This is a genomic window from Streptomyces sp. NPDC059851 (assembly GCF_042732005.1).
Classification (GTDB): domain Bacteria; phylum Actinomycetota; class Actinomycetes; order Streptomycetales; family Streptomycetaceae; genus Streptomyces.
On sequence record NZ_JBHWJJ010000063.1, the window covers coordinates 1 to 41,880 of the forward strand.

Annotated in this window: 34 protein-coding genes and 2 tRNA genes; 23 read left to right on the plus strand and 13 right to left on the minus strand. The window is 69.9% G+C overall.

The genetic code is table 11. From position 1 onward, the window contains the following. Positions 1 to 148 precede the first annotated feature (148 nt). Complete coding sequence (locus ACFV7Q_RS21525; RefSeq protein WP_385430611.1) at positions 149 to 2,686, minus strand: transglycosylase domain-containing protein; 2,538 nt, start codon at positions 2,684 to 2,686, stop codon at positions 149 to 151. Between the two features lie 272 nt (positions 2,687 to 2,958). Between ACFV7Q_RS21525 and ACFV7Q_RS21530 the strand changes: the two genes are divergently transcribed. The 3 genes from ACFV7Q_RS21530 to ACFV7Q_RS21540 all read left to right on the plus strand — a co-directional run bounded on the left by ACFV7Q_RS21530 (position 2,959) and on the right by ACFV7Q_RS21540 (position 6,091). After that, positions 2,959 to 3,561, plus strand: coding sequence for a helix-turn-helix transcriptional regulator (locus ACFV7Q_RS21530; RefSeq protein ID WP_385430613.1), 603 nt, complete (start codon positions 2,959 to 2,961; stop codon positions 3,559 to 3,561). Between the two features lie 49 nt (positions 3,562 to 3,610). Further along, the gene (locus ACFV7Q_RS21535; RefSeq protein ID WP_385430615.1) at positions 3,611 to 4,693 is read left to right on the plus strand and encodes an inositol-3-phosphate synthase; all 1,083 of its coding nucleotides are present in this window, start codon (positions 3,611 to 3,613) and stop codon (positions 4,691 to 4,693) included. Positions 4,694 to 4,810: 117 nt separating this feature from the next. Next, positions 4,811 to 6,091, plus strand: coding sequence for an MFS transporter (locus tag ACFV7Q_RS21540; RefSeq protein ID WP_385430617.1), 1,281 nt, complete (start codon positions 4,811 to 4,813; stop codon positions 6,089 to 6,091). 63 nt (positions 6,092 to 6,154) lie between these two features. Here the strand turns inward: ACFV7Q_RS21540 and ACFV7Q_RS21545 are convergent, their stop codons facing one another. After that, entirely contained in the window at positions 6,155 to 7,597 is a 1,443-nt protein-coding gene (locus ACFV7Q_RS21545; protein ID WP_385430618.1) for a CCA tRNA nucleotidyltransferase, read from the minus strand. Positions 7,598 to 7,782: 185 nt separating this feature from the next. On the opposite strand from ACFV7Q_RS21545, the gene ACFV7Q_RS21550 reads away from it, so the two are divergent. The 7 genes from ACFV7Q_RS21550 (at position 7,783) to trxA (ending at position 17,340) form a co-directional block, all read left to right on the plus strand. Continuing rightward, entirely contained in the window at positions 7,783 to 10,050 is a 2,268-nt protein-coding gene (locus ACFV7Q_RS21550) for a DUF6049 family protein (protein WP_385430620.1), read from the plus strand. 46 nt (positions 10,051 to 10,096) lie between these two features. Further along, the gene (gene murJ, locus ACFV7Q_RS21555) at positions 10,097 to 12,271 is read left to right on the plus strand and encodes a murein biosynthesis integral membrane protein MurJ (protein ID WP_385430622.1); all 2,175 of its coding nucleotides are present in this window, start codon (positions 10,097 to 10,099) and stop codon (positions 12,269 to 12,271) included. Positions 12,272 to 12,389: 118 nt separating this feature from the next. Then, the gene (locus ACFV7Q_RS21560) at positions 12,390 to 14,120 is read left to right on the plus strand and encodes a protein kinase family protein (RefSeq protein WP_385430624.1); all 1,731 of its coding nucleotides are present in this window, start codon (positions 12,390 to 12,392) and stop codon (positions 14,118 to 14,120) included. A 103-nt stretch (positions 14,121 to 14,223) separates the two neighbouring features. Further along, the gene (sigM, locus tag ACFV7Q_RS21565; protein WP_385430626.1) at positions 14,224 to 14,925 is read left to right on the plus strand and encodes an RNA polymerase sigma factor SigM; all 702 of its coding nucleotides are present in this window, start codon (positions 14,224 to 14,226) and stop codon (positions 14,923 to 14,925) included. Further along, positions 14,922 to 15,860 (plus strand): anti-sigma factor family protein, encoded by a 939-nt coding sequence (locus ACFV7Q_RS21570; protein ID WP_385430627.1) that lies wholly within the window; start codon positions 14,922 to 14,924, stop codon positions 15,858 to 15,860. Before sigM ends, ACFV7Q_RS21570 begins: the two co-directional genes overlap by 4 nt. A gap of 126 nt (positions 15,861 to 15,986) precedes the next feature. After that, on the plus strand, positions 15,987 to 16,946 hold the full coding sequence (gene trxB / locus ACFV7Q_RS21575) for a thioredoxin-disulfide reductase (protein ID WP_385430629.1): 960 nt from the start codon (positions 15,987 to 15,989) through the stop codon (positions 16,944 to 16,946). Positions 16,947 to 16,998: 52 nt separating this feature from the next. Beyond that, the gene (gene trxA, locus ACFV7Q_RS21580) at positions 16,999 to 17,340 is read left to right on the plus strand and encodes a thioredoxin (RefSeq protein ID WP_385430630.1); all 342 of its coding nucleotides are present in this window, start codon (positions 16,999 to 17,001) and stop codon (positions 17,338 to 17,340) included. Between the two features lie 126 nt (positions 17,341 to 17,466). On the opposite strand, the gene ACFV7Q_RS21585 is transcribed toward trxA, so the two are convergent. The 9 genes from ACFV7Q_RS21585 to rpmH form a co-directional block, all read right to left on the minus strand. Continuing rightward, the gene (locus tag ACFV7Q_RS21585; RefSeq protein WP_385430631.1) at positions 17,467 to 18,084 is read right to left on the minus strand and encodes a GNAT family N-acetyltransferase; all 618 of its coding nucleotides are present in this window, start codon (positions 18,082 to 18,084) and stop codon (positions 17,467 to 17,469) included. Between the two features lie 104 nt (positions 18,085 to 18,188). Further along, positions 18,189 to 19,280: a ParB/RepB/Spo0J family partition protein gene (locus tag ACFV7Q_RS21590; protein ID WP_385430633.1), complete on the minus strand. Its 1,092-nt coding sequence runs from the start codon at positions 19,278 to 19,280 to the stop codon at positions 18,189 to 18,191. Beyond that, on the minus strand, positions 19,277 to 20,365 hold the full coding sequence (locus ACFV7Q_RS21595; protein WP_385430635.1) for a ParA family protein: 1,089 nt from the start codon (positions 20,363 to 20,365) through the stop codon (positions 19,277 to 19,279). Before ACFV7Q_RS21595 ends, ACFV7Q_RS21590 begins: the two co-directional genes overlap by 4 nt. Before the next feature lie 265 nt (positions 20,366 to 20,630). Then, positions 20,631 to 21,347, minus strand: a complete 717-nt coding sequence (rsmG, locus tag ACFV7Q_RS21600; RefSeq protein ID WP_385430637.1) for a 16S rRNA (guanine(527)-N(7))-methyltransferase RsmG — start codon at positions 21,345 to 21,347, stop codon at positions 20,631 to 20,633. Between the two features lie 117 nt (positions 21,348 to 21,464). Then, positions 21,465 to 21,977 carry a protein jag gene (locus tag ACFV7Q_RS21605; protein WP_385430639.1) on the minus strand — a complete coding sequence of 171 codons (513 nt, stop codon included), beginning with the start codon at positions 21,975 to 21,977 and terminating at the stop codon, positions 21,465 to 21,467. Between the two features lie 15 nt (positions 21,978 to 21,992). Further along, on the minus strand, positions 21,993 to 23,096 hold the full coding sequence (gene yidC, locus ACFV7Q_RS21610; protein WP_385430641.1) for a membrane protein insertase YidC: 1,104 nt from the start codon (positions 23,094 to 23,096) through the stop codon (positions 21,993 to 21,995). 3 nt (positions 23,097 to 23,099) lie between these two features. Then, positions 23,100 to 23,381 carry a membrane protein insertion efficiency factor YidD gene (gene yidD, locus ACFV7Q_RS21615; protein WP_385430643.1) on the minus strand — a complete coding sequence of 94 codons (282 nt, stop codon included), beginning with the start codon at positions 23,379 to 23,381 and terminating at the stop codon, positions 23,100 to 23,102. After that, positions 23,378 to 23,752: a ribonuclease P protein component gene (gene rnpA / locus ACFV7Q_RS21620; protein ID WP_385430645.1), complete on the minus strand. Its 375-nt coding sequence runs from the start codon at positions 23,750 to 23,752 to the stop codon at positions 23,378 to 23,380. Before rnpA ends, yidD begins: the two co-directional genes overlap by 4 nt. A gap of 20 nt (positions 23,753 to 23,772) precedes the next feature. Beyond that, positions 23,773 to 23,910 carry a 50S ribosomal protein L34 gene (gene rpmH, locus ACFV7Q_RS21625; RefSeq protein WP_018547628.1) on the minus strand — a complete coding sequence of 46 codons (138 nt, stop codon included), beginning with the start codon at positions 23,908 to 23,910 and terminating at the stop codon, positions 23,773 to 23,775. A 398-nt stretch (positions 23,911 to 24,308) separates the two neighbouring features. Between rpmH and dnaA the strand changes: the two genes are divergently transcribed. From dnaA to ACFV7Q_RS21680, 11 genes are all read left to right on the plus strand, one after another. Then, positions 24,309 to 26,033, plus strand: a complete 1,725-nt coding sequence (gene dnaA, locus ACFV7Q_RS21630; RefSeq protein WP_385430648.1) for a chromosomal replication initiator protein DnaA — start codon at positions 24,309 to 24,311, stop codon at positions 26,031 to 26,033. Positions 26,034 to 27,128: 1,095 nt separating this feature from the next. Further along, entirely contained in the window at positions 27,129 to 28,259 is a 1,131-nt protein-coding gene (gene dnaN / locus ACFV7Q_RS21635) for a DNA polymerase III subunit beta (RefSeq protein WP_385430650.1), read from the plus strand. A gap of 203 nt (positions 28,260 to 28,462) precedes the next feature. Then, positions 28,463 to 29,338: a phosphogluconate dehydrogenase (NAD(+)-dependent, decarboxylating) gene (gnd, locus tag ACFV7Q_RS21640; protein ID WP_385430652.1), complete on the plus strand. Its 876-nt coding sequence runs from the start codon at positions 28,463 to 28,465 to the stop codon at positions 29,336 to 29,338. Between the two features lie 102 nt (positions 29,339 to 29,440). Further along, entirely contained in the window at positions 29,441 to 30,577 is a 1,137-nt protein-coding gene (gene recF / locus ACFV7Q_RS21645; RefSeq protein WP_385430654.1) for a DNA replication/repair protein RecF, read from the plus strand. Continuing rightward, positions 30,574 to 31,128, plus strand: a complete 555-nt coding sequence (locus tag ACFV7Q_RS21650) for a DUF721 domain-containing protein (RefSeq protein WP_385430655.1) — start codon at positions 30,574 to 30,576, stop codon at positions 31,126 to 31,128. The genes recF and ACFV7Q_RS21650 overlap by 4 nt, the downstream gene beginning before the upstream one ends. Before the next feature lie 510 nt (positions 31,129 to 31,638). Continuing rightward, the gene (gyrB, locus tag ACFV7Q_RS21655; RefSeq protein WP_385430657.1) at positions 31,639 to 33,666 is read left to right on the plus strand and encodes a DNA topoisomerase (ATP-hydrolyzing) subunit B; all 2,028 of its coding nucleotides are present in this window, start codon (positions 31,639 to 31,641) and stop codon (positions 33,664 to 33,666) included. A 43-nt stretch (positions 33,667 to 33,709) separates the two neighbouring features. Further along, complete coding sequence (gene gyrA, locus ACFV7Q_RS21660; protein WP_385430659.1) at positions 33,710 to 36,304, plus strand: DNA gyrase subunit A; 2,595 nt, start codon at positions 33,710 to 33,712, stop codon at positions 36,302 to 36,304. A gap of 3 nt (positions 36,305 to 36,307) precedes the next feature. Continuing rightward, positions 36,308 to 37,000, plus strand: coding sequence for a DUF3566 domain-containing protein (locus ACFV7Q_RS21665; RefSeq protein ID WP_385430661.1), 693 nt, complete (start codon positions 36,308 to 36,310; stop codon positions 36,998 to 37,000). A 93-nt stretch (positions 37,001 to 37,093) separates the two neighbouring features. Continuing rightward, positions 37,094 to 37,167: transfer RNA gene (locus tag ACFV7Q_RS21670), tRNA-Ile, on the plus strand. A 144-nt stretch (positions 37,168 to 37,311) separates the two neighbouring features. Continuing rightward, positions 37,312 to 37,446, plus strand: a complete 135-nt coding sequence (locus tag ACFV7Q_RS21675) for a DLW-39 family protein (protein ID WP_208809277.1) — start codon at positions 37,312 to 37,314, stop codon at positions 37,444 to 37,446. Positions 37,447 to 37,555: 109 nt separating this feature from the next. Beyond that, a complete protein-coding gene (locus ACFV7Q_RS21680; protein ID WP_385430662.1) occupies positions 37,556 to 38,869 on the plus strand; it encodes a hypothetical protein in 1,314 nt (437 codons plus the stop codon). 52 nt (positions 38,870 to 38,921) lie between these two features. Here ACFV7Q_RS21680 and ACFV7Q_RS21685 read toward each other — a convergent pair whose 3' ends face one another. Both ACFV7Q_RS21685 and ACFV7Q_RS21690 read right to left on the minus strand, forming a co-directional pair. Continuing rightward, positions 38,922 to 40,265, minus strand: a complete 1,344-nt coding sequence (locus tag ACFV7Q_RS21685) for a serine/threonine-protein kinase (RefSeq protein ID WP_385430664.1) — start codon at positions 40,263 to 40,265, stop codon at positions 38,922 to 38,924. A gap of 83 nt (positions 40,266 to 40,348) precedes the next feature. After that, positions 40,349 to 40,897: a helix-turn-helix domain-containing protein gene (locus ACFV7Q_RS21690; RefSeq protein ID WP_385430666.1), complete on the minus strand. Its 549-nt coding sequence runs from the start codon at positions 40,895 to 40,897 to the stop codon at positions 40,349 to 40,351. A 162-nt stretch (positions 40,898 to 41,059) separates the two neighbouring features. Here ACFV7Q_RS21690 and ACFV7Q_RS21695 point away from each other — a divergent pair. Both ACFV7Q_RS21695 and ACFV7Q_RS21700 read left to right on the plus strand, forming a co-directional pair. Further along, a tRNA-Ala gene (locus ACFV7Q_RS21695) sits at positions 41,060 to 41,132 on the plus strand. A 208-nt stretch (positions 41,133 to 41,340) separates the two neighbouring features. Then, a complete protein-coding gene (locus tag ACFV7Q_RS21700; RefSeq protein WP_385430668.1) occupies positions 41,341 to 41,826 on the plus strand; it encodes a LysM peptidoglycan-binding domain-containing protein in 486 nt (161 codons plus the stop codon). Positions 41,827 to 41,880 lie beyond the last annotated feature (54 nt).

Sequence of the window (41,880 nt, forward strand, 5' to 3'; positions counted from 1 at the left end):
TTTTTTTTTTTTTTTTCTCCCGTGGCCTGTGGGGGCGGGACCCCCGCACCATGGGTCCGGCGCCCCCCGGCCCCCCCCCCCCCCCCGCGGGGGGGGGCCCCCCGCGCGGCCGGCGCGCCCCCTCCTCCGGTCAGGGGACGGGGCGGGGTCAGCCCCCGTCCGTGAGGGGAGCCCAGTTGGTGCCGTTGGGGCGGCCCGGCTTGACCGACGGTGTCGGGGACGGCGATCCGGTCGAGCCGCCGTCGATGCCACCGGTGCTGGTGCCGCCGCTGTCGGGAACGCAGTACAGCTGCCACGGCCTGCAGGACGGCTTGCCGCCCCTGGAAGGCGTCGGGGACGGGGACAGGGACGTCGACGGGGAGGGGGAGACCGACATGGAGGGCGAGGACGAGACGGAGGGGCCCGGCGAGGGGGCGCCGGCCGAGTCAGCGATCACACCGATCTTGTCGGGCTCCGGGAAGTCCTTGACCGGGGTGTCCTTGAGCGCTTCCTTCATGTAAGCGGTCCAGATCACGGCCGGGATGTCACCACCGTGGATGGAGTCGGTGCCGCCGACGCCCTTCATGGAGATCAGCTTCTTGTCCGGCGAGTTCGGATCGGTACGGAAGAGCGTGACCGAGGTGGACAGCTCCGGGGTGTAGCCGACGAACCAGGCCGACTTGTTGAAGTCGGTGGTACCGGTCTTGCCGGCCGCCGGGCGGCCGAGCTTCCTGGCCTTGGTGCCGGTGCCGTTCTGCACGACGTTCTCGAGCACCTTGGTGACGTTGTCGGCGATGCTGTCGTCCATCGCCCGCTGCTCCTTGGGCGGCTCGAACCCGGGCAGGTCCTTGCCGTTCTTCTGCACGCTGCGCACGGAGAAGGGCTCGCGGTGGATGCCGGACGCCGCGAAGGTGGCGTACGAGTCGGCCATGCGGATGGCGCTCGGGGTCGAGGTGCCCAGCGCGAACGAGGCGTCGTTGTTCGGGTTCATCGAGTCCTCGAGGATGCCCGTGGCCTTGGCCACCTCGCGGACCTTGCTGTGGCCGACGTCGAAGACGAGCTGCGCGAACGGCACGTTGATGGACTTCTCCATCGCCTCGTTGAGGGTCACGTAGCCGTAGGGGTACTCGCTCTCGTTCTTCTGCTTGAACGGCTTGCCCGAGGAGTCGCGCAACGGCTTGCCCTCACGGTTGTTGATCACCGTGAGGTCGTTGGCCATGTACTTGCTGTCGGGCGAGAGGCCCTGGCCCTTGGAGTTCTGGGTGCCGTACTCCATCGCCGCCGCCAGTACGTAGGGCTTCCAGGTCGAGCCGACCGGGACACCGATGGTGTTGGCGTTGTTGCTGAAGTACTTCTTGTCCATGCCCGGGCCGCCGTACAGGGCCACGATCGCGCCCGTCTTGACGTCAACCGAGGCTGCGCCGAACTGGACGAAGGTGTCGTACTCGGGCCGGGCCTTCTCGTCGAGGAAGTCGTTGCGGGTCTCGTCGACCGCCTTGACCAGGGCGTCCACCTTCGGCTTCTGGAAGGTGGTCTTGATCTGGTAGCCGCCGCGGGCCATCTGCTCCGGGGTGATCTTCGCGACCTTCATGACGTACTGCTTGGCCGTCTCGACCAGGTAGCCGGTCTGGCCGGAGAGGCTGCGGGCCTGCTCGGAGTCGACGAGCGCGGGGAAGTCCTTGTACGTGTCCCGCTCCGCCTTGTCCATGCGGCCGACGGCGACCTCGCGGTCCAGTACCCAGGCCCAGCGGGCGCGGGCCCGCTTGCCGTTCTCTTCCGGGGTGGCCGTGGGCCCGATGCCGCCGTCCGGGTTGTAGAGGTTGGGGCCCTTGAGCACGGCGGCCAGGAAGGCGCTCTCGGAGGGCGTGAGGTTCCAGCAGTCCTTGCCGAAGTAGGCACGCGCCGCTGCCTGGATGCCGTAGGCGTCCCGCCCGTAGTAGGCGGTGTTGAGGTAGCCGGCGAGGATCGTGTCCTTCTCCTCGGACACGCCGAGCCTTATCGAGATGAAGAGCTCGGTGACCTTGCGCTTCAGGGTCTGGTCGGAGTCCAGGTAGGTGTTCTTCACGTACTGCTGGGTGATGGTCGAGCCGCCCTGGGTGGAGCCACCCTTGGCCATGTTCCACACGGCGCGGGCGATACCCATCGGGTCGACGCCCTTGTCCGTCTCGAAGGACTCGTTCTCCGCGGCGATCACGGCGTTCTGCATCGACCTGGGGATCTTGTCGATGGGCACGATCTGCCGGTTCATGGTGCCGCCGGTCGCGACCATCTGGGTGTCGTCGGCCCAGAAGAACACGTTGTTCTGGGCCTGGGCGGCGAGGTTCGGATTGGGCGTGCTCACCGCCGCGATGCCGATGCCGGCCCCTGCGATGATCACGGCGAAGAAGCCCAGAGCCGTACCGCTCACCAGCTTCCACGACGGCACGAAGCGCTGCCAGCCCTCCTTGTCGGAGCGCGGGTAGTTGATGAACCGCTTGTCGGGACGTCCGGCAACCCGCCCCCGGGTTCCGGATCCGCGCTGGGCTGCCCGGCGCGCCCCTGCGCGGCTGCCATGTCCGCGTGGGTCTGCGTACGGTCCGCTGTACGACGCCGTGGGGACGTCTCGTGCGGGCCCGGCGCCCCGTCCGGGGCGCTGCTGGGCGGCCCGGCGGGCAGCGGCACGTCCGCTGCCCTCGGGCTGCGGCGGTTTGCGGCGGTGCTCGCTCATCGAACGACTACTCCTCGGGCAGGCGAGTGGCCTGGAAGCGGCTGCTGAATTCCGGTTCCCCCAATGTCCTGCCGCAAAGACTACGCACGCTCAAAACCCGAACAGTGCCGAAGTTCACCCCAAATCGGGCAACTCGCATCCCGCGAATCGGTGATGTGACGCCGGTCACGAGATCGCTACTTGTCGACGAAGACGGCCCGTTCTATCGTCTGGATGTATCGAGCCGATACATCAGCTCGGTATAAAAACTCAGAGGCGAAGGAGGCAGGCGGATGAGCAGGCGCTCAGGCATCCTCGAGTTCGCCGTACTCGGCCTGCTTCGCGAGTCCCCCATGCACGGCTACGAGCTGCGCAAGCGGCTCAACACCTCGCTGGGGGTATTCCGGGCGTTCAGCTACGGGACGCTCTACCCCTGCCTCAAGACGTTGGTCGCCAACGGCTGGCTGGCCGAGGAGCCGGGCAGTGCCCCGGAGGACGCCCTCGCCGCTTCACTCGCAGGGCGCCGAGCCAAGATCGTCTACCGGTTGACGGCGGCCGGCAAGGAGCACTTCGAGGAGCTCCTGTCCCACACGGGCCCCGACACCTGGGAGGACGAGACCTTCGCCGCCCGGTTCGCCTTCTTCGGCCAGACCGAGCGGGACGTGCGCATGCGGGTCCTCGAAGGCCGCCGCAGCCGGCTCGAGGAGCGCCTGGAGAAGATGCGCGCCTCTCTCGCCCGCACCCGGGAGCGCCTCGACGACTACACGCTTGAGCTGCAGCGGCACGGGCTGGAGTCCGTGGAGCGCGAAGTGCGCTGGCTGAACGAGCTCATCGAGAGTGAGCGGGCGGGACGGGATCTGAGACGACCCGGTCCGCCCGACGAAACCGCAAAGTGAGACCTGCACCTCGCAGGCTTCATCCGAGAACAAACAGGGAGCAACCGGAATGGGTTCGGTTCGCGTAGCCATCGTCGGCGTGGGCAACTGCGCCGCCTCGCTGGTGCAGGGCGTCGAGTACTACAAGGACGCCGACCCGGCGTCCAAGGTCCCCGGGCTGATGCACGTCCAGTTCGGCGAGTACCACGTCGGCGACGTCGAGTTCGTCGCCGCGTTCGACGTCGACGCGAAGAAGGTCGGCCTCGACCTCTCGGACGCCATCGGCGCCAGCGAGAACAACACCATCAAGATCTGCGACGTCCCGCCGTCCGGCGTGACCGTCCAGCGCGGCCACACCCTCGACGGCCTGGGCAAGTACTACCGCGCGACGATCGAGGAGTCCTCCGAGGCCCCGGTCGACGTGGTCCAGGTCCTCAAGGACCGCGAGGTCGACGTTCTGGTCTGCTACCTGCCCGTGGGCTCCGAGGACGCGGCGAAGTTCTACGCCCAGTGCGCCATCGACGCCAAGGTCGCGTTCGTCAACGCGCTCCCGGTCTTCATCGCCGGCACCAAGGAGTGGGCCGACAAGTTCACCGAGGCCGGTGTCCCGATCGTCGGCGACGACATCAAGTCGCAGGTCGGCGCCACCATCACGCACCGTGTGATGGCGAAGCTGTTCGAGGACCGCGGTGTCCGTCTCGAGCGCACCATGCAGCTCAACGTGGGCGGCAACATGGACTTCAAGAACATGCTGGAGCGCGACCGCCTGGAGTCCAAGAAGATCTCCAAGACGCAGGCCGTCACCTCGCAGATCCCCGACCGCGACCTCGGCGAGAAGAACGTCCACATCGGCCCGTCCGACTACGTCGCGTGGCTCGACGACCGCAAGTGGGCCTACGTCCGCCTCGAGGGCCGTGCCTTCGGCGACGTCCCGCTGAACCTCGAGTACAAGCTTGAGGTGTGGGACTCCCCGAACTCCGCCGGTGTCATCATCGACGCCCTGCGCGCCGCGAAGATCGCCAAGGACCGCGGTATCGGCGGCCCGATCCTGTCGGCCTCCAGCTACTTCATGAAGTCCCCGCCGGTCCAGTACTTCGACGACGAGGCCCTGGAGAACGTCGAGAAGTTCATCAAGGGCGAGGTCGAGCGCTAAGCAGCCCGCAGCACAGGACGCCGGGGGTCCCCGGCCACCTGGTCTTCGACTGTTCTTCCGCGGAGGGTCCCCGGGCAATGTGCCCGGGGACCCTCCGCGTGTGTGACCCTTGCCCTCATGCCTGTCGTACGTGATCTGCGCGTACTCCTGCGCCTGAGGGACTTCCGCAACCTGCTCGCCGTACGGCTGTTCTCCCAGGCCGCCGACGGCGTCTACCAAGTGGCACTCGCCACCTACGTGGTCTTCTCGCCGGAAAAGCAGACGTCGCCCGCCGCGATCGCCTCGGCCATGGCGGTCCTGCTGCTCCCGTACTCCGTGATCGGCCCCTTCGCCGGGGTGCTTCTCGACCGCTGGCGCCGGCGCCAGGTCTTCCTCTACGGCAACCTGCTGCGCGCCTTCCTCGCCTGCATCACCGGCGTGCTGATCGTCGCGCACGTCCCCGACTGGCTCTTCTACGCCTCGGCCCTGTCCGTGACCGCGGTCAACCGGTTCGTCCTGTCCGGGCTCGCCGCCTCCCTGCCCCGCGTGGTCGCGCCCGACCAGCTGGTCACCGCCAACGCACTCTCTCCCACCGCCGGGACCCTGGCCGCGACCGCCGGCGGCGGGCTGGCCTTCCTCCTGCGGCTCCTTGCCGCCGACTCCGACGCCGTCGTCGTCCTGCTCGGCGCCGGCCTCTACCTCTGCGCGGCACTGGTCTCGCTGCGCCTGGCGGCCGACCTACTGGGTCCCGACCACCGCCCCGATGTGGTCCACCCGACGGTCGCCGAAGGGGTCGCCCTGACCGTGCGGGGGATGGTCGAGGGGCTTCGGCACCTGGCCCGGCGGCGCGAGGCCGCCCGGGCGCTCACCGCGATGACACTGATGCGGTTCTGCTACGGGGCCCTCACCGTCACCCTGCTGATGCTGTGCCGCTATTCCTGGTCGGACAACGAGTCCGACGGGCTGGCAGTGCTGGGCGTCGCGGTCGGCGTCTCCGGAGCCGGGTTCTTCGCCGCGGCCGTGGTCACGCCCTGGATGGTGGGCCGCCTGGGCACCCTCGGCTGGATCACCGCCTGCTCGGCCGCGGCCGCCGTGCTGGTTCCCGCGCTCGGCCTGTTCTTCCTACCCGGTCCGATGCTCGTCGCGGCGTTCGTCTTGGGTCTGGCCACCCAGGGCGCCAAAATCGCCACCGACACCGTGGTGCAGTCCCGGGTGGACGACGAGTTCCGCGGCCGGGTCTTCTCGGTCTACGACGTTCTGTTCAACGTCGCCTTCGTCCTCGCGGCCGCCGTGTCCTCGCTGGTGCTCCCCACCGACGGGCGGTCCGTGGTGCTCGTCGTGAGCGTCGCCGTGTTCTATGCGCTGACCGCCGTCTACCTAGGCCGCCACGGCGGTGTTTCACGTGAAACACCGCCCTGAAGCCGCTGCGGAGCACGCTCGGGGCGGTGTTTCACGTGAAACACCGCCCCGAGCGCCCTTGCATCAGGGCTGCGCGGCCCACCATTCCTTGAGTGCGGCCACCGCGGCTTCGCGCTCCATGGGGCCGTTCTCCAGCCGCAGGTCCAACAGGAACGCGTAGGCCTTGCCGATCACCGGACCAGGGCCCACCCCGAGCTCCTGCATGATCTCGTTGCCGTTGAGGTCCGGACGGATCGCGTCCAGCTCCTCCTGCTGCTGGAGCTGCGCGATGCGCTCCTCCAAGCCGTCGTACGTGCGCGAGAGGGCATTGGCCTTGCGCTTGTTGCGGGTGGTGCAGTCGGACCGGGTCAGCTTGTGCAGGCGGTCGAGCAGCGGGCCGGCGTCCCGGACGTAGCGCCGCACCGCCGAGTCGGTCCATTCGCCGTCCCCGTAGCCGTGGAACCGCAGGTGCAGCTCCACCAGCCGGGAGACGTCCTTGATCATGTCGTTGGAGTACTTCAGCGCGGTCATGCGCTTCTTGGCCATCTTGGCCCCCACCACCTCGTGGTGGTGGAAGGAGACCCGGCCGTCGGTCTCGAACCGGCGGGTGCGGGGCTTGCCGATGTCGTGGAGCAGGGCCGCGAGCCGCAGGACCAGGTCCGGGCCGCCGTCCTCCAGGGCCATCGCCTGCTCCAGCACGATCAGCGAGTGGTCGTAGACGTCCTTGTGCCGGTGGTGCTCGTCACGCTCCAGCCGCAGCGCGGGCAGCTCGGGCAGCACGTGGTCGGCCAGCCCGGTGTCCACGAGCAGGCCCAGGCCCTTGCGGGGGTACGCCGACAGCACCAGCTTGTTCAGCTCGCCCTGCACCCGCTCCGCCGAGACGATCTCGATCCGTCCGGACATCTCCGTCATCGCCGTGACGACCTCGGGGGCGACCTCGAAGTCGAGCTGAGCGGCGAAGCGCGCCGCCCGCAGCATCCGCAGCGGGTCGTCGGAGAACGACTCCTCCGGCGTGCCCGGAGTGCGCAGCACGCGCGCCTGGAGGTCATCCAGGCCGCCGTGCGGGTCCACGAACACCTTCTCCGGCAGCGCGACCGCCATCGCGTTCACGGTGAAGTCGCGGCGGACGAGGTCTTCCTCGATCGAGTCGCCGTAGGAGACCTCGGGCTTGCGGGAGGTCCGGTCGTACGACTCCGAACGGTACGTGGTCACCTCGATCTGGAAGCCCGCCTTCTGCGCTCCGACGGTGCCGAAGGCGATGCCGACGTCCCAGACCGAGTCGGCCCACGGGCGGACGATCTTCAGAACGTCCTCGGGGTGTGCGTCGGTGGTGAAGTCGAGATCGTTGCCGAGACGCCCGAGCAGCGCATCGCGTACGGACCCGCCGACGAGGGCGAGGCTGAAGCCCGCCTCCTGGAAGCGGAGGCCGAGCTCGTCGGCGACAGGGGCGACCCGCAGCAGTTCGCTGACCGCGCGGTGCTGCACCTGACTCAGGGCACTGGGGTTGTCTTCGTTGGCGTTCGGCACAACAGAAAAGGGTACGTGCCCGGCCCGGCGAGGGCTCCCCCGTTTGCTGCGACCCCGCCCTGCGGCGCCCGCGGGCCGAAGCCGATCATGTGGAGCAAGGCGCGGCACTCGCACGCAGCGGCTCTCGTTACCATTCCTGGACGCACAGACGACGACCACTGACACTTCGAGGGACGGGCTAGCGCGTGGCCGAAGCGGCAGACATCCAGGGGGCGTCCCCCGCTCCTGCCCGGCGCCGCTGGCTGCGGCGCGCCGCCGTCCTGCTGGCAGGGACGCCCGTCCTCGCCGCCCTCGTCTCCGCACCCGCGCCCCCGGCGCAGGCCGCCGACGCGGCCACCGTCGAAGTCCAGCTGGGCACCGTGTCCCCGGCCGCCCCGGTCAAGGGCGACACGCTCACGATCTCCGGCACCGTGGTCAACACCGGTCGCGAGACGATCACGGGCGCGCACGTCGGCCTGCGGGTCGGGCCCTCACTCGGGGACCGGGCCTCAATCGACGAGGCGGCGGAGCGCGCCGGCTTCCGGGCCGGCACGGACCCGGGCGAGGTCGACCAGGCCCATTCCGCGAAGATCCCGCCGCTGGCCTCCAAGGCCAGTCAGACGTTCACCCTCTCGATCCCGGTGAACAAGCTGGAGCTGGACAAGGAGGGCGTGTACCAGCTGGGCGTCTCGCTCTCCGGGGAAACGGAGAGCCGGCCCTACGCGCAGGTGCTGGGCATCAAGCGGACCTTCCTGCCCTGGCAGCCGGAGCCCGCCGCCAAGCGCTCCCAGCTCACCTACCTGTGGCCGCTGGTCTCCACCACGCGGCTGACCGCGGAAACCGGCTCGGACGAGGTGCAGACGCCCGTCTTCCTCGACGACTCCCTCGCCGAGGAGCTCAAGACCGGGGGCCGCCTGGAGCGGATGGTCTCGCTGGGCAAGGAGCTGCCGATCACCTGGGTCATCGATCCCGACCTGCTGTACACGGTCGACGCGATGACCAAGGGCTACCGGTACCGCACCCCGGACGGAAAGATCGTCCAGGGCAAGAACAAGGCCGTCGCCGAGCAGTGGCTGAACTCCCTCGAAGCGGCCGTCCAGGGCAAGAAGGTCGTTGCGCTGCCGTTCGCCGACCCCGACATCGCCTCCCTCGCCCACCAGGGCAAAGACGTCTCTGGCACCCTCGGTCAGCTGCGACCCGCCACCGACAAGGCGAAGCAGGCGGTGGAGACCGTCCTGCACGTCACCCCGTCCACCGACTTCTCCTGGCCGGTGGACGGCGCCATCGACCCGTCGATCGTCAACGTCGCCACCTCGGCGGGTGCCCACCACGTGCTCGCCCGCAGCGACAGCCTCCAGGAGACCGGCGCCCTCGGCTACACCCCGTCGGCAGCACGCCCCATCGGCGCGGGCACCACCGCAGTCGTCGCCGACGCCGACCTGTCGACCGCCTTCGAGGGCGACATGTTGAACGCCGGGAACTCCACGCTGGCCGTCCAGCGGTTCCTCGCCCACAGCCTGGCCCTCAACCTGCAGAAGACCGACAACCAGCGCAGCTTCGTCGTCACCCCGCAGCGGATGCCCACCGCCAGCCAGGCGCAGTCGATGGCCGAGGCGCTGCGGGCCCTTCAGGCGGGCCGCTGGACTCAGCCCGCGGACCTCGACACCGCCGCCGCGGCCAAGCCCGATGCCGGCGTCAACACCCAGGTCCCGGGCGCCGGCCAGTACCGCGAGGAGCTGCGCAAGACCGAGCTGCCGGTCGCCGCGTTCGAGAAGATCCGCACCACCCAGAACACCCTCGACCACTTCAAGGTCATCCTGACCTCGCCCGACCGCGTCGAGATCCCGTTCGGCAACACCACCAACCGCGAGATGTCCACCTCCTGGCGGGGCCGCCCCCAGGACGCGGGGCACTACCGCAACCAGGTGCAGCAGTACCTGATCGGCCTGACCGAGAAGGTCAAGGTCGTCCCCAAGTCCGACGCCACCCTGTCCGGACACAGCGCGACCATCCCGGTCAGCGTCCAGAACAGCCTCGTCCAGGACGTCCACAACCTCGTCCTGCGGGTGAAGTCCGCCAACCCGACCCGCCTGGTGTTCGGGGACGGCGGCGAGGCCGAACAGGAAGTCACCGTCCAGGGCGGGCACAGCCAGACAGTCAAGTTCACCGCCAACGCCACCGCGAGCGGCCCCGTCGAGGTCACCGCACAGCTCTTCACCACCGATGGTGTGCCCTACGGCAAGGAACGCAGGTTCACCGTCGAGGCCACCGAGATCACGCCGACTGTGATGCTCGTCATCGCCGGCGGGGTGCTGCTCCTCGTCCTGGCAGGCATCAAGATGTACGCCAGCCGCAAGCGCGTCGCGGCCCGGGCGGCTGCCGCCGAAGAGAGCACGCAGCCGAGTGACGGGACCCCGGACACCGGACCGCAAAGCACCAGCCCGTCCGGCGCGGGTGAGACAGTGGACCGTTGAGCGATGCCGTGGCCGGCCGGGCCTGGGACGATGAGGTGGGGTTTCGATGAACGCGCCGTACGACGGTGACCGCGCGCAGGGCACTGGCGCGCCCGCGCCCTCCTCGGGCGCCGATCCGGGGATGAGGCCGCCCGGACAGGTTCCCGTGCCCGGGCCTGCAGCGGACCGCGACCCGTACGTCCAGGACGTCTACGACCGCGACCCGTACCGGTCGCAGGACCTGTCGGCCCAGGACCCGGTCGCCGAGGTCCTCTACGACCGGGCGTCACACCCCCCGCCACCGCCGGGGACCTACCAGGATCCGGGCCCGCTCTACGGGGCGCCGCGGACCGCGCAGCAGGGTCCCGACCCGCGCGTGTGGGCCCAGACCCCGCCGCCCGAGCCTGACGGCCCGTCCCGCCATCTGCCGTACGGCGACCGCCCCGCCACCACGCAGTTCGTGGGCGTGGACTCGCTGGTCACCAGTGCGGCGGAGGAGGAGGCCGAGCCCGACGCCTTCGCTCACCTGTACAAGGACCAGCAGGCGGCGCCCGGTGCGCCTGCCGAGGACGCGCCCGTCGCGGCCCCGGCGCCGAGCAAGCCGGCCGGCCGTGCAGCCGGCCTGCTCAAGTCCAGTGCGCTGATGGCGGCCGGGACGATCGTCTCCCGCATCACCGGCTTCCTGCGGACCCTGGTCGTCGCCGCCGCCATCGGCGTCGGCACCTTCAACGACACGTACCAGATCGCCAACACGCTGCCGACGATGATCTACGTGCTGGTCGGCGGCGGCGCCCTGAACGCCGTCTTCATCCCCCAGCTCGTGCGGGCCATGAAGAACGACGATGACGGGGGCGAGGCGTACGCCAACCGGCTGCTGACCCTGGTCGTCGTCCTGCTGGCCGCCGTCACCACGATCTGTGTGCTGGCCGCGCCGGTGTTCATCACCATGATGTCGCCGAAGATCGCTTCCGATCCGCAGCAGATGGAGGTCGCGGTCGCCTTCGCCCGGTACTGCCTGCCCACCATGTTCTTCATGGGCGTGCACGTGGTACTCGGTCAGATCCTCAATGCGCGCGGCCGATTCGGCGCGATGATGTGGACCCCGGTCCTCAACAACATCGTGGCCATCGCCACCTTCGGCGCGTTCATCTGGGCCTTCGGCGGCTTCACGACCTCCGGCGTCAGCGCGGCCACGGTCACGCCGGAGGGTGTGCGCCTGCTCGGCATCGGCACCCTCCTCGGCCTCACCGTGCAGGCGCTGGCGATGCTGCCGTACCTGCGCGACGCCGGCTTCTCACCGCGCCTGCGCTTCGACTGGAGGGGCCACGGCCTGGGCAAGGCCGCCCGCCTGGCCAAGTGGACGTTCTTCTTCGTCCTCGCCAACCAGGTCGGCCTGGTCGTGGTGACCCAGCTCGCCACCTGGGCCGGTTCGGTCGCCGAGAAGCAGGGCCACCCCGGTACCGGCATCACCGGCTACCAGTACGCGCTGCTGCTGTGGCAGATGCCGCAGGCCATCATCACCGTCTCCGTCATGACCGCCGTCCTGCCCCGCATTTCCCGCTCCGCCCACGACGGGGACGCCGCCGCCGTCCGCGACGACATCTCCTACGGACTGCGCACCTCGGCCGTCGCGATCGTGCCGTGCGCCTTCGCGTTCCTCGCCCTCGGCGTTCCCATGGCCACGCTGCTCTACGCGGGCTCGGGCGCCGGCGCCCAGAACATCGGCTACATCCTGATGGCGTTCGGCCTCGGGCTCATCCCGTACTCGGTCCAGTACGTGGTCCTGCGAGGCTTCTACGCCTACGAGGACACGCGCACGCCGTTCTACAACACGGTGATCGTCGCCGCCGTCAACGCGGCCGTATCCACTGCCGCGTTCTTCGTCCTTCCGGCGCGCTGGGCGGTCGTCGGCATGGCCGCCGCCTACGGCCTCGGCTTCGCCGTGGGCGTAGGCGTCGCCTGGAAGCGCCTGCGCAAGCGGCTCGGTGGGGACTTGGACGGCGCCCACGTGCGCCGCACCTACACGCGCCTCATCGGCGCCTGCATCCCGGCGGCCGCCGTGGCCGGAGGTGCCGCGTACGCCATCACGCAGTGGCTGGGCAGCGGAGTCCTCGGTTCCCTCACAGCGGTGGTCGTCGGCTCCATCGCCCTGGGCGGTGTCTTCCTGCTGGCGGCCAAGCGGATGCGGATCGAAGAGCTCAACGCCATGGTCGGAATGGTCCGCGGGCGCATGGGGCGCTAGATGCGCACAACCGTCGTACCCCTTCGCGTGTCGTGCATAGCGCCGGACTGTGGGCACAATTGGCATGGCTTCGCAGACTGGCCGACAGCGCGTAACGGATGGGGAGGCAGGAACGACGGTGGCGGAACGTAGCACGGCTGCCGTCGACGTGGCCGACAACAGCGGCGAGCAGCCGCTGGTCGCAGATGCGGCCAAGGCCACGGCCGACGGGGTGGACACCCAGAACGGACGAGCCGCGGACGGACCCATGCCAGACAAGGACGGCGAACGCAGGACAGCGGCTTCTGCCGCCGTCCCCGAACTCCACAGCGGCCACAAGCTCGCACGGCGCTACCGCCTGGAAGAGTGCGTCACCCGTCTGGACGGATTCAGCAGCTGGCGCGCGGTGGACGAGAAGCTCCGCCGGGCCGTCGGCGTCCACGTGCTGCCCGCCGACCACCCGCGCGCCCGCGCGGTCCTGGCCGCGGCCCGCTCCTCCGCCCTGCTGGGCGACCCCCGGTTCGTCCAGGTCCTCGACGCCGTGGAGGACAACGACCTCGTCTACGTCGTCCACGAGTGGCTGCCCGACGCCACGGAGCTGACCGCGCTCCTCGCCTCCGGTCCCCTGGAGCCCCACGACGCCTACCAGCTCGTCAGCCAGGTCTCCCAGGCCATGGCCGCGGCCCACCGCGAAGGCCTGTCGCACCTGCGCCTGACGCCCAGCGCCATACTGCGCACCTCCACCGGCCAGTACCGCATCCGCGGCCTCGCCGTGAACGCCGCCCTGCGGGGCATCACGAGCGACACGCCGCAGCGCGCGGACACCGAAGCCATCGGCGCACTGCTGTACGCCGCCCTGACCCAGCGCTGGCCGTACGAGACCGACGCGTACGGCCTCTCCGGCCTGCCCAAGGGCGTCGGCCTGCTCCCGCCCGACCAGGTCCGCGCGGGTGTCCACCGCGGTCTGGGCGAGCTCGCGATGCGCGCCCTCGCCAACGACGGGGCCACCGCCTCCCGTCAGGAACCCGCCTGCACCACCCCGGAGGAACTGGCCAAGGCGGTTGCCGCGATGCCGCGCATCCGGCCGCCGGAGCCCGCGTTCACCCCGCCGCCCGAGTACCAGCAGACCACCTACCAACAAGGCAGCTACGGCCGTCCGCCGACGCGCCCCGGTGGGCCCGTCACGCACTCCATTCCCATGCCGCCTCCGCCGCCGCTGCAGAGCCGTACGGGCCGTGCCCTGAAGTGGGGCGTGGCCGCCCTGCTGATCGCCGCGCTGGGCCTGGGCAGCTGGCAGCTGGCCGACACGCTGCTGGACCGGGTCAAGGGCAACAGTGGCAGCAACGGCAGCACCACGCAGCCCGCCAAGCCCGACGAGGACCAGAAGCCGCCCAAGGAGAGCAAGCAGCTGCCCATCAGCAGTGCCACGGTCTTCGGCAAGGAGCCGATCAAGGCCGAGGACGGCGCCAAGGCTGCGGACGGCAACCCGAACACGGCTTGGGTCACCAAGATGTTCTTGTTCTCCTCCAACTTCGGCAACCTCGACTCCTACGACGACGGCAGCGGCATCATCGTCGACCTCGGCAGCGTGCGGGAGGTGACGAGCGTCGAAGCGGACATGCACGGTGCGGGCCACAAGGTCGAGGTCCGTGCGGCCGCCCCCGAGGCGACCTCGGCCCGCGGCATTTCCGACTTTCCGCAGGAAGTCTCCAAGCTGCAGGTCGCCGGGAAGAAACTGGAGGCCAAGCCCGGCACTCCGGTGAAGACCCGCTACCTGGTGGTCCACATCACCAACCTGCCCGCCGAGGGCGGCGGGGGCAGCTGGCGAGGCGGCATCAGCGAGATCAAGGTGTTCGGACCGGGCGACTGACCCGAGCTGCTCAAGCCGTCGAGGGTCCGCTGTGCCGACGGCGCAGCGGACCCTCGTATTCGTCCCGCCCGCCCCGTACGCTCCCTCCGGGAGGGGAGGTGTGATGCACGACGCAACGAACGGTGAAGACAGCGACCGGGACCTGCTCGCCCGGCACGTCGCCGGTGACCCCGATGCCTTCGGTGAGATCGTGCGCCGGCACCGCGACCGGCTGTGGGCGGTGGCTCTGCGCACCCTCGGTGACCGGGAGGAGGCCGCCGACGCCGTGCAGGACGCTCTCGTCTCCGCCTACCGGGCCGCACACACCTTCCGGGGCGAGTCCGCCGTCACCACCTGGCTGCACCGCATCACCGTCAACGCCTGCCTCGACCGGGCCCGCAAGGCCGCCTCCCGCAGGACCTCTCCCCTCGACGACACGGACCGCCTGGAGCGGCTCCTGGAGCCCCACGAGTCCGCCGAGGCCCCCGCCGAACGCCAGGACCTCCACCGCCAGCTGCTGGCCGCCCTCGGCGCCCTCCCGCCCGACCAGCGGGCCGCTCTCGTCCTCGTCGACATGCAGGGCTACTCCGTCGCCGAAGCCGCCCGCGTCCTCGACGTCCCCGCCGGCACAGTGAAGAGCCGGTGTGCGCGCGGACGGGCGAAACTCGTCCCGATGCTCACTCATCTGCGCTCGAATGCCGGGGATAACACCGCCGCAGAGCGGGGAAGGAACCGGACGCCGGGGACACCCGTCCCACCAGCGGCAGACCCCAGTCAGCCAGCCCCAGGGGCAGACACGGTGAAGGGCGGAGGTGGACGAACGTGACTCCCGCAGCCGGCACGATCCGGCACCCTGACGTCTCGGAAATCTCCGATCTGACCGAGGGACTCCTCTCCCCGGTCCGGGGCGCCGAGGTGCGTCGGCATCTGGCCGAGTGCCCGCTGTGCGCCGACGTGCACGCGTCCTTGGAGGAGATCCGCGGCCTGCTCGGCACGCTGCCGGGGCCGCCCCGCATGCCCGTAGACATCGCCGGGCGCATCGACGCGGCGCTCGCCGCCGAGGCACTCCTGGACTCCACGACCCCCAGATCGGGCACCGACTCCGCTGCCGGGCCCGACGCCGAGCGTGATGTTTCACGTGAAACATCGACGACCACGCCCTCCGGGCGGCCTCCGCGGCGCCCCGCCGGTCACCCGGTCGGCGCAACCGGTCCCGGACGCCGCCGGGCCCGCCGCCGGTTCGCCGTCATCGCAGGCCTCGCCGGAGCCGCCGCCTGCGCGTTCGGGGTACTCCTCGCCGGCAACCTGCTGGGCGGCTCCCCGGACACGGCTGCACGCAAGTCCACGACCAGCGCCACAGCCCAGGGCCCCGCCGACGGCACGTACACCGCCCAGGCACTCCAGGACAGCGTGCACCGCCTACTCGCCTCGGCAGAGACGGTGAGAAAGGCATCTCCTCAGTCGCAGGAGGACAACAGCACCTACGGCCTGGAGAACACTTCTCCGGCCCAGCAGGGCGACCGGGTGGGGACGGATGCCGCTTCGGTTCCGCCCTGCGTCCGAACCGCCACCGGCCGCAGCGAGACACCGCTCGCCGTGGAACGCGGTAGCTACGAGGGCGGCGAGGTATACCTCTTGGTCCTTCCGCATCCCGGCGATCCCGCCAGGGTGGATGCCTACCTCGTCGGCGCTGCCTGCTCCGTCACCCCCTCGGACGGCCCCGAGCGGCCCCTGCTGACCAGGACCTACCCGCGAAGCTGACAGCTTGCGGCTCGTGGGTGAGCAGGCCGGGAATGCTCGCGCCGTAGGATCCGTTGGGTGGGGTGAGACTCCACACCAGCCCTCAGGGCCAGCAGCGCGCAGTCCACAGAGACGAGGAAGAGACCCGTGAGCGACGTACGAAACGTGATCATCATCGGTTCCGGGCCCGCCGGTTACACCGCCGCCCTGTACACCGCACGTGCTTCGCTCAAGCCGCTGGTCTTCGAAGGCGCCGTCACCGCCGGCGGTGCACTGATGAACACCACCGAGGTCGAAAACTTCCCCGGCTTCCAGGACGGCATCATGGGGCCGGACCTCATGGACAACATGCGCGGCCAGGCCGAGCGCTTCGGTGCGGAGCTCGTCGCGGACGACATCGTGTCCGTGGACCTCACCGGCGAGGTCAAGACCGTCACCGACTCCACCGGCACCGTGCACCGCGCCAAGGCCGTGATCGTGGCCACCGGCTCCCAGCACCGCAAGCTCGGCCTGCCCAACGAGGACGCCCTGTCCGGCCGCGGCGTGTCCTGGTGCGCCACCTGCGACGGATTCTTCTTCAAGGACCAGGACATCGCCGTCGTCGGCGGCGGCGACACTGCGATCGAGGAGGCCACCTTCCTCTCCCGGTTCGCCAAGTCCGTCACGGTCGTTCACCGCCGCGACGCCCTGCGCGCCTCCAAGGCCATGCAGGACCGGGCCTTCGCCGACCCGAAGATCACATTCGCCTGGGACAGCGAGGTCTCCGAGATCCACGGCGACCAGAAGCTCTCCCACCTCACGCTGCGCAACACCAAGACCGGGGAGACCTCCGAGCTTCCCGTGACCGGCCTGTTCATCGCCGTGGGCCACGACCCCCGCACCGAACTCTTCAAGGACCAGCTGCAGCTCGACGACGAGGGCTACCTCCAGGTCGACGCCCCCTCCACGCGCACCAACGTCCCCGGCGTGTTCGGCGCCGGAGACGTCGTGGACCACACGTACCGTCAGGCCATCACCGCCGCCGGCACGGGCTGTGCCGCCGCCCTCGACGCCGAGCGCTTCCTCGCCGCCCTCTCGGACGCCGAGAAGGCCCCCGCACTGGTCTGACCCCCAGACACCCCCCATCTCAACACCCCGCAGGAAGAATTAGGAGGCCGCTGTGGCCGGCACCCTCAAGAACGTGACCGACGCCGACTTCGACACCGAGGTCCTCCAGAGCGCCAAGCCCGTCCTGGTGGACTTCTGGGCCGAGTGGTGCGGTCCGTGCCGCCAGATCGCTCCGTCCCTGGAGGCCATCGCGGCCGAGTACGGCGACCAGATTGAGATCGTCAAGCTCAACATCGACCAGAACCCGAACACGGCAGCGAAGTACGGCGTCATGTCGATCCCGACCCTGAACGTCTACCAGGGCGGCGAGGTCGTGAAGACCATCGTCGGTGCCAAGCCGAAGGCCGCCATCCTGCGCGACCTCGACTCGTTCATCGAGGCCAAGGCTGTCTGACGGCAACGTTTGACCGTCTGACGGCAACGTTTCACGTGAAACGGGGCCGCCCCTGACAAGGGGCGGCCCCGTTCCGCACTCCGAGCTCCGCCCGGGGCCGGCCGGCCAGTTTCGCGAGATCCCTTGTCACAGGGGACGCAGCGCAGGCTCCTTACGGGCCGCGCCCAGCAGCCGGTCCAGAGCCAGTTCCACGTCTTCCTTCCACGACAGCGTCGAGCGCAGCTCCAATCTCAGCCGCGGATGCACCGGATGGGGCCGCACCGTCTTGAAACCCACCGCGAGGAGATGGTCCGCCGGCAGCAGGCACGCAGGACCCTCCCAGTGCGCGTCGCCGAATGCCTCGATCGCGCGGAAGCCCCGCCGCAGTAGGTCCTTGGCCACCGTCTGGACCATCACCCGGCCGAGCCCCTGCCCCTGATACCCCGGCATGATCCATGCGGTGATCAGCTGCACCGCGTCCGGGGACACCGGGCTCGTCGGGAAGGCCGTGGACCTCGGCACGTAGGCGGGCGGCGCGTACAGCACGAACCCGACGGGGACCTCGTCCACATAAACGACGCGGCCGCACGAACCCCACTCCAGCAAGACCGCGGAGATCCACGCCTCCTTCTCCAGCGCCGGAGTCCCCGCCTTGGCGGCGGCCTCGCCGGTGACGGGATCAAGTTCCCAGAACACGCAGGACCGGCAACGCAGAGGCAGGTCCTGGAGGTTGTCCAGTGTGAGTGGTACCAACCGACGCCCCATGAGCGCATCGTATCCACGGTCCGAATCAGGAGAAACCGCGACAAGGCAAAGGGGCGGCCCGCACCAGCACGTACCGGTACGACCCGCCCCTCAGCCGGGGGGACTCACTCCCCGGACGGTCGCTGCTCCAGCACCCGACCCTCGCCCGGCGCCAGAGTCGCCAGAATCCGCTCAAGGTCATCCATCGAGGCAAACTCGACCGTGATCTTGCCCTTCTTCTGGCCCAGGTCCACCTTCACCCGGGTCTCGAAGCGGTCCGACAGCCGCGTCGCGAGCTCATTCAACGCCGGGGAGACCCGGGCTCCGGCCCTCGGCCTCTTCGGCTTCACCGGACTCTCGGGCTCCGACCCCATCAGGAAGACGATCTCCTCGACCGCGCGCACCGACAGGCCTTCTTCGACGATGCGCGCCGCCAGCGCTTCCTGTGCCTCGGGGTCCTCCAGAGGCAGCAGCGCCCGAGCATGGCCTGCCAGGAGCACACCTGCCGCCACACGCAGCTGGACCTTCGGCGCCAGTTTGAGCAGCCGCAGCGTGTTCGTCACCTGAGGACGGGAGCGCCCGATCCGGTCCGCCAGCTCGTCGTGCGTGCAGCTGAAGTCCTTCAGCAGCTGGTCGTACGCGGCGGCCTCCTCCAGCGGGTTCAGCTGAGCCCTGTGGAGGTTCTCCAGCAACGCGTCCAGGAGGAGCCTGTCGTCCTCCGTCTCCCGGATGATCGCCGGGATGTACTCCAGCCCGAGCTCCTTGCACGCGCGCCAGCGGCGCTCGCCCATGATGAGTTCGTAGCCGTCCGGGCCGGACTGGCGCACCACAACCGGCTGGAGCAGACCCACCTCCTGGATGGAGGTCACCAGCTCCGCCAGTGCGTCGCGGTCGAACTCCTTGCGGGGCTGGTGCCGGTTCCGCGTGATGGCGCCGATCGGGATCTCCGCGAACATCGCACCCGCGACGTCGGCGACCGAGGACTCGGGAGCCGTCTCCGGCTCGATCGGCGCCGATGTTTCACGTGAAACATCGGCCTGGGCGAGGGAGGCCAGCTTCGCTGCGACACTCCCGCGTTCCGAGGTGAGTGTCGGCAACGCCGTCGGCGAGCTCGACCCGGTCGACCCCGCGGTGGTCACCGCCGGTGTCTTCTCCTGCGGGGCAGGGGGGATCAGTGCGGCGAGCCCCCGACCCAGACCCCTTCGTCGCTCGCTCACTGGATCCCCTCCGCCACACGTTGCGTGCTGTTCAGGCCCGCGCCCCCATGGGCGTGCCGGGCGTCGTACTGGATTCCGGCCCCGCGCAGCGCGATCTCACGCGCCGCCTCCATGTAGGAGAGGGAACCGCTGGAACTCGGATCGTAGGTGAGTACCGTCTGCCCGTAGCTGGGGGCCTCGGAGATGCGCACCGACCGCGGGATGCTCGTCCGCAGCACCTCGCTACCGAAGTGGGTGCGGACCTCTTCGGCCACCTGCGAGGCCAGCCGGGTCCTGCCGTCGTACATCGTCAGCAGGATGGTGGATACGTGCAGCGCCGGGTTGAGGTGGGACCGCACCAAGTCCACATTGCGCAGGAGCTGGCCCAGCCCCTCCAGCGCGTAGTACTCGCACTGGATCGGGATCAGTACCTCGGCACCCGCGACCATCGCGTTGACCGTGAGCAAGCCCAGCGAGGGCGGGCAGTCGATGAGGATGTAGTCCAGCGGCTGCTCGTACGCCTGGATGGCCCGCTGAAGGCGGCTCTCGCGCGCCACCAGGGAGACCAGCTCGATCTCCGCGCCCGCCAGGTCGATCGTGGCCGGGGCGCAGAAAAGGCCTTCCACGTCCACCACGGGCTGGACCACCTCCAGCAGCGGCCTGCTGTCGACCAGAACGTCGTAGATCGAGGGGACGTCCGCGTGGTGGTCGATGCCGAGCGCCGTGGACGCGTTCCCCTGCGGGTCGAGGTCAATGACCAGGACGCGCGCACCGTGGAGCGCCAGCGAGGCCGCCAGGTTCACGGTCGTCGTGGTTTTGCCGACGCCGCCCTTCTGGTTGGCGACGACGATCACCCTGGTTCGGTCGGGTCGGGGCAGCCCCTCGCCGGCACGCCTCAGCGACTCGACGGCAAACGGGCTGGGCATGCCGCCGGTCGTGTCGTTGTCGACAGGGGGCGGTGGCGATGTTTCACGTGAAACATCGCCACCCGCCGCTTCAGAGCGGGGACCGGGGACCGGGTCGGCCATCGGCCCCGCGAGGTTGGCGTCGGACCGCACGGTCTCACTCTCCTCGGCATCGGGCTCGCGATGAACAGAGCCTGCCATGCCACCGGGGGCGCGAACCAGCGGGGCCCTTACTCCTGTGGATGAATCCACAGCTGTGGACAATTTCATCCCCCCTCCAGCCCGGGAGGGCCGAGGGGGCGCGGCCTCCCGGCCGCGACTGATGATTCCGTGCAGCAGAGAGCGACGTTTCACGTGAAACACGATGCCGGGACCGAGCCGACAGGCCTCTACGACACTCCCAAATCCGCACCTATAGGGCGCAACCCTGCAGGAAGTTCATCAGGGAAACCGTAGGGCCGGGGCCTTACCGGCGCCTGCGCGAACGCCCCACCCGGGCCGCCTTGGCCCGCTTGGCCGCGAACCTCACACCGCCGGGGCTCTCCCCGACCTCGACCCGCACCACCGTCGACATCGGGTCCACCACCCCGGCGCCGACCTGGAGCACCGAGGTCTTCACCACACCCAGCCTCGCCAGCGCGACCTTCGCCGCCTCCAGCTCCTCCTCGGCGGTGTCGCCCTTGAGGGCCAGCATCTCGCCGTACGGGCGCAGCAGCGGCACACCCCAGCCGGCGAGGCGGTCCAGCGGGGCCACCGCCCGAGCCGTCACCACATGCACCGGGTGCACTTTGCCGAGCATCTCCTCGGCCCGGCCGCGCACCACGGTGACGTGGTCCAGCCCCAGCAGCTCCACGGCCTCCTGGAGGAAGGTCGTGCGCCGGAGCAGCGGCTCCAACAACGTGATCTTCAGGTCGCGACGCACCAGGGCCAACGGGATCCCGGGCAGGCCGGCACCGGAGCCCACGTCGCAGACAGTGACGCCCTCGGGCACCACCTCCGAGAGGACCGCACAGTTCAGTAGGTGCCGCTCCCACAGGCGCGGCACTTCACGCGGGCCGATCAGGCCGCGCCGGACCCCTGCGTCCGCGAGCAGCTCCGCATACCGCACGGCTTCCGGGAAAAACTCGCCGAACACCGCGCGCGCCTCTTCCGGCGCCGGGGGAAGCTCCGCTGCCTCCGTCACGGGGACCGTCCTTCCGTATTGCGTACCGAGTGATCGTGGAAACGCACCGGTACTGCCAGGCTGACAAACATCGGCCCCGCCTGCGACACAGACGGGGCCGAACACTCAAGCTTGCGATCAGGCCGGGAGCACGACGACGAAGCGCTGCGGCTCCACGCCTTCCGACTCGCTCCGCAGACCGGCGGCCGCGACGGCGTCGTGGACGACCTTCCGCTCGAACGGCGTCATCGGGGCCAGCTGCAGCGGCTCACCGGACGCCTTCACATCGGCCGCCGCCTTGGCGCCCAGCGCCGCCAGCTCCTCGCGCTTCTTGGCGCGGAAGCCGGCGATGTCCAGCATCAGCCGGCTGCGGTCGCCGGTCTCGCGGTGGACGGCGAGGCGGGTCAGCTCCTGAAGGGCCTCCAGGACCTCGCCCTCGCGGCCCACGAGCTTCTGCAGGTCGCGGCTGCCAGAGTCGCTGACGATCGAGACCGAGGCCCGGTCGGCCTCGACGTCCATGTCGATGTCACCGTCGAGGTCGGCGATGTCGAGCAGACCCTCGAGGTAGTCGGCCGCGATCTCACCCTCCTGCTCGAGGCGGGTCAGGGTGTCGCCACTCTCAGCGGCGGCGGTGGTGGTGCCTTCCGTCACGGGAGGGACTCCTTCTTACTTCTTGGAAGAGGGCTTGGAGGGCGTCTGACGCTGTGCCTTCGTCTGGCGCTTCGGCTGCTGCCGCTTTGAGGCGCCGCTGCTCGCCGCGTCCGAGTCCGCCGTGGCCACGGCGCTCTTGATCACGGTGCCGTCCGCCTGGGCGGCCAGGCCCTGCTTCGTCAGAGATGCGATGAACTTGCGCTCGATGTCGTTGCGGTCCGGGCCCTTGGCCACGATCGCGGCGACGATCTTCTTCTTGCCCCGGCCCTTGACCTGCCCGTGCGAGGTGACGGACTTGAGCAGCCGCGTCAGGTAGTGGTCCTGCGCCTTGCTACCCGGCGTCGGGTTCTGGTTGATCACGTACATCTGCTGACCCATGGTCCAGACGTTGGTGGTCAGCCAGTAGACGAGGACACCGACGGGGAAGTTGATACCCATGACCGCGAAGATCACCGGGAAGATGTACATCAGCATCTTCTGCTGCTGCATGAAGGGCGTCTTGACCGAAAGGTCCACGTTCTTCTGCATCAGCTGGCGCTGGGTGTAGAACTGCGACAGCGACATCAGGATGATCATGATCGCGGTCACGATCCGGACGTCCGTCAGCGAGGCGCCGAGGGCAGCCACCTTCTCCGGGCTGTCCATGAACTTGGCGGCGATCGGCGCGCCGAAGATCTTCGCCTCGCGGGCACTGTCGACCAGCTGCTGGTCCATCACGCCGATGGTCTTGCCGTCGGCGATGTTCGCCAGCACGTGGTAGAGCGCGAAGAAGAACGGCGACTGCGCCAGGATGGGAAGGCACGAGGAAAGCGGGTTGGTGCCCGTCTCCTTGTACAGCTTCATCATCTCTTCGGACTGACGCTGCTTGTCGTTCTTGTAGCGCTCTTGGATCGCCTTCATCTTCGGCTGGAGCGCCTGCATGCCCCGCGTCGCCTTGATCTGCTTCACGAAGAGCGGGATCAGGCAGATACGGATCAGGATCACCAGGGACACGATGGACAGGCCCCAGGCCCACCCGCTGTCCGGCCCGAAGATCGCACCGTACAGCGAGTGGAACTGGACGATGATCCACGAGACGGGTGTGGTGATAAAGCTGAACAGACTGGCAATCGTGTCCACTAATCAGGCTCCTTGAGCATTGCGAGATCTACGCAACGCAGTGCGCAGCTGCTCGTGCCAACGCGGGCGTTTACGAGGTGGGACATGATCAACACCGCCCGCGGACCACGGGTTGCACCGCAGGATCCGCCAGGTGGTGAGAACGGTCCCCTTCACCGCACCATGCCGGTCGATGGCCGTGAACCCGTAGCGCGAGCACGAGGGGTAGTAACGGCACACCGGGCCGAGCAGCGGACTGATGGTCCACTGGTACAGCTTGATCAAAGCGAGCAGCGGGTACTTCATCGAGCTGCGCCTCCCAGGAGCCGCAGCAGAGCGGCATCCAGGTCCTTGGCCAGGTCCTCGAGGCCGGCATCACCCGATCCGGGCAATGCCCTCACCACCACCAGGCTACCGGCGGGCAGGCGGGAGAGCCGCTCGCGTACGAGGTGGCGCAGGCGGCGCTTCACCCGGTTCCGGACGACGGCGCCACCCACGGCCTTGCTGACGACGAAACCCGCACGGGTCGAGGGAACTGTCTCCCCCGACCCGTGCGGGTCCGTTGCACCGCTTGTACGTAGGTGGACGACGAGGAGCGGGCGGCCGGCCCTGCGGCCTCGGCGTACCGCGCTCGCGAAGTCCTCGCGCCGCCTCAGCCGATTTTCGGGAGACAGCACGACGTCACGACCTGCGTGAGTTACGCGGAGAGGGCAGCGCGGCCCTTGCTGCGGCGGTTCGCCAGGATGGCGCGGCCGGCACGGGTACGCATCCGCAGGCGGAAGCCGTGGGTCTTCGCGCGGCGACGGTTGTTCGGCTGGAAGGTGCGCTTGCTCACTCGGGGGCTCCAGAGAATGAATCGTTGTGGCGGGACATCGCCTGGCTGTCACCGTGCGCCCACGAGGAAGCTCGCGTGTTCGCCCGAGTGGCACCGCTCAACGACCACAGTCAGTGATCCTCGCCCATCGGTAGGCAGGCGGCAGCAGCCATCGACAACTCGACCTCGTTACGGTACGCGCGGCTACGCCATCCGGTCAAACCGAGGCGACACCGTCCCGCGCTGTGCACAGGCTGTGGACAACGACTTGAACCGTACCGGTCGCGCTGACTACCGTTGCCTGACCCCGGATTTTTGTCCCGACCGTCCCAAAGAACCACACATTCGTGGGACCCCCCTGTGAGAGAGCGTGCCCTGTGGCTGACGTACCTGCCGATCTTGCCGCAGTGTGGCCACGGGTGCTCGAGAAGCTCCTGGGGGAGGGACAGCAGGCGGTCGAGCCGAAGGACCAGCAGTGGGTCGAGCGCTGCCAGCCCCTGGCCCTCGTCGCCGACACGGCGCTGCTCGCCGTCCCCAATGAGTACGGGAAGCGCGTCCTCGAAGGCCGCCTCGCCCCCCTGATCAGCGATGCGCTCAGCCGCGAGTGCGGTCGTCCCATCCGCATCGCCATCACCGTGGACGACTCCGTCGGCGAGCCCGCACCGCCGGCCCCGCCCGCCCCGTCGCGCGGCGAGTCGTACGAGCCGTACGGCGGCCCGCGTCCCGGCGGGCACGCCGGTCCCGGGCCGGGCGACGACCAGTTGCCCACCGTCCGCCCGGCCTACCCGGACTACCAGCAGCCGCGCCCCGAGCCCGGCGCCTGGCCCCGCGGCGGCCAGCAGGACGACTACGGCTGGCAGCAGCCGCGCCTCGGCGGCTTCCCCGAGCGCGACCCGTACGCCTCCCCGCAGCCGGGCTACCTCCAGCAGCCCGAGTCCGGCGGCTACGACCAGGGCTCCTACGAGCAGAAGCCGTACGAATCCCAGCAGCCGCACCCTTACGAACAGCCGTACGAGCCGCCGTACGAGCCCTCGGGCCCGCGTCCGGGGCCCGGCCGGTCCGCACCGCCGCCGGCCCCGTCCGGCGGCTCCACCTCGGGTCCGCTGGAGCCGACCGCCCGGCTGAACCCGAAGTACCTGTTCGACACCTTCGTGATCGGCGCCTCCAACCGCTTCGCGCACGCCGCCGCGGTGGCCGTCGCCGAGGCGCCGGCCAAGGCGTACAACCCGCTCTTCATCTACGGGGAGTCGGGCCTCGGCAAGACGCACCTGCTGCATGCCATCGGGCACTACGCGCGGAACCTCTACCCGGGCACCCGCGTGCGGTACGTGAGCTCGGAGGAGTTCACCAACGAGTTCATCAACTCCATCCGTGACGGCAAGGGTGACGCCTTCCGCAAGCGCTACCGCGAGATGGACATCCTGCTCGTCGACGACATCCAGTTCCTCGCGAGCAAGGAGTCGACGCAGGAGGAGTTCTTCCACACCTTCAACACGCTCCACAACGCCAACAAGCAGATCGTGCTGTCCTCCGACCGGCCGCCCAAGCAGCTGGTCACCCTGGAGGACCGGCTCCGCAACCGCTTCGAGTGGGGCCTGATCACCGACGTCCAGCCGCCCGAGCTGGAGACCCGTATCGCGATCCTGCGGAAGAAGGCCGTCCAGGAACAGCTCAACGCCCCGCCGGAGGTACTGGAGTTCATCGCCTCCCGCATCTCGCGCAACATCCGAGAGCTGGAGGGGGCGCTGATCCGGGTCACGGCCTTCGCGAGCCTGAACCGGCAGCCGGTCGACCTGGGCCTGACCGAGGACGTCCTCAAGAACCTCATTCCCGGGGGCGAGGACTCGGCGCCCGAGATCACGGCCACGGACATCATGGCGGCCACGGCCGACTACTTCGGCCTCACGGTGGACGACCTGTGCGGCTCCTCGCGCAGCCGCGTCCTGGTCACTGCCCGGCAGATCGCGATGTACCTGTGCCGGGAGCTGACGGACCTCTCCCTGCCGAAGATCGGAGCGCAGTTCGGCGGGCGGGACCACACCACGGTCATGCACGCGGACCGCAAGATCCGCGCGCTGATGGCGGAGCGGCGCTCCATCTACAACCAGGTCACCGAGCTCACCAACCGCATCAAGAACGGCTGAGACGCCGCTTCCACGTCCCCACCCGTCGGACGTCTGCCGTGCCGGCATCCCGGCCCTCCAACGGCAGACGTCCGACGTCTGCCGTTGCGACGTCTGCCGTTGTGACGTCTGCCGTTGTGACGTCTGAACTGCTGCGGTGTCGGCGCACGCACCCGGCACGCCTGCACGTCCGGCGTCCGCCGTCCACATCCGCATCCACACCTGCATCCGACGGGCCGTCAACCGCCCCTCGAGGCCTCCCCAAACGCATCCACAGGGCGCATCCGGAGTAATCCGGGGGCGCCCTTCTTCGTGTGCGCGCCCCTCGCCTGTTCGAATACGCCCCCTGTGGAGCAACTTGTCCACAGATTGCGGGACTTTCTGCAGTCCACAGGATGGGGATCGATTTCCTCGCCCACAATCTGTCCACAGGGCCCCCGATTGAGGAACCATCAGCGCAGCTCACAGGCCTGTGGAATTGTGCGTGAGAGATGTCCACAGGCTGTGGACGGACGGTTCATCCACAGGCTCGTCCACCGCGTTGTCCACCGCTCACCCACAGGTTGCCCCATCCTGTGCACAGGTTCCGACGGGTTACCCACACCGCTGTCCACTGTTCGGCAATCGAGTGCCGCCCCTCACCACCCGGAGTGAAAGCCGTCACACAGAAGTCGACGTTTGGGCTGTGGAGTACTTGGGGAAAGCTGGGGACACAGCTGTGGAGTAGTCCGGGTCACCTGGGGATGGCCTGTGCAGAACTTTCTGTTCTCCACAGCACCCCCCTGTTGTCCACCGGTGCCACCCACAGGGCATGGGGATAAAAAAGGGGGCCTGACCTGCAGAAACGGGCTTATCCACGGTTTCCACAGGCCCTACTACTACCCCCAAGGACAGTTAGCTCGGATTCGGTTTTCAAGCAGGTGCTGTGCACAACGTGGTCGAGAGGCCTCCCCGACACCTCGCTGCCGATTTGACGGGCGGCAGCACCAGGTGTCGGCGCCGTACGTCAGACTGGTTCCCGGCATCGAGGCCCCGAGCCCTCCAAGGCACCGGGCCGGCGGGCCGACGACGAAGGCCGGTAGACGGACGAGCGAGCAACAGCAGGAGGCGGTTCCGGTGAAGATCCGGGTGGAGCGCGACGTACTCGCGGAGGCGGTGGCCTGGGCTGCCCGCAGCCTCCCGGCCCGGCCGCCGGTCCCCGTGCTCGCGGGCCTGCTGCTGAAGGCCGAGGACGGCACCCTGTCCCTCTCCGGCTTCGACTACGAGGTCTCGGCCCGCGTCTCCGTCGAGGCGGACGTGGAGGAGGACGGCACCGTCCTCGTCTCCGGCCGGCTCCTCGCCGACATCTGCCGCGCCCTCCCCAACCGGCCGGTGGAGATTTCCACAGACGGTGTACGGGCCACCGTGGTCTGCGGCTCCTCCCGGTTCACCCTCCACACCCTGCCCGTGGAGGAGTACCCGGCCCTGCCGCAGATGCCGACCGCCACCGGCACGGTCTCCGGCGAGGTCTTCGCCGCTGCCGCCGCCCAGGTCGCCATCGCCGCCGGCCGCGACGACACGCTGCCCGTCCTGACCGGTGTCCGCATCGAGATCGAGGGCGACCGCGTCACCCTGGCCTCCACCGACCGCTACCGCTTCGCGGTCCGCGAATTCCTGTGGAAGCCGGAGAACCCGGACGCCTTGGCCGTGGCCTTGGTGCCCGCCAAGACGCTCCTGGACACCGCCAAGTCCCTGACCAGCGGTGACACCGTCACCCTGGCGTTGTCGGGCTCCGGTGCCGGCGAGGGTCTGATCGGTTTCGAGGGCGCCGGCCGCCGCACCACCACCCGCCTCCTCGAGGGCGACCTGCCGAAGTACCGCACGCTCTTCCCGACGGAGTTCAACTCCATCGCCGTGATCGAGACCGCCCCGTTCGTCGAGGCCGTCAAGCGCGTGGCCCTGGTCGCCGAGCGCAACACCCCGGTCCGCCTGAGCTTCGAGAAGGGCGTGCTGACCCTGGAGGCCGGCTCCTCCGACGATGCACAGGCTGTGGAGCGCGTCGACGCCTCGCTGGAGGGCGACGACATCTCGATCGCCTTCAACCCGACCTTCCTGCTCGACGGTCTGAGCGCGATCGACTCCCCGGTCGCCCAGCTCAGCTTCACGACCTCCACCAAGCCGGCGCTGCTGAGCGGCCGCCCCGCGGTCGACGCCGAGGCGGACGAGGCCTACAAGTACCTGATCATGCCGGTGCGCCTGTCCGGCTGACGCCCGCTGTCCACAGGGCCCGGTCCCGCAGCCTGCGGAACCGGGCCCGACGGCGTTCCCGCCCCGCGCCCCGGCCCCCGTACGGCGGGTGCCTGGAGCGCCCGTGGCGCCGGCCGGCACCGCCCGGCGTAGGCTCGGAGCCGGGTCCTCCGGGTATCGGGGGAGTCCGGCACACACGGCCACAACGCTTAAGGAACCACCTGATGGAGCTCGGTCTCGTCGGTCTCGGCAAGATGGGCGGCAACATGCGCGAGCGCATCCGCCGCGCAGGCCACACCGTCATCGGATACGACCGCAACCCGGACCTCGCCGATGTCCACAGCCTGTCGGAACTTGTGGACGGCCTGCAGGCCCCCCGCGTGGTGTGGGTGATGGTCCCGGCCGGCGCCGCGACCCAGTCCACCATCGACGAGCTCGCGGAGCTGCTCTCGCCGGGCGACGTCGTCGTGGACGGCGGCAACTCGCGCTGGACCGACGACGAGAAGCACGCCGAGGAGCTCGCCGCCAGGGGCATCGGCTTCGTCGACTGCGGTGTCTCCGGCGGCGTGTGGGGCCTGGAGAACGGCTACGCGCTGATGTACGGCGGCGACAAGGAGCACGTCGCCGCGGTCCAGCCGGTCTTCGACGCCCTCAAGCCGGAGGGCGAGTACGGCTCCGTGCACGCCGGCAAGGTCGGCGCGGGCCACTTCGCGAAGATGGTCCACAACGGCATCGAGTACGCCATGATGCAGGCCTACGCCGAGGGCTGGGAGCTGCTGGAGAAGGTGGACTCGGTCACCGACGTCCGCGAGGTGTTCCGGTCCTGGCAGGAGGGCACGGTCATCCGCTCCTGGCTGCTCGACCTGGCCGTCAACGCGCTGGACGAGGACGAGCACCTGGAGCAGCTGCGCGGCTTCGCGCAGGACTCGGGCGAGGGCCGCTGGACGGTGGAGGCCGCGATCGACAACGCGGTGCCGCTGCCCGCGATCACCGCGTCGCTGTTCGCCCGGTTCGCCTCGCGCCAGGACGACTCGCCGCAGATGAAGATGATCGCCGCGCTGCGCAACCAGTTCGGCGGGCACGCGGTGGAGAAGAAGTAGCAGCCGCCGCGGGCGCAGTACCGCGCCCGCGGCACCCAGCAGTACCGCAGCACCCAGCAGTACAGAGCAGCACAGCAGGAAGCCGGGGGAGGTCGGCGCCGTATGCATGTCTCGCATCTCTCGTTGGCCGACTTCCGCTCGTACGCCCGGGCCGAGGTTCCCCTCGACCCGGGCGTCACGGCTTTCGTGGGCCCCAACGGCCAGGGCAAGACGAACCTGGTCGAGGCCATCGGCTACCTGGCGACGCTCGGCAGCCACCGGGTGTCCTCGGACGCCCCCCTCGTACGGATGGGGGCGCAGCGGGCCGTCGTCCGCGCTGCCGTCCGGCAGGGGGAGCGGCAGCAGCTGGTCGAACTGGAGCTCAACCCCGGGCGGGCCAACCGGGCCCGCATCAACCGGTCCTCGCAGGTCAGGCCGAGGGACGTGCTGGGGATCGTACGGACGGTGCTGTTCGCGCCGGAGGACCTGGCCCTGGTCAAGGGCGACCCGGGCGAGCGCCGCAAGCTCCTCGACGAGCTGGTGACGGCCCGCTCGCCGCGGATGGCGGGGGTCCGCTCGGACTACGAGCGGGTGCTCAAGCAGCGGAACACCCTGCTGAAGTCGGCCGCGATGGCGCGCAGGCACGGCGGGCGCTCGATGGACCTGTCGACGCTTGACGTGTGGGACCAGCACCTGGCGCGCTCGGGCGCGGAGCTGCTCGCCCAGCGGCTGGACCTGATCGCAGCCCTCCTGCCCCTGGCGGACAAGGCGTACGAGCAGCTCGCCCCCGGCGGCGGTCCGCTGGGCCTGGCGTACCGGTCCTCGGCGGGAGAGGCGGTCGACGCCGGGGCCGCGCGGACCCGGGAGGAGCTGTACGCGGTGCTGCTCGACGCTCTCGGGCAGGTGCGCAAGCAGGAGATCGAGCGGGGTGTGACCCTGGTGGGCCCGCACCGCGACGACGTCCTGCTGCGGCTCGGGGAGCTGCCGGCGAAGGGGTACGCGAGCCACGGGGAGTCGTGGTCGTACGCGCTGGCGCTGCGGCTGGCCTCGTACGAGCTGCTGCGCTCGGAGGGGGCCGAGCCGGTGCTGATCCTCGACGACGTGTTCGCAGAACTGGACGCCCGGCGCCGGGAGCGGCTGGCGGAGCTGGTGGCGCCGGCCGAGCAGGTGCTGGTGACGGCAGCTGTGGACGATGACGTTCCGGATGTCCTGTCGGGGACGCGGTTCGGGGTGTCCGGCGGTGAGGTGACCCGGCTGTGAACGAGCACAAGCGGAATCCGAAGGAGCCGGGCGGCACCGCACCGGAACGCAAGGCTCCGGAGCTCTCGGGCGTGGATCTCGCACGCCAGGCGCTGGCGGCGGCCCGGGAACAGGCGCGGGCGCGCGGCACCGCGGCCGGCGGCCGCGGCGGCCGCCACCAGCCCGGCCTGCGCTCGGGGGCGCGGGCGGACGGCCGGGACCCGATGCCGCTGATGGCGGCGTTGGACCGGCTGCGGACGGAGCGCGGCTGGGAGATGCCGATGGCGGTGGCCGGCGTGATGGAGCGCTGGCCGGAGATCGTCGGCCCGGAGATCGCGGCGCACTGCGAACCGGAACGCTACGAGGACCGCGAGTTGGTCGTGCGGTGCGACTCCTCCGCCTGGGCGGCGCAGCTGAAGCTGCTGGCCCCACAGCTGGTGGCCCGGCTGAACGCGGACCTCGGTCAGGGCACCGTCCGGTTGATCAAGGTGCAGGGCCCGGGCGGGAAGCCGAAGCGGTACGGACCCTGGCGCGCCCCCGGCAGCACGGGTCCGGGCGACACCTACGGCTGAGGCCCCGGCGGGCGCGGGTTCCGGCCCGGTGTGCGGGCTCCGGACGTTCGCGGCGCGGCGCCCGCCGCGCCGCCCTCGCGCCCTCGCGGCCGCGAGGCACCCCTCCGCACCGCCGCGCACATGCCTCGGCGACGGGCCGCACCGGCGGCCGCACCCGCCACGGCACAGCCGCGGCGGGACCCCGTCGAAGGGCCGGCGCGGCGCTGCCCGCAGGCCCCCGCACCCCCCGGCCCGGGTGGCGTCCCTCACGGTAGTGGAAGGTTGACAGCCCGAAGCGCTGGATGCCCGCGTGAGCCACTTTGAGCCCCGGTCTGAATATGGGGAGTCGGCCGAGGGAGGTTCAGGGCGGCACATGCGGACTCAGGTACCGGCAAACCCCCATCAGTGTCAGCGCTACCGGTAGACTGGTGATAAGAAGGCGCTCCCGTCCGCGGGATCCCGCCGACTGACCGCTGACAACGCAGATCGACGCAGCCGCTCCTGCTTGCATGCCTGCTGGGAGAACGGCCTGTGCTGTGCCAGAAAGGGCGCTTCGTGGCCGATTCCGGCAACTCCAACGAGAACAATCAGTACACCGGCAGCAACATCCAGGTCCTCGAGGGCCTGGACGCCGTACGCAAGCGACCCGGTATGTACATCGGCTCGACCGGTGAGCGCGGCCTGCACCACCTGGTCTACGAGGTGGTGGACAACTCCGTCGACGAGGCCCTGGCCGGGCACGCGGACACCATCGACGTGACCATCCTGGCCGACGGCGGCGTGCGCGTGGTCGACAACGGCCGCGGCATCCCGGTCGACATCGTCCCCTCCGAGGGCAAGCCGGCGGTCGAGGTCGTGCTGACGGTGCTGCACGCGGGCGGCAAGTTCGGCGGCGGCGGCTACGCCGTCTCCGGCGGTCTGCACGGCGTCGGTGTCTCCGTGGTGAACGCCCTGTCCACGAAGGTCTCGGTCGAGGTCCGGCGCGACGGCTACCGCTGGAGCCAGGACTACAAGATGGGCGCCCCCACCGCGCCCCTGGCCCGCAACGAGGAGACCGGCGAGCACGGCACCTCGGTCACCTTCTGGGCCGACGGCGACATCTTCGAGACCACCGAGTACTCCTTCGAGACGCTCTCCCGGCGCTTCCAGGAGATGGCCTTCCTCAACAAGGGCCTGACCATCTCGCTGACCGACGAGCGCGAGTCGGCCAAGGCCACGGCCGGCGCCGACGACCCGGAGGCGGACGCCGCCGAGCCCGTGGCGCGCACCGTCCGGTACCACTACGAGGGCGGCATCGTCGACTTCGTGAAGTACCTCAACTCGCGCAAGGGCGAGTTGATCCACCCGACCGTCATCGACGTCGAGGCCGAGGACAAGGAGCGCATGCTCTCGGTCGAGATCGCGATGCAGTGGAACTCGCAGTACAGCGAGGGCGTGTACTCCTTCGCCAACACGATCCACACGCACGAGGGCGGTACCCACGAGGAGGGCTTCCGCGCCGCGCTGACCTCCCTGGTCAACCGGTACGCGCGCGACAAGAAGCTGCTGCGCGAGAAGGACGACAACCTCACCGGCGACGACATCCGCGAGGGCCTGACCGCGATCATCTCGGTCAAGCTCGGCGAGCCCCAGTTCGAGGGCCAGACCAAGACCAAGCTGGGCAACACCGAGGCGAAGACCTTCGTCCAGAAGGTGGCCCACGAGCACCTGTCGGACTGGTTCGACCGGAACCCGAACGAGGCCGCGGACATCGTCCGCAAGGCCATCCAGGCCGCCACGGCCCGCGTCGCGGCCCGCAAGGCCCGCGACCTGACCCGCCGCAAGGGCCTGCTGGAGAGCGCCTCGCTGCCGGGCAAGCTGTCGGACTGCCAGTCCAACGACCCGACCAAGTGCGAGATCTTCATCGTCGAGGGTGACTCCGCCGGCGGTTCGGCGAAGTCCGGCCGCAACCCGATGTACCAGGCCATCCTGCCGATCCGCGGCAAGATCCTGAACGTCGAGAAGGCGCGGATCGACAAGATCCTGCAGAACACCGAGATCCAGGCGCTGATCTCCGCCTTCGGCACCGGTGTGCACGAGGACTTCGACATCGAGAAGCTCCGCTACCACAAGATCATCTTGATGGCGGACGCCGACGTCGACGGCCAGCACATCAACACCCTGCTGCTGACCTTCCTGTTCCGCTTCATGCGGCCGCTGGTCGAGGCCGGGCACGTCTACCTCTCCCGTCCCCCGCTGTACAAGATCAAGTGGGGTCGCGACGACTTCGAGTACGCGTACTCGGACCGCGAGCGCGACGCTCTGGTCGAACTCGGCAAGCAGAACGGCAAGCGCATCAAGGAAGACTCGATCCAGCGCTTCAAGGGTCTGGGCGAGATGAACGCCGAGGAGCTGCGCGTCACCACCATGGACGTCGACCACCGCGTGCTCGGCCAGGTCACCCTGGACGACGCCGCCCAGGCCGACGACCTGTTCTCGGTGCTGATGGGTGAGGACGTCGAGGCCCGGCGCTCCTTCATCCAGCGCAACGCCAAGGACGTCCGCTTCCTCGACATCTGAGTCGGTCCGCCGCTGACCGCCTGAAAGGATCTGAAGACCAGCAATGGCCGACGAAACCATTCCCACCAGCACCGAAGCCGCCGAGGAAGAGCCGCAGCTGCGCATCGAGCCCGTCGGGCTCGAGACGGAGATGCAGCGTTCGTACCTCGACTACGCGATGTCCGTCATCGTGTCCCGCGCGCTGCCCGACGTACGCGACGGCCTGAAGCCGGTGCACCGGCGCGTGCTGTACGCGATGTACGACGGCGGGTACCGGCCCGAGAAGGGCTTCTACAAGTGCGCCCGCGTCGTCGGCGACGTCATGGGTACGTACCACCCGCACGGCGACTCCTCCATCTACGACGCGCTGGTGCGCCTGGCCCAGCCGTGGTCGATGCGCATGCCGCTGGTGGACTCCAACGGCAACTTCGGCTCCCCGGGCAACGACCCGGCGGCCGCCATGCGCTACACCGAGTGCAAGATGGCGCCGCTGTCGATGGAGATGGTCCGCGACATCGACGAGGAGACCGTCGACTTCACGGACAACTACGACGGCCGCAACCAGGAGCCGACGGTCCTGCCGGCCCGCTTCCCGAACCTCCTGGTCAACGGCTCGGCCGGCATCGCCGTCGGCATGGCGACCAACATCCCGCCGCACAACCTGCGCGAGGTCGCCGAGGGTGCCCAGTGGTACCTGGCCAACCCGGAGGCCTCGCACGAGGACCTCCTCGACGCGCTCGTCGAGCGCATCAAGGGCCCCGACTTCCCGACCGGTGCGCTCGTCGTGGGCCGCAAGGGCATCGAGGAGGCCTACCGGACGGGCCGCGGCTCGATCACCATGCGGGCGGTGGTCGAGGTCGAGGAGATCCAGAACCGCCAGTGCCTGGTGGTCACCGAGCTCCCGTACCAGGTGAACCCGGACAACCTCGCGCAGAAGATCGCCGACCTGGTGAAGGACGGCAGGATCGGCGGCATCGCCGACGTCCGCGACGAGACCTCCTCCCGGACCGGCCAGCGCCTGGTGATCGTGCTCAAGCGCGACGCGGTGGCCAAGGTGGTGCTCAACAACCTCTACAAGCACACCGACCTGCAGACCAACTTCGGCGCCAACATGCTGGCCCTGGTCGACGGGGTGCCGCGCACGCTCTCCCTGGACGCGTTCATCCGCCACTGGGTGCACCACCAGATCGAGGTCATCGTCCGGCGGACGAAGTTCCGCCTGCGCAAGGCCGAGGAGCGGGCCCACATCCTGCGCGGCCTGCTGAAGGCGCTGGACGCGATCGACGAGGTCATCGCGCTCATCCGGCGCAGCGAGACCGTCGAGATCGCCCGTGAGGGCCTGATGGGCCTGCTGGAGATCGACGAGATCCAGGCCAACGCGATCCTCGAAATGCAGCTCCGCAGGCTCGCGGCCCTGGAGCGCCAGAAGATCGTCGCCGAGCACGACGAGCTCCAGGCGAAGATCAACGAGTACAACCAGATCCTGGCCTCGCCGGAGAAGCAGCGCGCGATCGTCAGTGAGGAACTGGCGGCCATCGTCGAGAAGTTCGGCGACGACCGACGCAGCAAGCTGGTGCCCTTCGACGGCGACATGTCCATGGAGGACCTGATCGCCGAAGAGGACATCGTCGTCACCATCACCCGCGGCGGCTACGTCAAGCGGACGAAGACCGACGACTACCGCTCCCAGCGGCGCGGCGGCAAGGGCGTGCGCGGAACGAAGCTGAAGGAAGACGACATCGTCGACCACTTCTTCGTCTCCACCACGCACCACTGGCTGCTCTTCTTCACCAACAAGGGCCGGGTCTACCGCGCCAAGGCGTACGAGCTGCCGGACGCCGGACGCGACGCCCGCGGCCAGCACGTGGCCAACCTGCTGGCCTTCCAGCCGGACGAGCAGATCGCCGAGATCCTCGCGATCCGCGACTACGAGGCGGCCCCGTACCTGATCCTGGCCACGAAGGCCGGCCTGGTGAAGAAGACGGCGCTCAAGGACTACGACTCGCCCCGCTCGGGCGGCGTCATCGCCATCAACCTGCGCGAGCGGGAGGACGGCAGCGACGACGAGCTGATCGGTGCCGAGCTGGTGTCCGCCGAGGACGACCTGCTGCTGATCTCCAAGAAGGCGCAGTCGATCCGCTTCACGGCGTCCGACGACGCGCTGCGCCCGATGGGCCGCGCGACCTCCGGTGTGAAGGGCATGAGCTTCCGCGAGGGCGACGAGCTGCTCTCCATGAGCGTGGTGCGGCCCGGTACGTTCGTCTTCACCGCGACCGACGGCGGCTACGCCAAGCGGACGCCGGTCGACGAGTACCGCGTGCAGGGCCGTGGCGGTCTGGGCATCAAGGCCGCCAAGATCGTGGAGGACCGCGGTTCGCTCGTCGGGGCGCTCGTGGTCGACGAGGCGGACGAGATCCTCGCCATCACGCTCGGCGGCGGTGTGATCCGTACGCGAGTCAACGAAGTCAGGGAGACCGGCCGTGACACCATGGGCGTCCAGCTGATCAATCTGGGCAAGCGCGATGCCGTGGTAGGTATCGCTCGTAACGCCGAGGCCGGTCAGGAAGCTGATGAGGTCGACGAAACCGGGGCAGTCGAAGGACTGGCCGCCGAGGCCGCCGAGGGTGTGGAGCCCTCGGCCGGGGAGCACGAGGAGTAAGTCGTGAGTGGAGCCACGGGCGCCGGACCGGCCAGAACCGAGGAGGACGGTGCCCGTGGCCCCGCCGCGGACTCCGAGGGCGGTGCCGACGCCTCCGAGAGCGGGGGGACAACCGTGACGGACACGCGAGGGCCGGAGCAGAAGCCCAAGGCCAAGCAGAAGCCGAAGCCGAAGCCCAAGCCCAAGCAGGACGAGCCGGCCGCCGATGCGCAGCCGTACCACCCGCCGCAGGCCTACGCGGCCCCCTCGGGCCCGGGCGCGTCCCGGGGTGCCGGGGACTCCGCCGGGCAGCGCAAGCCGCGTACGGGGGCCCGTGTGACCCCCAGGACGCGCAAGGCGCGGCTGCGGGTGGCCAAGGCCGATCCGTGGTCGGTGATGAAGGTCAGCTTCCTGCTGTCGATCGCGTTGGGCGTCTGCACCATCGTGGCGGCGGCGGTGCTGTGGATGGTCATGGACGCCATGGGCGTCTTCTCGACCGTGGGCAGCACGATCAGCGAGGCGACGGGGTCCAGCGAGAGCAACGGCTTCGACCTCCAGGCGTTCCTGTCGCTCCCCCGGGTGCTGGTCTTCACTTCGGTGATCGCCGTGATCGACGTCGTGCTGGCGACGGCGCTGGCGACGCTGGGCGCGTTCATCTACAACCTGTCGGCCGGCTTCGTCGGCGGTGTGGAGCTCACGCTCGCAGAGGACGAGTGACCGTCGGATGACCTGCGGGGAAGCCCCCGCGGATCGGATTTTGGCGGGACCGCGTCTGTGCGCTAATCTTCAGGAGTCAGCGCGCAGCGCGGAGGGGCTATAGCTCAGTTGGTTAGAGCGCATCCCTGATAAGGATGAGGCCACAGGTTCAAATCCTGTTAGCCCCACAGTATGGAAGACCCCCAGGCCGGACGGCCCGGGGGTCTTCGTCGTTGGGCCACCGGGGCTTCCCAGGTCACCGAACGGTATCGATCGGTGTGTATTGTTGGCCGCCAGAAGTACCCAACGACGACGAAAGACGAGGTCGCGCGGTGAAGAAGCTGCTCCTGGTCGCACTGGCCGCCATCGGCGGTCTCCTCGTGTACCGCCAGATCCAGGCGGACCGCGCCGAGCAGGACCTGTGGACGGAGGCTACCGACTCCGTGCCCTCCGGTTCCGGCGTGTGAGACCCCAAGGCTGATCCATGAAGCCCCGGCTGCCACTGCGGCCGGGGCTTCATGCTGTTCCGATTTGTAAAGATTTGCGTTGCTTGAGCAAAAACCGGGGGTGGTTGTGATGGGGCGGTTGCGGACGGCGGGGCCGGCCGTCGTGGCGGTGGCGGCGGCCCTGGGGCTGACGGTCGTCCCGTCGGGGGTCGGACACGCGGCGGCGGAGCCGCTGCCCCCGTACCGGCCGGCGCAGGACGCCCAGAAGGTGGAGGGCGCCGCGAACACGGCCGATGCCCCGCAGGTGCAGCCCGGCAAGGTCTACACGGACACCATGGCCCCCGGTGAGCGCTACTACCGGCTCAACCTGGACGACAGGTCCAGCGTGTACGTCTCCGCGGTCCTGCAGCCCTCCCCCGGCACGAAGATCGGCTCCAGCGGTGACGGCATCGAGGTCAGCGTCATGACCACCGGCGGCCAGGAATGCCAGGGCAGCCGGGGCAGGGCGGCCTTCGGGTACGGAGGCGGCGCCCGACCGATCGGCGCCGCGGGTCTGCGCGCGCTGAAGGAGGACGCCGACTGCCAGCAGGCGGGCGTGTACTACGTGAAGGTCGTCCGGGAAGCCGCGAAGGGCTCCGACCAGGCGGCGTGGCCCATGGAGCTGAAGGTGTCGCGCGAGCCGGGTCTGAAGACCGGCAGTGCGCCCGTGCCCGCACCCAGCTCCTGGCCGTCGGCCCCGCCGGTGGCGCCGGGCAGCGAGGCGGTGCCGCGGGAGGGCGGCACCGGCTTCAATGACGCCCGCGGGCTGGGCGCCGGGGTGTGGCGCGACGGGCTGCGGCCGGGGCAGACGCGGTTCTACCGGGTGCCCGTGGACTGGGGGCAGCAGCTGACGGTGAGCGCCGAGCTGGCGGGCGCGAAGCGGACCAAGGAGTACGCCTCGGCCTCCACGGGGCTGATGGTCAGCGTGTACGCCCCGTACCGCGGCCTGCTGGCCGACAAGGACGTCAGCTACAACGGCAAGCAGGCGAGCCTGTCCCTGCCGCCGACGGCACCGGTCGCCTACGAGAACCGGTTCGCGTCCGACGACGCGGTGCGCTCGGCGGGGACGGCCGGCTGGTACTACGTGGCGGTCACGCTGGGCGAGAAGGTCGCGGAGTTCACCGAGGACGCCACCCCCGTGCCGCTGACGCTGCGGCTGAACGTGGAGAACAAGGCCGTGCCCGCGCCCCCGTACGCGGAGAGCCCGGCGAAGGCGGGCTTCGCCGTGGAGGAGGACGACCGTGCGGCCGCCCGGGACGGGTTGACGGAGCCGGAGGCGCTCGCGGCGGCCGACCGGCGCCGGACCATGGGCGTGGTCGCCGTCGGCGGCTTCGGCACGGGGACGGTGTTGCTGCTCGTCCTCGGCGGCTGGGTGCTGCTGGCCCGGCGCGGACGGAGCGCCTGAGACGCGGCTGCCGTCGCAGCCGCGTCCGAGGGGGTTCTCCCGCAGGCGGCCGTCAGAGCTGGGTGAGGGCCCAGGTGCCCACCGCGAAGCACAGCAGCGCGGCGGCCAGGAGGGCCGCGGTGGCCGTCCGCGGCGGCGGGGCGATCCTGCCGGTCCGGGTGGGTGCCGGGGCGGGAGTCGGGGCCGGTGCTGCCGGGTACGGGCTGGTGGGGGGTTCGGGCGGGGCCAGGTGGAAGCTGCCGGTCACCGAGGCGGCAGGGGCGGCGACCGGGGCCGGAGCCGGGCCAGGAGCCGCGGAGGGGGCGGTCGCGGGTGTGCTCGCGGTGGCCGCCGTCCCCCGGGGATCGGTACGGGTGGGCTCCGCCGCCCACGTCGCGGCCGTCGCAGTCGCCGCCGCCGTCGGGGCGGGCGCGGGAGGCGCGGCCTGCGGGGGCACCGGGAAGGCCGTCGGGGTGCCGGGAGCGGCCGGCTGCGCGGGGGCCGGGGCGGACGGTGCTGCCTGGGCTCCGGCCGGGTCCTGCGGTCCCTGCGGGCCGAAACCGGGGGGCAACGGCCCGAGTTGGTCGAAGACCTCCACCGGGTCTGCGTCGGGCGTGGCCGGCGGCAGCAGCTCAACGGCCTCGGCAAGGGCCCTGCGGACCCCTGTGGCGGTCTTGAAGCGGCTCTGGGGGTCCGGCTGCAGGAGGTTCGCGATCACGTCCCAGAGCGGCGCAGGGACGCCCTCGGGCACGTCCGGGACGCCGTAAGCGAGGAACTGCTCCACCAGCGCCGTGGAATCGGGCTTGCGGCCCTGCAGCAGGTAGAGCGCGACCAGCCCGACGGCGAAGAGGTCGGCGGCGAAGTCCGGTTCCGCCCCGCGCAGTTGCTCGGGGGCGAAATAGCCCGGCGTCCCCACCACGTAGTCGGTCTCGGTCAGGCGCGGTTCGCCCTTGCGCATCGAGATGCCGAAGTCGGACAGCCGCAGGTGCGGCCGTCCGGTTCCCGTCGCCTCCATCAGGATGTTGGCCGGCTTGATGTCGCGGTGGATGACGCCCTCCGCGTGCACCGCCGCCAGCCCCGACAGGAGCTGGTCGAGGAGGGTGCAGACGAACCGCGGCGGCAGCGGGCCGTAGTCCCCGATCACGTGGGCGAGGGACCCGCCGGAGACGAGGTCCATGGTGAACAGGACCTTGTCGTCGTCCGCCGCCCAGCTGGCGGGGGCCAGGACGTGCGGGTGATCGATCCGCAGGGCCTGCTCCCGGACGAACCGCAGCAGCGTGTGGGCGTCGCCCTGCTGGAGCACCTTCGCCGCCACGTACCGGCGGCGGCGCCGGTCCCATGCCCGCCACACCGCACCCGCCCCGCCGCGCCCGATCGGGTCGATCAGTTCGTACCGGCCGGCGAAGACCTCACCCATAGCTGTGTCCGTCCCCCGTTGTCCTCGTCCGCCGTGCGCCGGTGTCGTGCGTGCCCGGTGCGGTGCGCCCGGTGCCGAGCGCGTCAGTTCTGGTGGGCCTCGTAGTGGGCCACCGCGTCGGCGGTGCGCCCCGCGCCGTACACCCGGAGGAACTCTGCCAGTTCCGGGTGGGTGGGGGCGAGACTGTTCGCCGCGTCGATGATGTCGCCGGCCGCGGAGACCGAGCGCAGCAGCGACTGGATCTCGCGGACGACGCGCTTGACGGTCGGGGCGCCGGAACCGGTGCTGGTCTGACCGCTGTTGATGAGGACGGAGCCCCCCTGGGTCCGCTTGATCTCGTCCATCCGGTCGGTGGCCTCGGCGGCGCTGACGCTTCCGTCCGCCACCTGGCTCGCCAGGTCCTGGAGCGCCTGGACGCGCTGGACCACTGCGGGGTTTCCGATCTTGGCGCGCTGGCCGCTCATCAACTGGGAGAGCATGGGTGCCGACAGGCCGAGGACGGCAGCGAGGCGGGCCTGGTTCAAGCCGAGGTCGTCTATGAGCCGGCGGAACAGCGCACCGAGGGGTTCCCCGTACCAGCTGCGCTGAAGTTCTCTGGCTCTGGCTGTAGCCTCTTGCTGTACTGCGTCCACGCGTCCTACTCCCCTTCGCTGGTGCGAACCTCGCGAGCATCTTACGGAGAGTGGTCGCACGGTGGGAGTCCCCATCATTTTTGCGGGATGAGGGGGAGAACCCGGTACTCTGTTCTGCGGAACGACCACTCCTTCGCGGGAGGGGGTCGCGTCCTCCCTTTCGGGGCTTTAGCTCAGTTGGTAGAGCGCTGCCTTTGCAAGGCAGATGTCAGGAGTTCGAGTCTCCTAAGCTCCACTTCTACACCCCTTCTGACCTGCGGAAACGCGGTCGGGAGGGGTTTTTTCGTGCCGCTTCCGGCAATGTTTCACGTGAAACGGCGGACGTGCCTCGCCGCCCCGGTGCCCCCGGATGGGCCCGTCGCAGGGCCGGGGGGCGCCTTCTGGTCGACAGTGGGGACAGGCACCGAGCCCACGGGGCGAGACCACTTCGGAGGCGCACAGACATGGGACTCTTCGACTTCCTCAGGTCCGAGAAGAAGAAACGGGCTGCCGCCGGGAAGGCGGCCGCGCCCCCGGCCGCCGACTACGCGACGACCTACGCAGATGCGGTCGCGGCCACCAAGGAGGCCGCCGAACGGATGGCAGCCGCGGCCCCGCCGAAGCCCGCCCCCGCCCCGCCCAAGGCCGGGCGGCCCCCGCAGCGGCCTGCCACGGCCGCCCACCCGCCCCACACCCCCACTCCCGCGTCCGCCGCGCACAAGGCGGTCCCCGCAGCCCCGGCGCCCCCGGGGCCGACCGGGACCGGGGCCGTGACACGCACGTACACCGTCCGGGCCGGTGACTCGCTCACCTCGATCGCCCTCCGGGAGCTCGGCAACGAGGGCCGCTGGCGCGAGCTCTACGCCATGAACCGGGGCGTCATCGGAGCCAACCCCCATCTGATCCACCCCGGTCAAGTGCTCACCCTGCCCGGCACGTCACCCCGTTGATCTCACGTCAGGCGGGGGGAACGACGCGTGGGGCCGGATCCGAGGGATCCGGCC

Bases quoted from the DNA above. Each gene is read 5' to 3' on its own strand.
- ACFV7Q_RS21595 (WP_385430635.1), bottom strand. From the start codon at position 20,365: ATGGCAGGCTCTGTTCATCGCGAGCCCGATGCCGAGGAGAGTGAGACC.
- gyrA (WP_385430659.1), top strand. From the start codon at position 33,710: ATGGCCGACGAAACCATTCCCACCAGCACCGAAGCCGCCGAGGAAGAG.
- ACFV7Q_RS21585 (WP_385430631.1), bottom strand. From the start codon at position 18,084: ATGGGGCGTCGGTTGGTACCACTCACACTGGACAACCTCCAGGACCTG.
- sigM (WP_385430626.1), top strand. From the start codon at position 14,224: ATGCACGACGCAACGAACGGTGAAGACAGCGACCGGGACCTGCTCGCC.
- ACFV7Q_RS21680 (WP_385430662.1), top strand. From the start codon at position 37,556: ATGGGGCGGTTGCGGACGGCGGGGCCGGCCGTCGTGGCGGTGGCGGCG.
- ACFV7Q_RS21530 (WP_385430613.1), top strand. From the start codon at position 2,959: ATGAGCAGGCGCTCAGGCATCCTCGAGTTCGCCGTACTCGGCCTGCTT.
- murJ (WP_385430622.1), top strand. From the start codon at position 10,097: ATGAACGCGCCGTACGACGGTGACCGCGCGCAGGGCACTGGCGCGCCC.
- ACFV7Q_RS21540 (WP_385430617.1), top strand. From the start codon at position 4,811: ATGCCTGTCGTACGTGATCTGCGCGTACTCCTGCGCCTGAGGGACTTC.
- ACFV7Q_RS21685 (WP_385430664.1), bottom strand. From the start codon at position 40,265: ATGGGTGAGGTCTTCGCCGGCCGGTACGAACTGATCGACCCGATCGGG.
- recF (WP_385430654.1), top strand. From the start codon at position 29,441: ATGCATGTCTCGCATCTCTCGTTGGCCGACTTCCGCTCGTACGCCCGG.
- yidD (WP_385430643.1), bottom strand. From the start codon at position 23,381: ATGAAGTACCCGCTGCTCGCTTTGATCAAGCTGTACCAGTGGACCATC.
- ACFV7Q_RS21535 (WP_385430615.1), top strand. From the start codon at position 3,611: ATGGGTTCGGTTCGCGTAGCCATCGTCGGCGTGGGCAACTGCGCCGCC.
- ACFV7Q_RS21525 (WP_385430611.1), bottom strand. From the start codon at position 2,686: ATGAGCGAGCACCGCCGCAAACCGCCGCAGCCCGAGGGCAGCGGACGT.
- ACFV7Q_RS21700 (WP_385430668.1), top strand. From the start codon at position 41,341: ATGGGACTCTTCGACTTCCTCAGGTCCGAGAAGAAGAAACGGGCTGCC.
- gnd (WP_385430652.1), top strand. From the start codon at position 28,463: ATGGAGCTCGGTCTCGTCGGTCTCGGCAAGATGGGCGGCAACATGCGC.